55 protein-coding genes, 2 tRNA genes and 3 pseudogenes (2 of these 60 cut by a window edge) are annotated in these 57,671 nt (G+C 42.8%); 23 read left to right on the top strand and 37 right to left on the bottom strand.

All coding sequences use genetic code 11. The features are described 5' to 3' along the window. The 7 genes from IPM95_09440 to gmd all read right to left on the bottom strand — a co-directional run. Nucleotides 1-362: the 5' portion of a VIT1/CCC1 transporter family protein gene (locus IPM95_09440; GenBank protein ID MBK9329515.1), read on the bottom strand. Its footprint begins 361 nt before the window's first position; the window shows 362 of its 723 coding nt (coding positions 1-362); its start codon is at nucleotides 360-362; the stop codon falls past the left edge of the window. Nucleotides 363-385: 23 nt separating this feature from the next. Continuing rightward, complete coding sequence (locus tag IPM95_09445; GenBank protein ID MBK9329516.1) at nucleotides 386-775, bottom strand: group III truncated hemoglobin; 390 nt, start codon at nucleotides 773-775, stop codon at nucleotides 386-388. Between the two features lie 68 nt (nucleotides 776-843). After that, nucleotides 844-1,083: a DinB family protein gene (locus IPM95_09450; protein ID MBK9329517.1), complete on the bottom strand. Its 240-nt coding sequence runs from the start codon at nucleotides 1,081-1,083 to the stop codon at nucleotides 844-846. Nucleotides 1,084-1,179: 96 nt separating this feature from the next. After that, nucleotides 1,180-1,848: a hypothetical protein gene (locus tag IPM95_09455; protein ID MBK9329518.1), complete on the bottom strand. Its 669-nt coding sequence runs from the start codon at nucleotides 1,846-1,848 to the stop codon at nucleotides 1,180-1,182. 156 nt (nucleotides 1,849-2,004) lie between these two features. After that, nucleotides 2,005-3,750, bottom strand: a complete 1,746-nt coding sequence (gene aspS, locus IPM95_09460) for an aspartate--tRNA ligase (GenBank protein ID MBK9329519.1) — start codon at nucleotides 3,748-3,750, stop codon at nucleotides 2,005-2,007. 145 nt (nucleotides 3,751-3,895) lie between these two features. After that, the gene (locus IPM95_09465; protein ID MBK9329520.1) at nucleotides 3,896-4,846 is read right to left on the bottom strand and encodes a GDP-L-fucose synthase; all 951 of its coding nucleotides are present in this window, start codon (nucleotides 4,844-4,846) and stop codon (nucleotides 3,896-3,898) included. Between the two features lie 72 nt (nucleotides 4,847-4,918). Then, entirely contained in the window at nucleotides 4,919-6,031 is a 1,113-nt protein-coding gene (gene gmd, locus IPM95_09470; GenBank protein MBK9329521.1) for a GDP-mannose 4,6-dehydratase, read from the bottom strand. Nucleotides 6,032-6,090: 59 nt separating this feature from the next. On the opposite strand from gmd, the gene IPM95_09475 reads away from it, so the two are divergent. Continuing rightward, nucleotides 6,091-6,672: a phosphoribosylglycinamide formyltransferase gene (locus tag IPM95_09475; GenBank protein MBK9329522.1), complete on the top strand. Its 582-nt coding sequence runs from the start codon at nucleotides 6,091-6,093 to the stop codon at nucleotides 6,670-6,672. Here IPM95_09475 and IPM95_09480 read toward each other — a convergent pair whose 3' ends face one another. The 12 genes and pseudogenes from IPM95_09480 to IPM95_09535 all read right to left on the bottom strand — a co-directional run bounded on the left by IPM95_09480 (nucleotide 6,673) and on the right by IPM95_09535 (nucleotide 17,950). Further along, nucleotides 6,673-7,851, bottom strand: coding sequence for an MFS transporter (locus IPM95_09480; GenBank protein ID MBK9329523.1), 1,179 nt, complete (start codon nucleotides 7,849-7,851; stop codon nucleotides 6,673-6,675). It lies immediately after the preceding gene. Between the two features lie 87 nt (nucleotides 7,852-7,938). After that, a pseudogene (locus IPM95_09485) lies at nucleotides 7,939-9,055 on the bottom strand (ABC transporter permease). Further along, nucleotides 9,052-10,158, bottom strand: a complete 1,107-nt coding sequence (locus tag IPM95_09490) for an ABC transporter permease (GenBank protein MBK9329524.1) — start codon at nucleotides 10,156-10,158, stop codon at nucleotides 9,052-9,054. The pseudogene IPM95_09485 and the gene IPM95_09490 overlap by 4 nt, the downstream one beginning before the upstream one ends. Further along, on the bottom strand, nucleotides 10,158-10,898 hold the full coding sequence (locus tag IPM95_09495; protein MBK9329525.1) for an ABC transporter ATP-binding protein: 741 nt from the start codon (nucleotides 10,896-10,898) through the stop codon (nucleotides 10,158-10,160). Before IPM95_09495 ends, IPM95_09490 begins: the two co-directional genes overlap by 1 nt. A gap of 2 nt (nucleotides 10,899-10,900) precedes the next feature. Beyond that, the gene (locus IPM95_09500; GenBank protein MBK9329526.1) at nucleotides 10,901-11,806 is read right to left on the bottom strand and encodes an ABC transporter ATP-binding protein; all 906 of its coding nucleotides are present in this window, start codon (nucleotides 11,804-11,806) and stop codon (nucleotides 10,901-10,903) included. A gap of 5 nt (nucleotides 11,807-11,811) precedes the next feature. Beyond that, nucleotides 11,812-12,744, bottom strand: coding sequence for an HlyD family efflux transporter periplasmic adaptor subunit (locus IPM95_09505; GenBank protein ID MBK9329527.1), 933 nt, complete (start codon nucleotides 12,742-12,744; stop codon nucleotides 11,812-11,814). Between the two features lie 24 nt (nucleotides 12,745-12,768). After that, nucleotides 12,769-14,049 (bottom strand): TolC family protein, encoded by a 1,281-nt coding sequence (locus IPM95_09510; GenBank protein ID MBK9329528.1) that lies wholly within the window; start codon nucleotides 14,047-14,049, stop codon nucleotides 12,769-12,771. Nucleotides 14,050-14,151: 102 nt separating this feature from the next. Then, a complete protein-coding gene (locus IPM95_09515) occupies nucleotides 14,152-14,715 on the bottom strand; it encodes a helix-turn-helix transcriptional regulator (protein MBK9329529.1) in 564 nt (187 codons plus the stop codon). A gap of 536 nt (nucleotides 14,716-15,251) precedes the next feature. Beyond that, nucleotides 15,252-15,800: a hypothetical protein gene (locus IPM95_09520; protein MBK9329530.1), complete on the bottom strand. Its 549-nt coding sequence runs from the start codon at nucleotides 15,798-15,800 to the stop codon at nucleotides 15,252-15,254. Continuing rightward, nucleotides 15,791-15,940, bottom strand: a complete 150-nt coding sequence (locus tag IPM95_09525) for a DnaJ domain-containing protein (protein ID MBK9329531.1) — start codon at nucleotides 15,938-15,940, stop codon at nucleotides 15,791-15,793. The genes IPM95_09520 and IPM95_09525 overlap by 10 nt, the downstream gene beginning before the upstream one ends. Nucleotides 15,941-15,963: 23 nt before the next feature. Continuing rightward, the gene (locus IPM95_09530; GenBank protein MBK9329532.1) at nucleotides 15,964-16,947 is read right to left on the bottom strand and encodes a hypothetical protein; all 984 of its coding nucleotides are present in this window, start codon (nucleotides 16,945-16,947) and stop codon (nucleotides 15,964-15,966) included. A gap of 193 nt (nucleotides 16,948-17,140) precedes the next feature. Beyond that, nucleotides 17,141-17,950 (bottom strand): hypothetical protein, encoded by an 810-nt coding sequence (locus IPM95_09535; protein ID MBK9329533.1) that lies wholly within the window; start codon nucleotides 17,948-17,950, stop codon nucleotides 17,141-17,143. Nucleotides 17,951-18,187: 237 nt separating this feature from the next. On the opposite strand from IPM95_09535, the pseudogene purH reads away from it, so the two are divergent. The 10 genes and pseudogenes from purH (at nucleotide 18,188) to IPM95_09585 (ending at nucleotide 27,928) form a co-directional block, all read left to right on the top strand. Then, nucleotides 18,188-19,732, top strand: a pseudogene (gene purH, locus IPM95_09540) (bifunctional phosphoribosylaminoimidazolecarboxamide formyltransferase/IMP cyclohydrolase). 97 nt (nucleotides 19,733-19,829) lie between these two features. Next, on the top strand, nucleotides 19,830-20,852 hold the full coding sequence (locus IPM95_09545) for a rod shape-determining protein (GenBank protein ID MBK9329534.1): 1,023 nt from the start codon (nucleotides 19,830-19,832) through the stop codon (nucleotides 20,850-20,852). 4 nt (nucleotides 20,853-20,856) lie between these two features. Next, on the top strand, nucleotides 20,857-21,681 hold the full coding sequence (gene mreC / locus IPM95_09550) for a rod shape-determining protein MreC (GenBank protein MBK9329535.1): 825 nt from the start codon (nucleotides 20,857-20,859) through the stop codon (nucleotides 21,679-21,681). Next, on the top strand, nucleotides 21,674-22,189 hold the full coding sequence (locus tag IPM95_09555; GenBank protein MBK9329536.1) for a hypothetical protein: 516 nt from the start codon (nucleotides 21,674-21,676) through the stop codon (nucleotides 22,187-22,189). Before mreC ends, IPM95_09555 begins: the two co-directional genes overlap by 8 nt. Nucleotides 22,190-22,195: 6 nt before the next feature. Continuing rightward, complete coding sequence (gene mrdA, locus IPM95_09560; GenBank protein MBK9329537.1) at nucleotides 22,196-24,214, top strand: penicillin-binding protein 2; 2,019 nt, start codon at nucleotides 22,196-22,198, stop codon at nucleotides 24,212-24,214. After that, nucleotides 24,214-25,488, top strand: a complete 1,275-nt coding sequence (locus tag IPM95_09565; protein MBK9329538.1) for a rod shape-determining protein RodA — start codon at nucleotides 24,214-24,216, stop codon at nucleotides 25,486-25,488. The genes mrdA and IPM95_09565 overlap by 1 nt, the downstream gene beginning before the upstream one ends. A gap of 85 nt (nucleotides 25,489-25,573) precedes the next feature. Next, a complete protein-coding gene (locus IPM95_09570) occupies nucleotides 25,574-25,906 on the top strand; it encodes a winged helix-turn-helix transcriptional regulator (protein MBK9329539.1) in 333 nt (110 codons plus the stop codon). 18 nt (nucleotides 25,907-25,924) lie between these two features. Continuing rightward, nucleotides 25,925-26,443: a VOC family protein gene (locus IPM95_09575; protein MBK9329540.1), complete on the top strand. Its 519-nt coding sequence runs from the start codon at nucleotides 25,925-25,927 to the stop codon at nucleotides 26,441-26,443. 20 nt (nucleotides 26,444-26,463) lie between these two features. Continuing rightward, nucleotides 26,464-27,507: an ACR3 family arsenite efflux transporter gene (gene arsB, locus IPM95_09580; GenBank protein MBK9329541.1), complete on the top strand. Its 1,044-nt coding sequence runs from the start codon at nucleotides 26,464-26,466 to the stop codon at nucleotides 27,505-27,507. 46 nt (nucleotides 27,508-27,553) lie between these two features. Further along, nucleotides 27,554-27,928 carry an arsenate reductase ArsC gene (locus IPM95_09585; protein MBK9329542.1) on the top strand — a complete coding sequence of 125 codons (375 nt, stop codon included), beginning with the start codon at nucleotides 27,554-27,556 and terminating at the stop codon, nucleotides 27,926-27,928. Here IPM95_09585 and IPM95_09590 read toward each other — a convergent pair. Further along, nucleotides 27,925-28,596: a hypothetical protein gene (locus tag IPM95_09590; GenBank protein ID MBK9329543.1), complete on the bottom strand. Its 672-nt coding sequence runs from the start codon at nucleotides 28,594-28,596 to the stop codon at nucleotides 27,925-27,927. The genes IPM95_09585 and IPM95_09590 overlap by 4 nt on opposite strands. A 51-nt stretch (nucleotides 28,597-28,647) precedes the next feature. Between IPM95_09590 and pdxH the strand changes: the two genes are divergently transcribed. Next, nucleotides 28,648-29,289, top strand: a complete 642-nt coding sequence (pdxH, locus tag IPM95_09595; GenBank protein ID MBK9329544.1) for a pyridoxamine 5'-phosphate oxidase — start codon at nucleotides 28,648-28,650, stop codon at nucleotides 29,287-29,289. Here pdxH and IPM95_09600 read toward each other — a convergent pair. Then, nucleotides 29,235-29,621: an HU family DNA-binding protein gene (locus tag IPM95_09600; protein ID MBK9329545.1), complete on the bottom strand. Its 387-nt coding sequence runs from the start codon at nucleotides 29,619-29,621 to the stop codon at nucleotides 29,235-29,237. The genes pdxH and IPM95_09600 overlap by 55 nt on opposite strands. Before the next feature lie 142 nt (nucleotides 29,622-29,763). Next, entirely contained in the window at nucleotides 29,764-30,114 is a 351-nt protein-coding gene (locus IPM95_09605) for an iron-sulfur cluster assembly accessory protein (protein MBK9329546.1), read from the bottom strand. A gap of 146 nt (nucleotides 30,115-30,260) precedes the next feature. Between IPM95_09605 and IPM95_09610 the strand changes: the two genes are divergently transcribed. From IPM95_09610 to IPM95_09635, 6 genes are all read left to right on the top strand, one after another. Continuing rightward, the gene (locus IPM95_09610; GenBank protein ID MBK9329547.1) at nucleotides 30,261-30,803 is read left to right on the top strand and encodes a hypothetical protein; all 543 of its coding nucleotides are present in this window, start codon (nucleotides 30,261-30,263) and stop codon (nucleotides 30,801-30,803) included. Further along, nucleotides 30,781-31,533: a 5'-nucleotidase C-terminal domain-containing protein gene (locus tag IPM95_09615; GenBank protein MBK9329548.1), complete on the top strand. Its 753-nt coding sequence runs from the start codon at nucleotides 30,781-30,783 to the stop codon at nucleotides 31,531-31,533. The genes IPM95_09610 and IPM95_09615 overlap by 23 nt, the downstream gene beginning before the upstream one ends. After that, complete coding sequence (locus IPM95_09620) at nucleotides 31,523-32,458, top strand: metallophosphatase (GenBank protein ID MBK9329549.1); 936 nt, start codon at nucleotides 31,523-31,525, stop codon at nucleotides 32,456-32,458. Before IPM95_09615 ends, IPM95_09620 begins: the two co-directional genes overlap by 11 nt. A gap of 83 nt (nucleotides 32,459-32,541) precedes the next feature. Beyond that, the gene (gene dnaA / locus IPM95_09625) at nucleotides 32,542-33,978 is read left to right on the top strand and encodes a chromosomal replication initiator protein DnaA (GenBank protein ID MBK9329550.1); all 1,437 of its coding nucleotides are present in this window, start codon (nucleotides 32,542-32,544) and stop codon (nucleotides 33,976-33,978) included. A gap of 168 nt (nucleotides 33,979-34,146) precedes the next feature. Next, a tRNA-Ser gene (locus IPM95_09630) sits at nucleotides 34,147-34,234 on the top strand. 3 nt (nucleotides 34,235-34,237) lie between these two features. Continuing rightward, nucleotides 34,238-34,312 (top strand) — tRNA-Pro (locus IPM95_09635). A 140-nt stretch (nucleotides 34,313-34,452) separates the two neighbouring features. Here IPM95_09635 and IPM95_09640 read toward each other — a convergent pair. The 5 genes and pseudogenes from IPM95_09640 to IPM95_09660 all read right to left on the bottom strand — a co-directional run bounded on the left by IPM95_09640 (nucleotide 34,453) and on the right by IPM95_09660 (nucleotide 42,019). Then, nucleotides 34,453-37,618, bottom strand: a pseudogene (locus tag IPM95_09640) (type I restriction endonuclease subunit R). Nucleotide 37,619: 1 nt separating this feature from the next. Next, entirely contained in the window at nucleotides 37,620-38,885 is a 1,266-nt protein-coding gene (locus IPM95_09645; GenBank protein ID MBK9329551.1) for a restriction endonuclease subunit S, read from the bottom strand. Next, entirely contained in the window at nucleotides 38,882-39,397 is a 516-nt protein-coding gene (locus tag IPM95_09650; protein MBK9329552.1) for a hypothetical protein, read from the bottom strand. Before IPM95_09650 ends, IPM95_09645 begins: the two co-directional genes overlap by 4 nt. Continuing rightward, a complete protein-coding gene (locus tag IPM95_09655; protein ID MBK9329553.1) occupies nucleotides 39,394-40,449 on the bottom strand; it encodes an ImmA/IrrE family metallo-endopeptidase in 1,056 nt (351 codons plus the stop codon). Before IPM95_09655 ends, IPM95_09650 begins: the two co-directional genes overlap by 4 nt. Nucleotides 40,450-40,510: 61 nt before the next feature. Further along, entirely contained in the window at nucleotides 40,511-42,019 is a 1,509-nt protein-coding gene (locus IPM95_09660; GenBank protein MBK9329554.1) for an SAM-dependent DNA methyltransferase, read from the bottom strand. A 333-nt stretch (nucleotides 42,020-42,352) separates the two neighbouring features. Here IPM95_09660 and IPM95_09665 point away from each other — a divergent pair, with 333 nt between their 5' ends. The 5 genes from IPM95_09665 to IPM95_09685 all read left to right on the top strand — a co-directional run bounded on the left by IPM95_09665 (nucleotide 42,353) and on the right by IPM95_09685 (nucleotide 47,587). After that, complete coding sequence (locus IPM95_09665; protein MBK9329555.1) at nucleotides 42,353-42,922, top strand: fasciclin domain-containing protein; 570 nt, start codon at nucleotides 42,353-42,355, stop codon at nucleotides 42,920-42,922. 151 nt (nucleotides 42,923-43,073) lie between these two features. Beyond that, nucleotides 43,074-43,514: a cytochrome c gene (locus IPM95_09670; GenBank protein MBK9329556.1), complete on the top strand. Its 441-nt coding sequence runs from the start codon at nucleotides 43,074-43,076 to the stop codon at nucleotides 43,512-43,514. A 97-nt stretch (nucleotides 43,515-43,611) separates the two neighbouring features. Further along, entirely contained in the window at nucleotides 43,612-44,949 is a 1,338-nt protein-coding gene (locus tag IPM95_09675) for a cbb3-type cytochrome c oxidase subunit I (GenBank protein MBK9329557.1), read from the top strand. Between the two features lie 82 nt (nucleotides 44,950-45,031). Continuing rightward, entirely contained in the window at nucleotides 45,032-45,811 is a 780-nt protein-coding gene (locus IPM95_09680; GenBank protein MBK9329558.1) for a CbbQ/NirQ/NorQ/GpvN family protein, read from the top strand. A gap of 9 nt (nucleotides 45,812-45,820) precedes the next feature. Next, nucleotides 45,821-47,587, top strand: a complete 1,767-nt coding sequence (locus IPM95_09685; GenBank protein MBK9329559.1) for a VWA domain-containing protein — start codon at nucleotides 45,821-45,823, stop codon at nucleotides 47,585-47,587. 52 nt (nucleotides 47,588-47,639) lie between these two features. On the opposite strand, the gene IPM95_09690 is transcribed toward IPM95_09685, so the two are convergent. From IPM95_09690 to IPM95_09735, 10 genes are all read right to left on the bottom strand, one after another. Further along, complete coding sequence (locus IPM95_09690; protein MBK9329560.1) at nucleotides 47,640-49,412, bottom strand: long-chain fatty acid--CoA ligase; 1,773 nt, start codon at nucleotides 49,410-49,412, stop codon at nucleotides 47,640-47,642. A gap of 23 nt (nucleotides 49,413-49,435) precedes the next feature. After that, the gene (locus IPM95_09695; protein ID MBK9329561.1) at nucleotides 49,436-49,987 is read right to left on the bottom strand and encodes a hydrolase; all 552 of its coding nucleotides are present in this window, start codon (nucleotides 49,985-49,987) and stop codon (nucleotides 49,436-49,438) included. A 17-nt stretch (nucleotides 49,988-50,004) separates the two neighbouring features. Next, nucleotides 50,005-51,729, bottom strand: coding sequence for a thiamine pyrophosphate-binding protein (locus IPM95_09700; GenBank protein ID MBK9329562.1), 1,725 nt, complete (start codon nucleotides 51,727-51,729; stop codon nucleotides 50,005-50,007). A gap of 13 nt (nucleotides 51,730-51,742) precedes the next feature. Further along, nucleotides 51,743-53,749, bottom strand: coding sequence for a fused protease/ribonucleoside-triphosphate reductase (locus tag IPM95_09705; GenBank protein ID MBK9329563.1), 2,007 nt, complete (start codon nucleotides 53,747-53,749; stop codon nucleotides 51,743-51,745). Between the two features lie 29 nt (nucleotides 53,750-53,778). Beyond that, nucleotides 53,779-54,513, bottom strand: a complete 735-nt coding sequence (ric, locus tag IPM95_09710; protein ID MBK9329564.1) for an iron-sulfur cluster repair di-iron protein — start codon at nucleotides 54,511-54,513, stop codon at nucleotides 53,779-53,781. A 26-nt stretch (nucleotides 54,514-54,539) separates the two neighbouring features. Then, on the bottom strand, nucleotides 54,540-54,974 hold the full coding sequence (locus tag IPM95_09715; GenBank protein MBK9329565.1) for an Rrf2 family transcriptional regulator: 435 nt from the start codon (nucleotides 54,972-54,974) through the stop codon (nucleotides 54,540-54,542). A gap of 102 nt (nucleotides 54,975-55,076) precedes the next feature. Next, entirely contained in the window at nucleotides 55,077-55,451 is a 375-nt protein-coding gene (locus tag IPM95_09720; GenBank protein ID MBK9329566.1) for a group III truncated hemoglobin, read from the bottom strand. Nucleotides 55,452-55,511: 60 nt separating this feature from the next. After that, nucleotides 55,512-56,279 (bottom strand): ABC transporter permease subunit, encoded by a 768-nt coding sequence (locus tag IPM95_09725; protein MBK9329567.1) that lies wholly within the window; start codon nucleotides 56,277-56,279, stop codon nucleotides 55,512-55,514. Next, entirely contained in the window at nucleotides 56,276-56,989 is a 714-nt protein-coding gene (locus IPM95_09730; GenBank protein ID MBK9329568.1) for an ABC transporter ATP-binding protein, read from the bottom strand. Before IPM95_09730 ends, IPM95_09725 begins: the two co-directional genes overlap by 4 nt. Further along, nucleotides 56,986-57,671, bottom strand: the 3' portion of a protein-coding gene (locus IPM95_09735) for a nitrous oxide reductase family maturation protein NosD (protein MBK9329569.1). 547 nt of this gene lie beyond the right edge of the window; the window shows 686 of its 1,233 coding nt (coding positions 548-1,233); the start codon falls outside the window, past its right edge; it ends in the stop codon at nucleotides 56,986-56,988. Before IPM95_09735 ends, IPM95_09730 begins: the two co-directional genes overlap by 4 nt.

Genomic DNA, 57,671 nt, shown 5'->3' on the forward strand with positions numbered 1-57,671 from the left:
GTTGATTCACTTAAGCCCATGGAAGCGAATATCTCTTCCGTTTCTGCCACCTCCTTTTCTTTCAAATGTTCCACTTCGTAATACTCTCTTTTTTGTTCGGAGTCGAAGTGGTCAATCTCTGCACGTCCAGCCAGATATCCACCCAAACCCATGGCGATCGAACCGGCTGCAATCTCTGCGATGCCTGCCGTCACCACCAAAGAGGCGGAATCAACGGCGCCGCTCAGTCCCGCGGCAAGTGCAAATGGAACCGTTAAGCCGTCTGACATGCCGATTACAATATCCTTAATAAAATCGGAACTCTGTATATGCTCTTCATTGTGGTCGATAAGATTCCTGTCTTGTTCGGGATGTAAATGCATGGTGCTATGATTTGTACTGAAAATTACGATTTATTCTTGTTCAGGTAATCTATTTTATACTGCATAATGTCTGCTATGGACTGTGCCCTGAATTTTGCCATTTCCGCTTTCTCTCCTTCAAACAACTCGTCCACCGTTTCCTTCCAAAGAAACAGCCATCGGTTGAATTCCTGCTCTTTCAGAGGGAATCTTTCGTCTAAAGCAATATGTTTTTCCGTAACGTTGCCCCTGTAAACAGCTGCATCCAATAAGATGCTGTCCCAGAAATTGGCAATGACGGTCAGGTGTGGTTCTAAGTGTGAAAGTACGGTTTGCTGAAAGATGGTCCGCAGGAGTTCATCCTGTAATAATTTATCGTAAAAGAGTTTTACCAAAGTATCGATGTCTTGCCGTGCGGAGATGTCTGGTTTCATTCTGTAGATTTGTTCGCTAAATTACCTGAAATTTTTCAGAGCGTTAATAAAATATGCCATCCGGCAAATTAATCCCATATTTGTTCTATCGGTATATGGAGGATGCGTAAGCATAATTGAACCTGTCCTGCATGATATGCTTCATGATACACAATATCTGCTAAAAAAGTTCCTAAAGGTTTTAACCCGCTGCTTCTATTAATGAATATCGTATCCAGATCAGAATCAGGAAATGATTGCAGGTATGCAATAAAATCTGTTCTGCTTCTCCGGCGCGCTTCTTCCAGACTCTGTATGATGGATGCCATGGCTTGCACAATACTATCGAATGAGCCGTTTTAGATTCAATTATAAAAAAAGGCTGTCATTTATGACAGCCTTTCTATGCATAAAATAGTTTGTGTTTAACAAGGTAAGGCGTTGCAGATAGCCGTTAAGATGGAAACACCAATGGTCAGGATAATCTGGCACAATACACCACCAATAACGGGGATGGTAGATACGCTGATGGCAGCGCAAAGCGCATCACCTCCAAAGATTTTAGCTAAGATGACCGCCAGGTTGCACAAGTCTTTTAACGGGCATGCCGCTATTCGTCCGGTAACACCTGCGGGGTTGCCGATGAAATTCTGTAATTCAGGGTTGGCTTTTATGGCCTTGGTGAATGTTGCAGACAAATCGTTTTGGTTCATCTTGCTCATTTCAGGATATTTCTTGGCCAGTGTGTTCAGCGCTAACCCGAATTTTTGTAAGTCGAGGATAAATTCATCATAAGCAACGCCGGTGATGGCTTTTACTCTGTTATAATCCTGAGGAGTGGCTGTTTTATTATTGATACTGGCAGCGATACTTCTCAATTCTGCAATGTTGGCGTCATTGTTCAGCGACTGGATATCCAGTTTGGTTCCTAAATCAGCGGCAGATGTAAGTACATCTTTGAATGCCTGATCTTTGGATAGTTTAACATCTAATGCTTCTGTAGCTATGGCTGCAGTCTGTTTCTGGCAGGAAACAAAGGAAAGGGAGGATGCAACTATCAGCAGCATCATAAAACGTTGGAAATACTTTTTCATTTGGTTTGGATTTAGTTTCCTGAATTTACTAAAATAGTTAACAAATCTCACTATTTACGGGTATTTTTTTGGAGTAGCTATGAATTTTTTGACAAATGTTTAGCCAAAACTGACAAGAGGCGGAAAACAGGCTTGTACATTCTGCTGCAATCCGAATTATAGTGTCGTCTTGATATTCAGCTCCTTCATTTGCTTCTCATCAATCGTACTTGGAGAATCCAGCATCACATCACGTCCTGAATTGTTCTTAGGGAAAGCAATGAAATCACGAATGGTTTCCACGCTGTTTAAGACCGCGCACAATCTGTCAAAACCAAATGCCAGTCCGCCGTGTGGTGGTGCTCCGTATTCAAACGCATTCATCAGGAATCCGAACTGTTTTTGTGCCTCTTCTTCCGTAAACCCTAACCGTTTGAACATCTCTGCCTGTAATGCTTTCTCGTAAATTCTGATGGAACCGCCGCCCACTTCCACGCCGTTGATGGCTAAATCGTATGCATCCGCACGTACGCGGTCTGGATCGGTATATAAAAATTCAATGTCTTCTTTCTTCGGTGACGTGAACGGATGATGCATGGCAAAATGCCTGTTTTCCCCTTCATTGAATTCCAGTAAAGGAAAATCCAATACCCAAAGCGGCTTGAAGTCGTCTTTTTTACGCAAGCCTAAACGGTTGCCCATTTCGAGGCGCAATTCGTTCATCTGTTTGCGCACTTTATCTATATTGCCGCATAATACCAGCAACAAATCGCCTGATTTCATGCCTGCAGCCTCAGCCCATTTTTTCAGTTCGTCCTCATTGTAAAATTTATCTACCGATGATTTCAAGGTGCCGTCCGGATTGTAACGCAGGTAAATCAGACCGCTCGCACCAATTTGCGGACGCTTCACGAAGTCCGTCAGTTCATCCAGTTGTTTTCGTGTATATTCTGCAGCACCTTCTGCGTTGATACCAATCACCAGTTCAGCATTATCAAAAACACCAAAGCCTTTTCCTTTTACCAGCTCATTCATATCCACAAACGGCATACCGAATCGAAGGTCAGGCTTATCGCTGCCGTAGATTTTCATCGCATCGTCGTATTGCATGCGCGGAAAATCACCCAGTTCAATGCCCTTCACCGTTTTGAAAACATGTTTGATGAGTCCTTCGAACATGTTCAAAATATCCTCCTGCTCTACAAACGCCATCTCGCAGTCTATCTGCGTGAATTCCGGCTGTCTGTCGGCACGCAAATCTTCATCACGGAAACATCTTGTAATCTGGTAGTATTTGTCAAAACCGGAAACCATCAGCAATTGTTTGAAGGTTTGCGGCGATTGCGGCAGCGCGTAAAACTGTCCGGGATTCATTCTGGAAGGCACTACGAAGTCTCTCGCACCTTCCGGTGTAGATTTAATCAAAAAGGGTGTTTCAATATCTAAGAATCCATTCGCATTCAGATACGTTCTCACTTCGTGTCCCACTTTATGGCGGAAGATGATTTTTTCCTGCACTTCATTTCTGCGCAAATCCAGGTAGCGGTATTGCATACGAATATCATCGCCGCCGTCGGTTTCATTTTCTATGGTAAATGGCGGCACCTTCGATTCGGATAAGATATTAAAATCGCTGACGATGATTTCTATGTCGCCTGTCGGATTCTTCGGATTCTTGTTGGAACGCTCCACCACTTTTCCTGAAGCCTGCACTACAAACTCACGGCCCAGGCGTTTGGCGCGTTCCGCTAGCATCGGATTGGCATCCATATTGAAAACCAATTGGGTAATGCCATACCGGTCGCGCAAATCCAGGAAAAGCAATTCACCGAAGTTACGGGTGGTTTGCACCCATCCGGAAAGTTTTACCTGTCGGTTGACATGTTCCGGTCTTAATTCGCCGCACGTGTGAGTTCTGTACATAGTATAATGTTAAATGGTAAGCGTCATTCTCGCGCAAGCGGGAATCTCAAATATCAGAAAGGTGAGATTCCCTTTTGCAAGGGAATGACTTTTACAAAAATAAGAAGATAAATATTAATTAGAGGTTAATGATTAGGTTAACTATTCAGCTATACTTACCCACTATCGCATCATAATTGGTAGAAAACTCTTTATATACAGTTGAAATGCCATCGCGTAAGTTAATGGTGTGTTTCCAGCCCAGCGCGTGTATCTTGCTTACATCGGTAAGTTTGCGCGGCGTTCCGTCCGGTTTGCTTGTATCATGTACGATGGTACCTTCGTAACCTACAATTTCTTTGACCAGCAATGCCAGATCCTTAATCGTTATTTCCACACCGCTGCCGCAGTTGACAAATGTTTCGCCTTCGTAGTTTTCCATCAGAAAAAATAAGGCATCAGCGAGGTCATCAGCATGTAAAAATTCACGGTATGGCGAGCCGGTTCCCCACATCACCACTTCAGGAACATGGTTCATTTTCGCTTCGTGAAATTTGCGTATTAGCGCGGGAAGGACATGCGAATTGTTTAGATCATAATTGTCATTCGGTCCGTACAGATTGGTCGGCATCGCGGAAATGAAATTGCAGCCGTATTGTTTTTTGTACGACTCGCATAATTTAATACCCGCAATCTTGGCGATGGCGTAAGGTTCATTTGTCTTCTCGAGTTCGCCACTTAATAAATATTCTTCTTTAAGCGGCTGCGGTGCCATTTTCGGGTAGATACATGTACTTCCAAGAAACAACAGCTTTTTTACTTGGTGTTCGAAAGCTGCATGAATGGTATTGCACTCAATCATCAGGTTCTGATAGAGAAAATCTGCGCGGTAGGTATTGTTGGCATGTATACCGCCAACCCTGGCAGCAGCAACAAAAACGTAATCCGGTTTATTGGCTTCAAACCATGTGTTGACAGCATCCTGTGAAATCAGATTCAGTTCCTTTGAACTTGCTGAAAGAATGTTGCTGAATCCTTCTTTTCGCAGTTTACGCACAATCGCAGAACCTACCATGCCGTTGTGTCCTGCTACGTATATTTTTGAGTTCTTGTCCATGGTATTATCAGTGGTCAATAGTCAATGGTCAATAGGACAAATCGCGATGGACTGTCGACTATGGACTATGGACTACTCGTGATAGTTAAAAATCTTGTGTCCGCCTTCGAGTAAATACTTGTCCCGCTCAAACAACTTAATATCTGCCTGCATCATATCTTTTACCAATGACGCTAAGTCGTGTTTAGGTTCCCAGCCCAGTTTGGTTTTGGATTTGGTTGGATCGCCAATCAGCAAATCGACTTCTGTTGGACGAAAATACCGAGGGTCAATTGCCACTACTTCTGTTCCTGCTTCCACCTGGTATTTCGGATTTGAACAGGAAACGATGTATCCTTTTTCTTCCGCACCTGTACCTTTAAATTCAACTTCTATGCCTACTTCCTTAAATGACATGCGTACAAATTCGCGTACTTCCGTCGTTTTACCGGTTGCGATAACATAGTCATCCGGTTCAGGCTGCTGTAATATCAGATACATGGCTTCCACATAGTCTTTAGCATGTCCCCAGTCGCGCTTGGCATTAAGATTTCCTAAATACAATTTGTCCTGCAGTCCTAAGGCAATCTTGGAAACTGCTCTGGTGATCTTTCGGGTTACAAATGTTTCACCGCGCAGCGGTGATTCGTGGTTGAATAAAATACCATTGCAGGCATAGATGCCATACGCTTCGCGGTAGTTTACCGTAATCCAGTAACCATACATTTTAGCTACGGCATAAGGTGAGCGCGGATAAAACGGTGTCTTTTCAGATTGCGGAATTTCCTGTACTTTGCCGTATAACTCAGACGTGGATGCCTGATAAATCTTAGTTTTATTTTCCAGTTTGAGTATTCGTATGGCTTCCAGTAAACGAAGTGAACCTACGCCATCCACATTGGCGGTATATTCCGGGGTGTCAAAACTCACCTTTACGTGGCTCATGGCACCCAGGTTATAGATTTCATCCGGCTGCACCTGATGAATGATGCGAATCAGGTTGGTAGAATCGGACAAATCACCGAAATGCAGCACAAAATTGCGGTTGTCTATATGCGGATCCTGATACAGGTGGTCGATTCTGTCTGTATTGAACAGGGAACTTCTGCGTTTGATGCCATGCACTTCGTACCCTTTTTTCAATAAAAGTTCTGCCAAATACGCGCCATCTTGTCCTGTAATGCCAGTAATAAGAGCTTTCTTCATAAATTGTTTATTAAGCGAATGGCAAAAATAAGACTTTTTTTCGTTTTTTTACGGCATCAATGAAACGTAAAATTGCGGTATTGCTGTCGGGTTCGGGGACGAATGCGAAAAATATATGTTCTTATTTCAAAGGGCATCCGGCAATTGAGGTGGCATTGCTGATAAGTAATAAAGAACAGTCAGGAGCCAGGGCAATCGGGGAAGCGTTTCATATCCCATCATCCATCTTTAATAAAGAGAACTTTTACCACTCGGAGGAGGTGCTCCAAACGCTTAAAAAACACCAGATTGATGCCATTGTACTGGCCGGTTTCCTGTGGATGATACCTGAAAATCTTCTTTTGGAATATCCGGACCGCATCATCAATATCCATCCCGCCTTATTGCCGAAATACGGCGGAAAGGGAATGCATGGTATGCATGTGCATGATACGGTGTACAATAACCGGGAAAAGGAGAGCGGTATTACCGTTCATTTGTGCAATGAAAAATACGATGAGGGGAAAATCCTGTTTCAGCAGAAGGTTGGATTGACAGAAACAGATACACCGGAAACGATTGCCCGGAAAGTGCAGGAACTGGAACATCTGTATTACCCGAAAATTATAGAGACTTATCTCTCCGGCTCTGATTTTAATTAATTAATTTGATTCCGGTTTTTTCATAACAAACAGGAAATACAAAAGGATGAACGAGGTTACAGCACCCGTTACGATAAAAGTAGCTGCTGCTCCGTAGTTGTACCAGATTAATCCTGCCAGTGAGCTGGCCATCATCGTGCAGATACTCTGAAATCCGGTATAAGTGCCGATGGCGGTGGCTGTATCTTTTTTGTCGGTAATATTACTGATCCAGGCTTTGGAAACACCTTCTGTTGCAGCTGCATAAATTCCATACAGAAAAAATAAGATAGCTATCGACGTTATTCCCGAACCGGTACTCATACCGATATAAACGATAACAAAGAGTACAAGCCCGCTGATGAACATAGACTTCAGTCCAATCTTATCTGCCAGTATACCCAGCGGGAAGGCAAATAGTGCATATATCAGATTATAAAAAATATATACTCCGATAACCAGGGTGTCACTCAGCCCGGACTGTTTGGCTTTGAGCAGCAGAAATACATCCGAACTGTTGAAAAGGGTGAATGCCAATAATCCGATCACCAGTTTACGGTACTCTGCCGGACTGTCTTTCCAGTAATGCAGGAAGGAAAACAATGAAGCTGATGTTTTTTTCTTTACGGGTACAGGCCTTTGCTTTTCTTTCAGTAGGAACGTAGAGATGAAGGCAAACATGCCGGGAATGAAAGCAATGTAAAAAAGCGTTTTGTATTGTTCCGGGTAAAAGTACAAATAGAGCAATGCAATCGACGGTCCTAATACAGCACCTAATGTATCCATAGAACGGTGAAATCCAAATACTTTCCCCTTTGTTTCAGGCGTGGCTTCATCGGACAGCATGGCATCCCGCGCACCCGTTCGAATGCCCTTGCCGAAACGGTCCATGGTACGCGCAAAGAAGATCCAGACCGGATAGGCGAAAATGGCCATCATGGGTTTGGAAATGGTGCTTAACAGATAGCCTGATTGCACAAAAGGGACCCGTTTGCCGCTTTGGTCGGAAAGTTTGCCGAAGTACCCTTTGCTCAATCCTGCAATGGCTTCCGCCAAGCCTTCCAGTATGCCGATCAGCAGGATGGAAAATCCGATGGTCTTTAAATAAATCGGCATAATAGGATATAGCATTTCACTGGCCATGTCGGTAAACAGGCTGACAAGTGATAGTATCCGGATGCTGCGGGTGATGTATTTCAATGATGTGTCGTTAGAATGTAAATGATAATGTAAGATATGCAAAGTTTTTAGCTATCCTTACCATCCTGCATTTTCAGCCGAATGGCACTATGATGTCTTGCGGTAATTCAATATCGCCCAGCCATTGAGTACGACTCCAATCAGAAAGATACAGCCTAAATGATAGCTGATATCCGTCAGCCCGCTGCCTTTTAAAATAACCATCCTCGTGATGCGGATAAAATGGCTAGGGGGAAAAAATTGTACCAGTATTTTCGCCCAATTCGGCATGCTGTCCACCGAATTGAAGGTGCCGCTGAGGATATTGAAGATATTGATAAAAAAGAATGCCAGCGATAATGCCTGCTGGTGCGTGTTGGAATAGGTGGAAATCAGCAGGCCCATGCCGAGCATGGTAAACAGATAAACAATGACGGCAATATATAATACATATAATTTCCCCGCAGGCACCACACCGTAGATGATATAGGCGGTAATAAGGCCAAGGGTGAAGAGGATGATGCCCAATACCAGAAAAGGTATTAGTTTGCCCAGGATGAAGATATGTTTCTGGATGGGAGAGACGTTGATCTGTTCAATCGTTCCGCTCTCTTTTTCCTGTACTATATTGAAGGCCGATTGCATCGATGCAATGGTGGTAATCAGCGTGACAAGGATCGCCGGAACAATAAACAGGCGATAATTCATGTATGGATTGTACCAATTGGTGGCCGCAACGATTACCTGTGGCTTTTGACTCATTTGCTGCTGCACCCATTTCACCCGTACGTTATCGTTAAAGTCTTTCATTATACTGGCCAGATAAGTTCCTCCCAGATTTGCCTTTGTTCCTTCAATCGCGTTGATGGCAACATAAACCTGATTATGATTTTCACGCACCAGATTCTTTTCAAAATTCAGCGGAATCTGGAGAATAAGGTCCGCCTTATCTTCTTCCACCATTTTCAGTCCTTCATCATACGTGTCCAGCATAACCTGTCAGCCTGAAATTGCCGGAGGCGGTCAGTTTATGGATTAACTTTTGAGACAATGTACTATGGTCATTATCCACTACCGCAATGTTGATGTTCTTGACGGAGTAATTCGCTGCCAGTGGCAGCAGGATCAATTGTATGATTGGAGCAATGATAAGTACAGCCAGCAAGTTCCGGTTGCGCATCAGCTGCCTGAATTCCTTATCGAGTAAAAAAAATAACGTCCTCATTCCAGCCTGATTTTGAATTTTCGCAAACTGACGGCAAAAAGTAAAATGGTCATACCTGAAAGTATCAGCGTTTCTTTCCATACCGAACTGAATCCCAGTCCTTTCAGCATCACCCGTTTGATGATGATGAAGAACCACCTCGACGGAACGGCATTCGCTATCCATTGCAATGGCAATGGCATATTTTCTACCGGAAACATAAACCCGGTCAGTAGTAAAGTCGGCAGCATCATGCCCAGTAAGGAACTCATCATGGCAGCCTGCTGTGTTTCAGCATTGATAGAAATATACAATCCGATGGATAAGGATGTAAGGATAAACAGAATGCTTTCAAACAGCAATAACACCAGGTTTCCTTTTATTTCCAAATCGAGCAGGGTGGAGCTGAGAATCAGGATAATGAACAGGTTCATGATGGATATCATCAGGTAAGGTGTCAGCTTGGAAATGATGATGTAGGCCGGTTTAAACGGTGATACCAGCAACACTTCCATGGTGCCCAGTTCTTTTTCACGGACAATCGCCACGGATGTCATCATGGTACAGACCAGCATCAATACCAGTGCCATTACTCCGGGTACAAAATTCGGCGCGCCTTTTAACTCAGGATTGTAGAGCATGCGCACTTCCGGAACAATCTGCATCGGCAACATGGAAATATTTCCGGAACCTAAATTATAGTCCTGCACAATTTGAGAAAGATAAGCGGTAATGGCGGTGGCCTGGTTGGGGTCGGAGGCATCTGCAATCACTTGTAGTGTTGCCCTGTTCGTATGCGCCAGGTCTTCGGCGAAATTGGCAGGAAAAATCACTGCCATCTTTATAGTACCTTTTTTAAAGGCGGCTTCCAACTGTTGTGCGCTTTGCAGATTTTCCTCGATATCGAAATAGCGGCTGGCTTCTATCTTCTCAATGATTTTACGCGTTACTTCATCTTTGGAATAATCACAGATGACAATGCGCGAATCACGAATCTCATTGCTGAGTGCAAAGCCAAACAGGATGATCTGCGTCACCGGCAATCCGAACAGCATCAGCAGTGATTTCCGGTCGCGGAAGACATGCAAGAATTCTTTTCGTATGAAGACGATGAGTTGTTTCATTAATCCGCTTTTCGTTTGGCATTTCTCGCCAGTTGATAAAATACATCCTGCATGGTCGGTGCCTGGAATTGCTGTTTCAGTGCCGCCGGACTGTCCAGCGCTGCAATCACGCCATCTACCATGATGGAAACCCGGTTGCAGTATTCCGCCTCATCCATATAGTGCGTGGTGACAAATACCGTTACGCCTTTATCCGCGGCATAATAGATCAAATCCCAGAATTGCCGACGCGTTACAGGATCCACGCCTCCGGTGGGTTCATCTAAAAATACGATGCTTGGGTCATGTACGATGGATACAGAAAAGGCCAGTTTCTGCTTCCATCCCAGCGGCAATTCCCGCACCAGTGTTTTAGCCTCATTCTGTAATTGCAGTTGAGCTAACAGTTCATCCGTCTTTACAGCGATTTCTTTACTGCGCATGCCATAGATGCCCGCATAGAAACGAATGTTCTCTTTCACCGTCAGGTTGTCGTACAGGGAGAATTTCTGGCTCATGTAGCCGATATTCTTTTTGATTTTTTCCGTTTCCGTATAGATGTCATAACCTGTTACGGTTGCTGTTCCGGATGTTGGTTTCAGCAATCCGCAGAGCATCCGCATGGCAGTGGTCTTGCCTGCACCGTTTGCGCCGAGAAAACCAAATATCTCTCCTTTACCCACTTCGAAGGTCAGCTCATCCGCTGCGATAAAATCGTCGAATCGTTTGGTCAGTTTATCACACACGATGACAGAAGGCATGCTTAGTTTTTTAGGAGTTGAATGAAACAATCTTCTATAGTGGGCGGTATGGATTCCATGGTAAAATCCGAAATGTCATGCCTTGATAAATAGGCTTTAGCTCCAGCCTCTCCATCCGCTGTATCAAAGGCAACATGGATGGAGTCGCCGAATGCAAAACAGGATAAGGTGTGCTCATATTTTCGCAGCTCATTCATCACGCTGAATGTTTGTGGCGTTTTGACTGCAAACAATTTGTGTGGGAATGTCGCCTGAATGTTTGCGGTAGTATCAATGGTCAGGATACTGCCGTTTTGTATCAATGCGATGCGGTCGCACAGCACCACTTCATCCATATACGGTGTAGATACCAGGATGGTGATGCCCTGGTCCTTCAGTTTTTTCAGCATTTCCCAAAATTCTTTCCTCGAAACGGAATCGACACCGGTCGTCGGTTCATCCAAAAACAATACCACCGGTTTATGAATCAGCGCACAGGATAAGGCCAGTTTCTGTTTCATGCCGCCCGATAATTTTCCGGCTCTTCTGTCCTTGAATGGCTCTATCTGCTCGTAGATATCTTTGATGAGATGATAATTTTCCTGTATGGTGGTGCCGAAGATCGTGGCGAACAGATTCAGGTTTTCTTCCACAGATAAATCCTGGTACAAACTGAATCGTCCGGGCATATAACCGATGGCATTGCGTATTTTCTTATAATCGTGCACCACATCCCAGCCATTCACCGTTGCTGTTCCGCTGTCTGCCAAAAGCAAGGTGGTCAGGATACGGAACAGGCTCGATTTTCCCGCTCCGTCAGGGCCAATCAACCCGAATATTTCACCGGAATTGACTTCCAGGGAAATATCCTTCAGGGCACTGACGGTACCTTTGTTGTAGGTTTTGTTGATATGGCTGACAGAAATCATGCGTATCAGAATTTTACTTCACCGTACATGCCCAGTTTAATATAGCCGTCATTCTTTACACGAATCTTGATGGCATATACCAGATTGGCGCGTTCATCTTTGGTCTGTATCGTTTTCGGGGTGAACTCCGACCGGTCGGATATCCAGGTGATGGTGCCGGGATAGGATTTGTATCCTTTTTCCCCGTTGTCAATCTGAACCGTAATGTTTTGCCCGAGTTTTACGGCATTAAGCTGTGAACCGGTGATATAAGCGCGCAGGTTCAACGTGTCAAGGTTGGCGATTTTATACAAGGCCCTTCCTGCCCCCGCCATTTCGCCTTCCATTGCATACTTGGTCAGTACGGTTCCGTTGACGGGGTTGATGATGCTTCCTTTGCTGATTTGGTTTTCTATCAGCTTCACGGATTTCTCCATCGGGTTTTTTTCACTCAGGATCGCCCTGTTCTGCGTGGATACATTGGAAGTGTATACAGCAATCTGCTGTCTGGTGACGACAATCTGTTTTTGCAGTTCTTCCACTTTGGCATTCATGTCGTCGTATTGTTTTTTGGTAGCAGCATCTGCCTTCAGCAGTCGTGCAATGCGTTCCCGCTCGCCCTGCAGGTATTTCAGGTTGGTTTCCTGTACCGCCAGCTGGTCCTTGATGAGCTGCAGCTGCGGATGGGGATTGCTCGTTTTATTCGGCAATATGGAAATGGTGGACTGTACCTGCTCTTTCTGGTATTGAAAATTTGATATATCGATTTGACCGACATTCATGCCTTTCTGCAGCACATCGCCTTCGTGCACGTTGAGGGAAAGAATCTTGCCGGGCTGTTCAGCCGACACAATGACTTCATCGGATTCAAAAACACCGGAGGCATCGGGCTTGTGATTGCCCAGCTGACAGGACGCAAAGAGTACCAAAGTGCCTGTTATAAAAAATAGTTGTTTCATATCTTCCTGTTTATAGATGTTCAGTTAATTCCCGCTCGTAGTCTTTTGTGCATATTGTATCATCAGCAGTTGCAAATCATGCAGGATTTTATTCTGCCTTGCCTGGTCTTCTTCATTCACTTCCTTCAGGTAATCGTTTGTATTGATGACACCGTTTTCCAGCTGCACGAACGATGTCTTTTTGACTGATTCCCGCAGCGCGATAATTTCGTCATCCGTTCTTATCAGGTCTTCATATTTCTGCATGTCGGAATACTGTTGGCTCATTGAAAGCTTTGTGTTGAATAGAAACGTATGCTGCATCACGTCGATGGATTTGCGGTCGTTGGCGGTCAGCAGCTTTTCTTTCCTGAAGGTGTACATGCCACCCAACGACCAGTTCAGGCGAATACCGGTGATGTAGAACGGGGTAAGTTTTTCTGATAGCATATTGACGGGTGATGGCCTGCCCATGCCGCCCTGAAAGAATACGTTCAACCGGGGATAATTCTTCGCCGCAATCAGTTTTTGCTGCAGCAGCGATGATTTCTTCTGCAGTTCGTAAATAGTCATTTCAGGCCGCCGGATAGAATCCGTCAGGATAAACGGCGGCTGTGGTTTGACGAGTGTGGTGGTTTCGCTCATGTCCTTGCCGGTGAACAAACCCAGCATGGACAAATACGCTTTTTTAGCTGCTTGCATTTCAATATCACGTTGCTGCACCTTTAATAATTCCGCTTTCAGCTTATCGAGATTGCTTCGGAAAGCCGTTCCGTTTTCGATGGCCGCCTGCACCTGCTCAATACCGCGTTGTATGTCTTTTTTCAATAAATCACTTTGCTTTTGTTGTTCGTCAATCAGCAGGGCCCCGAAAAACAACTGGTTGATGCGTTCATGCAGTTTGTACAGTTCAACGGTAATATTTTGTTCCTGAATTGCAGCTTCGTTGGATTTCAATTGCCGCTGAATTTTATTTAATGGAAAATCCGTCAGCGACTGCGATACTTCACCTGCCAGCCGGTACTGGTCTCTGGAGATATTGGGCGGTTCATAGCCCGGTATGGTCACCGGCAGTTCTATCTTCGTTACCGCAGACTGGTATGTTGCCTGTCCGGAAACGACAAACTGCGGATAGATGCCTTTGGCGATATTGGATATGCTGTAATTCCTGCTTTGTTCAATCAGGCTGCGTTGCTGCGACAACGGATAATTGGCTTCCGCCCATTGATAGCACTGTTCGATGGTGACCGGTTCCTGCGCAGACAGCTGCAAGGCCTGAACCAGCAGACAGGTGATGCTCACTAGGTTCCAAAAGATTCGGTTCATGATGATTTATTTTCAGGTGAGGAGAGATGGGTGGTGAACATCGCTTTCAACCACACCGGAATCAGTTTTTTGCGTTCGAGCATGAGTTGTTCGAATTCCCTGTCACTGATGCCGGTCCGTGCCTTCAGCAACGAGCTGGCAGCGAATGGAAATACAATCAGTGACATAAGGTTGGCCATGAAGTGCAGCGGATGGACAGCCTGAATTTTTCCCGACTGTATGTTTTCCAGGATCTCTTTGAAGAAATAGGCACGCAGTTCCCTTCATGCCGTTCAGCAGCGGGTCGTCGCCTTTGTCCAGTTCCAGCCCGTTGGTGCGGCTGATGCTGAGGATGAAAAACGGCAGGTCGGGATTGGCGATGAGCATATCGATATAGCGGTCAATCAGCAGTTCCAGCTTTTGTTCCAGGTTCAGGTGTTCGCTGTGCTGCATGCTCTCCAGCATTCCGCTGAGAAACAACAGCACGTTTTCCCGCATCACGATTTCAAACAGTTTATCCTTGCTGCGGAAGTAGTAATTGAGCAGGGCGAGATTGATGCCCGCTTCCTGGGCGATGTCGCGGGTTCTGGTGGCGGCTAAGCCTTTTTGGGTAAACAGTTTTTTAGCGGCAGCCTTGATTTTGGCTTCCGTACTCAGGTCTTTTGATAATATTTTCTTGATGCCCATTGCCGTCTTTGGTAGAATGACCATTCAAAGTTAGTATTAATTTTTTGATTTAAACAAAAAAATTAATCAAATGATTAAATTTAAATACAAATCGTTGGCTGTTAGATTATTGGATGTTATTTGTCATTTCATAAAATGCTGTTTCAGCGTCGGTAATGCGTCGAAAGTTAGTCGTAATGGCTCGCTGCAATCAGTTAGGTGATTAAATAATCAGGTCTTTATGCTGAGACTCAAATGGACGAAGTATTGTTACATATTTTTCCCATTCCTGATGTCACACCGAACGTAGTGAGGTGTCTTTCGAATGGCGAAGGATAAATGAAATGGATAGCAGAAACGTATATGCGGTGTGCTCAAAGGTTGTCTCCCTGCGGTCGACAGGACGGGTTTGTTTTTTTCTTTCATGTTCCATTGAACATAGTAAGGTGTCTTTTAGCTTACAAGGAATAAACGAAATGAACAAAAAAACAGGAAAGCGGGACACTTCACTGATTTGTGGTCGCAGCGGGACGCTACAACCAGTTTGGGGGTAGTAATTACAAATTAAATTCTAAAAACTTTCCTGGCATTTCAATAATAATTTTTTTGTCGCTTGAAAATACATTCCGTATTGTTCTGTTAAATAGTAAAATGTCCACAATGTCTCCGTTAGTGTCATAGAACACAAGGCTTTGGTCAGTGAATAATAAGATATGATTATCCAAGTATTTTATTTTTGATCTAGTCGATCTATTAAACTCAGTTTTTACTATAGTTTTAATGTGTTTATTTTTTTTAAATAAATGAATAAATAATCCCTCGCAAATAACTAAAGTCTCATTTACCATTGCAATGCTATCGAAACTATAAAAATATTTATTATTAGATGCAAAATCTATTGTGATAATAATATTCCCAGATGTTGTCAGTACATAAACATTTCCAGACTTACATGCTAAATATATGAAATTATGCTTGTCAATGAAAGACGCACAAACTTCATTAGGCTCATATGGGGTAAAAATATCATTCATTGTAAATTGCATAATTACACGTCCAGGAAATGTAGAATTATTATTTTTTATAGCTGTCGAAATCAATCGCATCCAAGTAGTCTTTTGCTGCGTTTAATTTTTTTCATTTTTTCTTCTGATTCAATTATGTTTTCAGGATTTTTGTCGGGATGATAAATTTGAGCTAGTGTTTTGTAGGCAGTTTGACCTCTTCTTTTCTGGAATCTCTTCAATCCCTAAAGTCTTTAAATGGCTTTCAGTTTTCAGGATCAAGATTATTACTTCCTTCTTTAAATTTACCTTCTGTGGAATTACTTGGTAACACCCAAATTGATTTTTCTCTAAATGACAGGTCAAATAAATACACTTCTTCATTTTCTGTAAGTAAAATAGTGTCTGCATTTTTTGAAATATCAATAGAATTGTTCCAGTTTCTGTCTGATTGAAAAATACTTGTAGCGTTATATGAACTAAATTCAAACAGGTCGTCATTTAGCAAAATAGCATTTTTGCTTTTTGTCCTTACAATAAATAAATTTGAAAAAGGGTCTTTAACTATTCTATATAAATCAATGTCGACGGACTTCATGTCACTTTTAGGACGAAGAATTAAGTCATCTTTATAAAAGTCGAATAGACTGTTTATTGGGCAAATTCGATTGGTTTTTTTATACAAATCAATAACAGAATAACCCTCATATTTGTTTGCATTGAAACCTCTCGGAATTTCTATGATTTGATTTGTTGTTAATTTGCCGAAGGCGGATTTATAAAAATCTTCTGAAGTAGTCACTTCATACTTTTTAGGAACAATTGGTTTTTTTGGATTTAGTTTATTATGAGATTTTATTATTTTGTTGTAACTATTAATTTCTGAAGAGGTTATTGTAGAGGAACATTCAAACATTTCTTCATAAACTAATATTGCCTTTTTATAATTGAGCTTTTTTAAATAAGAATCAATTTCTGGCACAAAAACACTTTTTACAGCAGAATGGATAGAGTTATCAATACAAAAGACATTTTTGTAGGATTTGGCTTTTTCTTTTTTCTCATCTTTTTTAAGGATATTAAAATTGTAAGAGCTGTCGAAGCAAACTTCTGAAAAATGCCTTTTTAGTGCTATTTCAACTTCGTTAATTTCAGGATTTTTAGGAACAACAAATTTCTGTCCCAATGCTGGGTCTATTGTTATTTTAATTGTTTTGCGGTCTTTCTTATTTAGATCTTTTTCCGTCATTGTCGTCCGAAGATTATTACACCTAACGTTCCGAAGTTTGGCGAAATCGCGATTTCGCCAAGTCACAGGAATAAATTTAGCTAAAACATTCTAATATGTTAATGCTTGAACTAAGAAAATAGCAGCCATTTTGAAAGGCTGCTGTTGTGTGCTATTTTATTTAGATTCATTTTCCTATACGATATATGCCCAATTATTGCCAATTATTTACTAAATCTATTAATTCTTGATCTGATAAATTTTCATAATTGTCTTTTTCTAATGCCGTCACAATATTAAGTTGCATTTGTTCACTTAAATTATATTCATCATAGCTAGGAATCATCTTTTCAGTAATACTTTCTGAATAGTAAAAATATGTTCTAAAACATCCATAATTAAAAAAACTATAAACAATTTCAAAATTAGTATTTTTGTTTTGTTTATAACTAAGTGGTCCAAAATATAAACTTCTAGAACCTATATTGTCTCTTATTAATCTTTCCTGAAACCATAATAAATCCATGCTGATTTCAAATTTTATGAAAAAATAATTCAATTTATTTTCCCCATCGAGAAACCTTATTAATTCTGGATTTATTGTAATATTATTTGTTGCGAGCCTGCAACAGAAGTTTTTTATAAAATACCTAAATACATTATGTTTTTGTTTGATGATGCAATCTGAAAATATTTTACTGAAATCTAACGACTCCGCTTCGATAATTGAACTTAAATTTGAATTTATATAGTTGATAAACGTTTCGTAAGCCTGATCTGCAGGTTGACTCTTTTCATTATTGCACTTTTGACACAATACGTTATTAAATTTTAAGTAATCAGAATTAGCACCTTGTATATTATATAATTTGTCATCACGGACTAGAACTGTTTTATCATTTAAACTTTGGCTTCTTTTCCCAAAATTATTTATTACGTCAGTTTTTTTGTATTTGTGTTCCCTTGAGTTAGCTAAACTACCACACCACCAACAAATAGTATCTGTTTTTTTTATTCGTATCATATTAAATGAAATTCACCCAACTTGTTCTTATGTCTGATTTAATCAGACTTAAACACCCAAAATCAGTTGTATAGACCTTTATATATCATCTCTCTTTCAAATATACGTAATAAATTTCAATAACATATGCGGTAGCTGGTGAATGAGTTTAGGATGGATAGTCAAAAATCCTTAACAAATCATTTAACCTCCTGCGTATCGCTAATACCGTATAACAGCTTACCTTTGCAGCGTAAAATCATTTCCGTGAAAAAAATCAAAGCAGCTCTTGTCTCCGTCTACTACAAAGACGGCCTGGACGTGTTAATCCATACCCTGGGGAAACAGCAGGTCACCTTTTACTCCACCGGCGGCACGCAGGCCTTTATCGAGGGGTTGGGCTATACGGTCATCCCCGTGGAGGAACTGACCTCTTATCCCAGCATACTGGGTGGCCGCGTGAAAACCCTGCACCCCAAGGTGTTTGGTGGCATCCTGGCGCGCCGTGAAAACCCGGAGGACCTGGAGCAGCTGAAACAATACGAGATTCCGGAAATTGACCTCGTGGTCGTGGATTTGTACCCTTTGAAGAAACGGTCAGAAATTATACGTCTCTGTTTGAAGGGGAAATTACCTCGGAAATCATCGAAAAGATTGATATCGGCGGCATTTCCCTGATACGGGCGGCAGCCAAGAATTTCAACGACACCGTGATCGTATCGCAAAAGAGCCAGTATGCAGAACTGGCGCAGGTGCTGGAAGAAAATCAGGGGCAGACCTCGCTGGAATTCCGCCAGCATTTTGCCCAACAGGCATTTGCCGTCAGTTCCCACTATGATACCCTGATTCACCGCTATTTCTCCCGTTCCGCCCCTTTTGATACGTTTAAGGAAAGTTACCTGAACGGAGAGGCATTGCGCTACGGCGAGAACCCGCACCAAAAGAGCTATTTCTACAACAATATCCACGAAGTGTTTGACATCCTGAACGGCAAGCAGTTGTCCTACAACAACCCTCGTGGACATCGATGCGGCGGTACACCTGATGGCGGAGTTTATAGAAACCACCTTTGCGGTGCTGAAACATACGAACGCCTGCGGCGTGGCTTCCAGAGCGACTACGGTGGAGGCCTGGAAAGCCGCACTGGCTGCCGACCCAGTTTCGGCTTTCGGCGGGGTACTCATTACGAATGCGACACTGGACGAAGCGACGGCGGCAGAAATCGACAAGCTGTTTTTTGAAGTGCTGATTGCGCCGGATTTTGAGCCGGAAGCCCTGCAGATACTGATGAAAAAGAAGAACCGCATCCTGCTGAAACAAAAAGGGACCGATTTCCCGTCCAGGCAGTTCAAATCCCTGCTGAACGGGGTGATTGCACAGGATTTTGATAAGAAGATAGAGTCGGCGGAAGAGCTGAAGACCGTCACCAAACGGACGCCTACCGCCGAACAGATAGAGGATTTGGTGTTTGCCAACAAGGTGGCCAAACACCTCAAGTCGAATACGATAGTACTCGCAAAAGGCAGGCAGCTGCTGGCGATGGGCTGCGGGCAGACTTCGAGGGTGGATGCGTTGCAGCAGGCTATCCACAAGGCACACTCGTTCGGCTTTGACCTGAACGGTGCGGTGATGGCGAGCGATGCGTTTTTCCCTTTTCCGGATTGCGTGGAAATAGCGGATAAAGCAGGTGTTTCGGCGTTCATCCATCCCGGCGGCAGCATCAAGGATCAGGATTCCATCGATTACTGTGATGCGCATCATCTGGTGATGGTGCTGACCGGTATACGCCATTTTAAACATTAATCCGTAACAAAGATTAAATTTTTGAGGAACGTTCTAGTTGTCATTTATAAAACGTATTTTTATCGTTTGATTTAATAAGTATAAGAAAGAATAGAAAATGGGATTTTTTAGTTTTCTGAATAAAGAGATTGCATTAGACCTTGGTACGGCAAATACGCTGATCATATACAGAGACCAGGTGGTGGTAGACGAACCGTCTATCGTGGCCGTTGATAAGAAAACGAATCAGGTGATTGCAGTGGGAAAGAAGGCGATGATGATGCACGAAAAGACACATGCCAACATCGAAACGATACGTCCGCTGAAAGACGGTGTGATTGCCGACTTTACCGCAGCGGAAGCGATGATACGTGGATTTATTTCCATGATAAATGATGGCAACAAATGGTTTCGCCCGTCGTTGACGATGGTGATCTGCATTCCATCGGGTATCACGGAGGTGGAGAAACGTGCAGTAGTGGAATCTGCGGAGCGCGCGAATGCGAGAGAACGCTATTTGATTCACGAACCGATGGCGGCGGCATTAGGTATAGGCCTCGATGTGGAAATGCCGGAAGGCAACATGATCATTGATATCGGCGGCGGTACGACGGAGATTGCGGTGATTGCCCTGTCAGGAATTGTAACCGATCAGTCTATCCGTGTGGCCGGTGACGAGTTTACACTGGATATCGTGGAGTATGTGAAAAGACAGCATAATATTTTAATCGGTGAACGTACGGCGGAGCCGGTGAAAATACATGTGGGTTCTGCCTTGCAGGATCTGGAAAATCCGCCGGAAGATTATGCCGTTCACGGAAGAGACTTGCTGACGGGCATTCCAAAACAGGTGACCGTTTCCTATTCGGAGATTGCAGGTTGCCTGGATAAATCCATTTCCAAGATTGAAGAAGCGGTGATGAAAGCGCTGGAGTCTACTCCGCCGGAACTGGCTTCGGATATCTATCGCAAAGGATTGTATCTGACGGGCGGTGGCGCGTTGTTGCGTGGCCTGGATAAACGGATTGCCATGAAAACAAAACTGCCGGTACAGGTGGCGGATGATCCGCTTCGTGCCGTTGTACGGGGTACCGGAATCGCATTGAAAAACAGAGACCGTTTTACCTTCCTGATGAGTTAAACGAATGCGCAGCATATATTTTCTTCTTTCCAGGTTTCATGTACTCTTCCTGTTTGTACTGATGGAAATCTTTAGTCTTTATCTTATTTATCAGTCACACAAATATCAGGAAGTGACATTCCTGAACACCTCCAATAACCTTGCCGGTAAGGTGGTAGGATTTGCCAATAGCTTTTATACGTTTATAAATCTAGGCAACACGAACAGGGAGTTGACAGAAGAAAATACCCGCCTGAAAAAAAGGATACGATACCGGAATACTTATCCTGCAGATACCGCACTTCCGGAACAATCGGAGTCTTACAGCTTTGAATATATTCCTGCAAAAATTGTCAATAACAGTATCAGTAAAAGCATTAACTACATAACACTGAACAAAGGCAGTAAAGACGGTATTCAGAAAGGTTGGGGTGTGGTCAGCAGCAACGGTGTGGTGGGTATTGTGACGAATGTTTCTGAAAATTTTTCTCTGGTGATGTCTGTCTTAAGTGTAAAGATGCTGGTGAGTGTCCGTCATAAGAACACGAATGCGTTGGGTAACCTGAGTTGGAACGGCAAAAGTCCGGCATTGCTGCAGATTCAGAATATCAGCAAAACACTTCCCGTCAAGAAGAACGATACCATTGTAACGGCGGGATTTTCCTCCATATTTCCACCGGATATTATAGTCGGAAAAGTGAAGCGCTTCAGCCCGGATGAAAGTTCCAGTTTTTATGAAGTGGATATAGAACCTACGAATGCCATTAGCCGGCTGAGTTATGTGTATGTCGTTAAGAACAGTAAAAAGAAAGAAATTGATGCATTGGAATCAAACGCATTGAATGAATAACAAGTTTATACTCACCAATATCATTCGGTTTGCGGTGCTCATGGCGCTGCAGGTATTGCTGTTGAATGAACTGCCGTTGGGACGTGCCTATATCATGATTTATCCGCTGGCGATTTTGCTGTTGCCTGTATTTACCCCCAGGCTCGCCGTGCTGGTGCTTGCCTTCCTTACCGGACTCATTATTGATATGTTCAGCAACGGTGGAGGCCTGCATACGGCATCGCTCACACTCATCGGTTACGGCCGCAGTTACATACTCGATACGTTTCAGCCACGCTCCGGCTGGACAAACTGGATGTTCCCAATCTTTCACAGCAGGGCGTCACCTGGTTTTTTCTATTATACGCTGATTGGTTTCTCCATCCACCATCTTGCGTATTTCTTTCTCGAGGTTTTCTCGTTTGCCAATTTTTTCCCCACTATCTTTAAGACACTCATCAGCTTGTTCGGTACATTGTTATTGGTATGGATGATCAGTTTGTTTTTTATGAAGGATATCAAAGAATAATTTTACATGCAACGAGGGAATGAAAGCGGCATTTTAGAGAAAGCGATTTATATCGCCGCGTTTATCCTGATTGTCCGTTTATTCTTTTTACAGGTTCTCACACCGGGATACAAACTGAAAGCGCATGATAATGTCGTGAAGAAAGTAACGATTTATCCGTCACGCGGACTTATCATAGACAGGAATGGTAAAATCATTGTGTATAATGATGCCGTTTATGATATCCTCATACAATGGAATATTACAAAGGATTTAGATACGCTTAAGTTATGTGAATTGCTGAATACCAGCATGGACTTTGCCCGTAAGAAACTGGATGAAATCAAACGAACAACGCCCAATAAACCTACTACACTTATCAAATTGCTGGATCCGCAAACGTTTGCCCGTTTTCAGGAACATCTTTTTGAATTTCCGTCCATCTCCTTCCAAACCCGTACCGTACGGCGCTATCCGTATCACGGCGGTGCGGCGCTCTTGGGTTATCTGAGTGAGGTAACGGAAAATAATATTGCAAATTCGGAAGGCTATTACGAGCTGGGGGATTATATGGGTACCACCGGGCTGGAATATTTTTATGATGAATGGCTGAGAGGAGAGAAGGGGTATAGCTTTCAGGTGGTCGATGTGAAAAATACCTATAAGGGGAAATATAAAGACGGGAAGGACGACAAGATTCCGGTAGCCGGCTGGGATTTGGTATCCGGCATAGATGCGGAACTGCAGGCGTACGGGGAAAAACTGATGCAGGGGAAAGTGGGTGGCATAGTGGCTATCGAGCCTTCCACCGGCGAAATACTGGCGTATGTCAGCAGTCCGGGATACGACCCGAATATCCTGACCGGCAGATACCGGCGTCATAATTTTAATGTGTTGTTCAAGGATTATTATAAACCATTGTTAAACCGCCCGATTCAGGCGATGTATCCGCCGGGGTCCACCTTCAAGGCAGGTGCGGCTTTAGTGATGCTGCAGGAAAATATCCATGGAGAAAAATGGTCGTGGTTCTGTCCGGGAGGATACAGGGTGGGCAATCATGTGGTGAAATGTCACGGCGTTCATGGTATCCCTGATGTGGAAACCGCCCTGCAGTATTCCTGCAATTCTTATTTCTGTAAGATTTACAATGACTTTATCATGGACTCCGTTTTTGCTGCGCCGGAAATTGGATATCAGAAATGGTGGGATATGACGAGTCAGTTTGGATATGGCAAGAAAATCGGTATTGACCTCGCCGGCGAAAAGAAGGGTAATTTACCGACCGTAAAATATTATAACAAAGTATTCGGTGCGGGCAGATGGAAGGCATCCACGGTGATATCAAATTCCATCGGTCAGGGCGAAGTTTTGGCTACTCCGCTGCAGATAGCGAATGCCATGGTCATCATAGCAAACAAAGGATTTTATATTACGCCTAAGATTTGCCGGTTCCTGAAGAAGGATGATAAATACAGGAAACCAAAGAAAGTAAAGATTGTTACGACCATTGATTCTGTCTATTACAGATATGTTACGGACGGATTGGAAAAAGTGGTACTGGCGGGTACCGCGCGGGTTGCACAGATTCCGGGGATTTCATTTTGCGGCAAAACGGGTACGGCACAGAACCCGCATGGAAAAGACCACTCTATTTTTGCCGGATTCGGACCAAAAGAAAATCCTAAGATTGCCATTGCGGTATTTGTCGAAAATGCCGGATTCGGGGCGACCTATGCAGCACCTATTGCATCGCTGATGGTGGAGAAATATTTGAACGACACCATCGCAAAAAAAAGAATACCGCTCGAAGAACGGATGATCAGCATACACCTGATGAAGACAGTATCGGAAATCAAGAACCTGAAATCCGCCGGACAGCAGAAGCAGGATTCCATAGCCAGGATAAAGGCGAAGAAAGATTCTGTCATACGGGATAGATTCAGGCAGGATTCTGTCAAGGCAGCAAAACTGAAAGCACAAAAGGAACTTAAACAGATAAGTGATTCTACTGCCAATTCTCCGAAAATTAAAAATGTGTATCCCTAATGGCGAATAATAAAAGAGCATATGATCCGATTGACAGTACCGTGTTGCTGTGTTATCTGTTTCTGGTGATATTAGGTATCCTGTCCATTTTTGCAACGGAATATAACGGCAGTTTTACGGCGGCTTTCTTCAGTTTCAAACACAGTTATATCAAACAGTTGGTGTGGGCGTTGATTTCGGGGTTGATGTTTTTCTCTATTTTGGGATTTGACAGAAGAATCCTGCAGCTTATATCCTATCCGATGTACGGGATGGTTTTGTTTCTGCTTTTTCTGGTGCTGGTGGTCGGACAAACGACCAAAGGACAGCAAAACTGGATTAATCTCGGTGCCTTCAAATTACAGCCGTCCGAGTTTGCCAAATTCGGAACAGCGATGGCGCTGGCCAAATATTTTGATACACCCAATATGCGCTTCATCACCCGGCGCGAACATCTGATTACTTATACCATCATCGGGATTCCCTTATTGCTGGTGGCGGCACAGGGAGACGCAGGTTCTTGTCTTGTATTTGCAGCCTTCGTTTTCGTTCTGAACAGGGAAGGTTTGTCCGACCTGGTGGTGTATCTCGGTTTGTTTGTGATTGCGGTTTCTGTTTTGTCGTTAATCATCAATCAGTACATTATCATAGGGATAACAATCGTTGTTTTTAGTGCACTAATATACTGGAACTGGATGAATAGATTCATGGCAAGGATTTTAACGGTGCTGATGGTTGGTACTTGTCTTTATACTTTTTCTGTCAGTTATGTGTTTAATAATGTATTGCAAAAACACCAGCGGGACAGAATTAATGTTGTCCTGGGAAAAGAACTTTCCAAAGAAGCGAAACGCGGCATCGCCTATAATCTCAACCAGTCTAAAATAGCCATCGGCTCCGGAGGGCTGATAGGCAAAGGCTTTTTGCAGGGGACACAAACCCGCTATAATTATGTACCTGAAACGAGCACGGATTTCATCTTTTCCGCAATTGGGGAAGAATGGGGTTTCGCCGGTTCACTTGTCTTGATTTTGGTTTACACCACATTGTTATTGCGGCTGCTTCTGATGGCAGAACGACAGAGGAGCCCTTACGGCAGGGTGTATATTTACTCGGTAGTCGCCATAATCTTTACCCACGTTGTAATCAATATCGGCATGACCATCGGATTGCTGCCCGTAATCGGGATACCGCTGCCATTGCTAAGTTATGGTGGTTCTTCCCTCCTTTCTTTCACCTTTATGATAGCCACCGCACTCAAGCTGGATAGTGAGCGACGTATGACATTACGTTAAATTTTCAAAAAATACTTGACAAACCCATCTTTTGGGATTATATTTGACGTATGTTTACGACATACGAATTATTAAACCATGTTTTATGTATGCTAAAATTGAAAATTTCAGTACCGACCGGCAGGAGCTGGCCCGATATGCAAAACTGATGGCGCATCCTGCCAGGGTGGCCATACTGGAATACCTGGCGAAAGAAAATAAGTGCATATCCGGCGATATTTCCAATGAACTGCCCTTAAGCAGGACAACGGTTTCCCAGCACCTTCAGGAATTAAAAAATAATGACCTTATTAAAGGGGAGATTGACGGCGTAACCGTATGTTATTGCATCAACTGGAAAACCTACGGAAAAATGGTGAAACTGTTTTCTGCGTTTTTTCAGAAAGTCAACGGTAATAAATTGAATCAGTGTTGTTAACCCTATAAATTAAAAAAAATGAGTACATCACTATTTCCGCGCATGCACGTCTCCCTGTACGTGTCTGATATCGCAAAGACGGTAGATTTCTACAATCAGTTTTTTGAAACAGAACCGGTAAAGGTTAAACCTAATTATGCCAAGTATGTTCTGGAAAAGCCTTCCCTGATTATCTCCTTTGTGGAGAACAGGGATTTTGTTCAGCCTCATTTCGGGCATTTAGGTTTTCAGGTGGAGACTCTGGAAGAATTAAACACAAGACTGGAAGCCGCATATAGCCGGCAATTGGTGAAAAAGGAGGAAATCGGCATCCATTGCTGTTATGCCAAACAGGATAAGTTCTGGGTGAACGACCCGGACGGCGTACAATGGGAAGTGTATTATTTTCATGAGGATGCGGAGTTCAACGATCCGCATTATGCCACACTTGAAGCGGATGCCTGCTGCATGCCGGCAGACCATACATTGGTTCAGCAGAAAATCGAACCGGCTGCATTGTCAAATACCTGTTGTCCACCGGAAAGTGGCTGCTGCTGATTAACTGATATAGAACAGATATGAACACTCCCGCCCAAAAACTAAATTACAAAGACAGATACCTGACTCTATGGATATTTTTAGCCATGCTGACAGGTGTTTCAATAGGCAATTTCTTCCCTACTGTTCCGGAAAGAATAAATAGCTATTCTTCCGGCACCACGAATATACCATTGGCAATCGGACTCATATTAATGATGTTTCCGCCGCTGGCCAAAGTAAAATATGAAACCTTGGGCAGAATATTCAAACATCCCAAGATTCTTCTAATAGGCTTGTTTCAAAGCTGGCTGGTTGGGCCGTCCCTGATGTTTGTGTTGTCTGTTACGTTTCTTTCGAATTATCCGGAATATATGACAGGACTCATGCTGATTGCCCTCGCGCCCTGTATCGCGATGGTACTGGTCTGGAATGACTTAGCCAAAGGCGACAACGAACTGGCTGCCGGGCTGGTCGCCTTTAACAGCATCATTCAGATTTTATTTTACAGTGTTTATGCCTGGTTTTTTATTACCGTTTTGCCACCACTATTTGGGGTGAAGGGATATCAGGTACACATCAGCATGCTGCAGATTGCCAAAAGCGTACTCATCTATCTGGGTATCCCGTTTTTCTCAGGGATGATAACACGATTTGTGCTTGTTCAATGGAAAGGAGAAGAGTGGTACACGGCCAGATTTATTCCTGCAATCAGCCCCATCACGCTGGTCGCTTTACTGCTGACCATCGTATTGATGTTTAGTCTAAAGGGACAGCTGATCATTCAGATTCCAAAAGATGTGCTGTTGATTTCGATTCCGCTGTTGCTGTTTTTTCTGTTAATGTTCTTCTCCACCTTTATTATCGTAAAGTATGCCGGAGGCAGTTACAAGGAAACAACGACACTGGCATTCACGGCAGGAAGCAATAATTTCGAATTGGGTATTGCGGTTGCCATTGCCGTGTTTGGAATTCATTCCGGTACAGCCTTTGCCGCTGTCATTGGCCCGCTGATTGAAGTGCCTGTACTGGTTACTTTGGTCAATTTTGCATTAACTCAGGTACATAAATTCAAACGTGCGTAAGAAAAACATATTGGTACTCTGTACCGGCAACAGCTGCCGCAGCCAGATGGCACATGGTTATCTGGAATTTTTTGCCAAAGGCAGGGCAAATGTTTACAGTGCCGGTGTGGAAACACATGGAGTGAATCCCAGAGCGGTTTATTTTATGAAGGAAGACGGCATTGAAATTGCACATCATGCATCCAATAATGTACTGGAATATAAAGATGTCGAATTTGATTTTGTAATTACCGTTTGTGACCACGCAAAGGAAGTGTGCCCGTATTTCCCGACAAAAGCGGTAATGCTGCATCATAATTTTCAGGACCCTTCCAAAGTAAAAGGCACAGAAGAAGAAGTGGCTGCTGCATTCCGGAAGGTGCGCAAGGAGATAAAGGAATATTGCCGAAAGTTTATTTCGGAAAAAATCGGGGATAACTAGATATACTTGGTCGTTTCTTCGGGTGTTTCCTCCGGGCTGAGCGAATGTTTAACGGTATCCGCAATCAGCTTGACTGCAATAAACAGCGATACACAGGCGATCATGGCTGTCTTGTGGTCGGCATTCAGTTTGTCCAGTACCAGCTGATACAGGAAAGTACCCAGTACCACTACAATATGCACGACAATGATCCGGCCATCAAACATGCTGTAGTAGTCAGCAGGTTTGGCATATTTGTATCTTCCCGTTGCAATATATTTTACGATAAACTCCACCAGGTTATACACTACAAAACTCAGCATGGCTACCTTGAAAAAGGCGTCCTGAAAAGTCATAATTCGGAATATATCCATTCCCGCACCTTTTTCTTTGGCAGAGACCATAAAGCCTAAGAAGACGATGATAAAAAGGAGATAGAAAAAAAAGATACCGGTTCTGAACGCAAAAAACTTGAAGGCCAGTGTGATTTTTGATAAAAAATCGGCATTGGCATCTCCCTGTGCCAGCAAAATCTTTAAAAGCTGAAAAGTACTGATGATTAATAATTCTATCCAGTAAATATAAACGACAGAAAAAATAGTCCAGTCGTACATAATGACGCCGTATAATGGAAATAAATTGGACAGGATGGAAAGTGGGAGCAGGTAGGTCGTCGTTCTATTTTTCATAAAAAACAAAATTGGCTTTTGTAAGTTAAATATAATGATTAATTTTCAGTTATGCCGAACAGAGATTTACACCACATGCGCGAGAGCTATGAAGCCTCCTTTCTACTCGAAGAACATTGTCATAAAGACCCGTTTCACCAGTTTGATGAGTGGTTTCATCATGCCATCCATTTAAAAGTGGCAGAGCCTAATGCGATGACATTGGCAACCGTAGGAGAAGATGGACAGCCATCGGCACGTATTGTGTTGCTGAAAAGTTTCAGCAAACAGGGATTTATTTTCTATACCAATTATGAAAGCAGAAAAGGAAAGCAGATGAAACACAATGACAAAGTGGCGCTGCTGTTCTGGTGGGGCGAACGGCAGGTTCGTATTGAAGGTAAAGTAAAGAAAGTAAGCAGAGCCGCTGCAGATACCTATTTTCATGCAAGACCGAAAGGAAGCCAGATTGGTGCTCTCGCATCACCGCAAAGCAAGGTGATTGAAAACAGGAATCTGCTGGAAACAAACTACCGTGCGCTGGAGAAGAAATACAAAGGAAAAATGGTGCCGCTTCCGGATGCCTGGGGTGGTTATAGTGTAGCGCCCGATTTGATTGAATTCTGGCAGGGCAGAGTCAGCCGCCTGCACGACAGGATTCAGTATACCAAAGTATCCAAAGGAAAATGGAAGATGGAGCGCCTGGCACCGTAAAATAAAAAAGCCTCAACGTATGTTGAGGCTTTATTTTTTGGAGGTAGTCTGATCTTATTTTTGTTTACGGCATCAGTCAGCTCTTTACCTGCTTTGAATTTCACTAATGTTTTGGCAGGAATAGTGATTTTCGCACCTGTAGACGGGTTTCTTCCTTGTCTTTTAGCTCTTTTAGCGGTGCTGAAAGTACCAAAGCCAATTAACGTTACTTTGTCTGCTTTTTTCAATGCTTTACGAATGCTGTCTAACACGGCATTCAACGTGTCATTTGCTGTTGCATTGGTTACTCCTGCTGCGTCAGCGATTACTTTTACTAAATCTCCTTTGTTCATATTGTCTTATTTAAAAGTTAAAAAAACATTATGCCACAAAGTTAGATCGTTTATTCAATTATCCAAACAATTCGTGAAAAATGTTAGTAAAAATGGGCGTCTGTGTAAAATTATTTACCGGAACGCTTGTTTTTATTGGTGCTTACGCTGAGAAAGATGTTCCGCATCCGCATGTTTCGGTAGCGTTCGGGTTATCGAAAATGAACCCCCTGTTGTCCAGTCCGCTCTTGAAATCTATGGTGCAATCGTACAGATAAATAGCCTGTGATTTGTCTATGAATAAAGGAACGGAGTCTACCTCAAAAATGCTGTCATTTTCTTTGGCGGTATCGAAATCCAGAATATAGCTGAATCCTGCACATCCGCCGCCTTTCACGCCGATTCTGAGTCCATGATGTGCACCATAGTTTCCTTTGGTAAACAAATTCTTTATTTCGGCAACGGCATTGCCTGTAAAGGAAACCGGAATTTTATTTTCTGTAATGGCAGTCATGATGAGTTTAACAATGAAAGCGTAAAGTTAGTTCAACGAAACGTATCCTGCATAAAATTGCTGTTAAAAAATGAGGCGGTAGATAAGTGCTTTTTTCTGAAAAAATAGCCTAATTTTAGGCATTAATTAAAATACCTTCTTTTCCTATGAATGCAGCAGATTTTCTGGAAATCCTTAAATATGTCCTTCCCTCCGTAGTGATGCTGGGCGGTGTATATATGGTGATAAAGACATTTTTGGAAAATGAGAGCGACCGAAGGAAACTGGAAGTCAACAAGGCACTGGTATTTGAACAGCGCAAGGTGTCCCTGCCAATCCGCCTGCAGGCGTACGAAAGGATCATCGTCTTTTTGGAACGCATTCATCCGTTCAGCCTGCTGCAGAGGGTATATGTCCCGAATATGCTGGTTGCCGAATATCAACTGGAACTTATAAAAACCGTACGTGCGGAATATGAGTACAATTTGTCGCAGCAGATGTACATCAACAACGATGCGTGGCAGATGGTGGCTACGGCCAAGGAAGAAACGATAAAGGTCATCAATCTGTTTGCATCCAAAATGTCCGATGACGCGGATGCGAGTGAATTGCATAAAGCGATACTGAGTTATTACATGCAGTCCGATAAGGATGTGCCGGTGCAGATTGCGATTAATTTTGTCAAAGATGACGTCAAACATTTATTCTAAACATGGGTTGCTGATAGCATGTCTTGTTTTGTTCTCGGCGTGTAAATCCTATTTTCCGGTTCAGGAGCATTCTTCTTTAATTAAAATCAATGCATCGCTTGCTTCCGATTCGATTATCACCGGATATTATGCACCCTACAAAGATTCACTGGACAGGATCATGAAGGTGCCTTTGGCGGAACTGGAAAATGAACTGACCAAAAAACAGCCGGAAGGAACGCTCGGCAATCATCTGGCGGATATCCTGAAAATCCAGGCAGAACAATACAGCGGAACAAGAGTAGATGTAGCGATACTGAATTATGGCGGTATCCGCATTCCTGCATTGAGCAAAGGAACTCTTCGTATGGAACACGCTTATTTTATAATGCCGTTTGATAATTACATTGTCCTGCAAACATTGACAGGCCGGCAATTGTCCGATTTTTGTGATTCGATGGCGATCAAAAAAGGATGGCCGGTATCCGGGATGTCCTTTCAGATTGAAAACAGCAAAGCTGTTCATGTCAATGTTGCAGATACACCTTTGGACGTTCAAAAGAAATATACAGTTGCTTTAAATGATTATGTCGCCAACGGAGGAGACGGGATGACATTCTTAAAAACTATTCCGCAGCAGCAAACGGGCGTATTGTTTCGCGATGCTATCATAGAATACTGGAATGCGCAAAATAAAGCGGGCAAAAAGATTTCTGCTGCGCTGGAAAACAGAATCAGTTATGCAAAATAGACGGGATTTCTTAAGAACAGGTGTTTGGGGAGGCGCGGTATTGGGGTCTGCCGTATCTCCGTTGTCACTGTTCGCAAAAGAGCAGGAAGAGCAGCTGACTATTTTACATACCAATGACGTACACAGTCATATTGAACCATTTCCGGATGACGATGCCAAATATCCCGGAATGGGCGGTGCCGCTCACAGAGCCGTTATCATTCAAAAAATCCGGAACACGAAAGAGAATGTACTCGTACTGGATGCCGGTGATATTTTTCAGGGGACACCTTATTTTAATTTCTTTCACGGTGACCTGGAAATTGATCTGATGAATAAAATGGGATATGATGCAGCTACCATAGGCAATCATGATTTCGACGGCGGCATTGAAACACTGGCGAAACAAATCAGCAGGGCAGCTTTTCCGTTTGTCAATTGCAACTATGATTTTTCGGGAACTCCCGTGGACGGAAAGGTGCATAAACATATTGTCATCAAAAAAAGAAGATTGAAAATCGGTATCACCGGCTGTGGTGTGGAGCTGGATGGCCTTGTTCCGGATAAATTAGTTGCAGGCACCCGATACCTGGATCCGGTGAAAACGGTACAGGAACAGGTGGATATTCTGAAATACGAAAAGAAATGTCATCTCATCATCTGCTTATCACATTTGGGCTATAAATACGGTAATCCAAAAGTCAGTGATATCGTTCTGGCCAGGGAAACCAGCGGTATTGATGTTATTATCGGAGGGCATACACATACATTCCTGGAAGCGCCGGTTTCGGAAAAGAATAAAACAGGAAAATACGTCCTGATTAATCAGGTTGGATGGGCAGGACTGCAAATCGGGCAGCTGGAGTATTATTTTGAAAAAAAATCCGGAAAAAAGTTTTCAAACCATCAAACTGTAATTGTTGATAAAAAGTCAATAGAAAAATAATTTTTTTATTAACGAAAAAAGCCTCATCTTAGTTACGTCGATAATTGTCCATTCAAAACTTTTTTAAAAACCGAATAGAGCGTATGAAAAACAAGCATGAACTTGTGTGGGAAAACTGTCTGAAGATTATCAAAGATAACATCAATGTACAAAGCTATAAAACGTGGTTCGAACCAATTAAACCGGTCAAACTGGACGGAAGAATCCTGACGATTCAGGTACCCAGCCAGTTTTTTTATGAGTGGCTGGAAGAGCATTATGTTACCTTGCTTCGTAAAACCATTAAGAGAGAATTAGGGGATGATGCCAAACTGGAATACAGAATCCTCGTGGATTCTTCCAATGGTGTCAAATCCGAACCAAAAACCATTGATGTTCCGAATTACCGGGAAGGTGTTTATGGCACGAATGAAGTATCGATGCCGGCCGTCTTCTCCAGCCCTATGGTAAAGAATCCATTCGTGATTCCGGGCTTGAAAAAAATTCATGTCGATTCGCAGCTCAATCCGAATTATACGTTTGATTCCTTTATAGAAGGAGATTGCAATAAATTTGCACGCAGCGCAGGTATGGCGGTAGCGAAAGCACCGGGCGGCACGGCATTTAATCCGTTAGTGATATACGGTGGAGTGGGTCTGGGTAAAACACACCTGGGACAGGCCATTGGGAATTTCATTAAAGTCAACAACTCTACCAAAACAGTGTTGTATGTCAGTTCTGAAAAATTTACCAGCCAGTTTCTGAATGCACTGAAAGACAACAGTACCAACGATTTTATCCATTTTTATCAGCAGATTGATATATTAATTATTGATGATATCCAGTTTTTTGCAAACAAGACCAAAACACAGGATATCTTTTTTCACATTTTCAATCACCTGCATCAAAACGGCAAACAGCTGATTCTGACTTCCGACAGGCCGCCGAAAGACCTGGAGAATATGGAAGAGCGGCTGCTGTCGCGTTTCAAATGGGGTCTGACAACGGATTTACAGTCACCGGATTACGAAACACGTATCAGTATCCTCGAAAAGAAACTGCATGCGGATGGTATTGAGATGCATGAAGATGTTACCCGATTTATCGCCACCAACATCAAGACGAATGTACGGGAACTGGAAGGGGTACTGACCTCCATCTTGGCGCAGGCGACTCTGAACAAACTGGATATTACGCTGGATCTGGCAAAAAGGACCGTCATTAATTTTGTAAAACATGCTACGAAAGAAATTTCGCTGGACATGATACAAAAAACAGTATGCGACTTCTTCGAAGTGCCGGTGGAAAAACTGAAAGAGCCTACCCGCAAGCGTCAGTTTGTACAGGCACGTCAGTTGTCCATGTTCTTTGCCAAGGAATATACGAAGTCTTCTCTGAAGGCGATTGGTCAGCAGTTTGGAGGCAGAGACCACAGCACCGTTATACATTCCTGCCAGGCAGTCCGTAATTTAATCGATACAGACGAGGAATTCAGGGATTCTGTGGAAGAACTGAAAAAGCGCATTGAATTGAGTTTGTAATATTTCAGTTCTAATATGATTTAATCCGCGCAAGCGGATTTTTTTATGCCCGGAAGATATTATCAATTTATTAAAGCAATAAACGCGCACAAAAATTGTCTTATATTTGCAAAGTTCTTTAAAAATCCTATCTTTGCCGTCCCAAAGTTCTTATAAGGAATCAGAGGAGGTGAGATGGGTGAGTTGGCTTAAACCACCAGTTTGCTAAACTGACGTACGGGAAACTGTACCGAGGGTTCGAATCCCTCTCTCACCGCATCGGGGCGTAGTTCAGCCCGGTTAGAATGCCTGGTTTGGGACCAGGAGGTCGTTGGTTCGAATCCAGCCGCCCCGACTAACCACAAAATAAATGCCGCTTAGGGATAAGCGGCATTTTTTTTGAAGAGTTGACACCTTTTTGCTCTTTGTTTTAAAAGTTTTTAATCCTCTTGCATTAGATGTTTTTTTAGAGCATTTATAAAAAGCAAGTAAGGATTATGGCTCAGCAGCCATACTTAATCCATCATACTCCGTATCATCCAACTGGTCAGCCAGAAGCTTAGCCTGCTCCAGAACAGTTTCCGTGGCTTTAACTTCCATGTCAGGAGGATAGCCATGCTTGCGTAAGATCTTCTTCACAGCGATACGCATTTTTGCCTGTACATTTTCCCGTACTGTCCAGTCAATGCTGGTGTTCTTCTTGATGGTATCTACCAGTTCCCTGGCGATATGCCTTAAGACTTCATCACCCAGAACGGCAACTGCACTGTCGTTCACTTCCAGGGCAGAATAAAAAGCATACTCCCTGAAATCTAAACCCAGGTCTTCCCCCTTGCGATCTGCTTCTTTGATCTCTTTAGCCAAACTAATCAGCTCATCAATGATCTGGGCAGAAGTAAGCAGGTTGTTCTGATAATTCTTTACAGCCTGTTCCAGCATTTCAGAGAACTTCTTCGACTGTATCAGGTTCACCTTCCGTCTCATTTTTATTTCGCCGTTCAACAGCTTCTTAAGTAACTCTAATGCCAGGTTTTTGTGTTCCAAGCCTCTTACTTCAGCCAGAAACTCATCCGACAAAATTGAAATATCAGGTTTCTTGATCCCTGCTGCATCAAAGATATCTACCACTTCATCCGATACAATGGCATCCGACAGGATTTGCTTAATAGCCGTTTCGATCTCTTCATCCGACCTGCCTCCAGTGGTAACAGAAACCTTAACGATACGGGCTTTGATAGCCTGAAATAAACCTACATCATTTCTGATTTCTGTAGTATATGGGTGAGGCACAGAAATTGCAAAGGCTTTGGTGAGGGCTGTTACAGCATTGATGAATCTTTCTTTGCCATCTTCCAGACCCAGTATGTAGTTGGCTGCCTGTATCGGGAAATACAACTTCGCTTTTGGCTGTAACCCGAAGAAGGACTTGTAATCGAAACCCTTGGGTTGGCTCTTGTCTGCTGGTTGTTCTGAGAACATTTGAACGACCACTTCATATTTGCCCATCATTACCGATGCAGCTTCTTCCTGGTCGAATGCTGGTTTGCCTTTTCCGCCACTATCCGTATAGGTAGACAGTGCTTTTTTCAGTTCATTGGCAAAACCAATATAGTCCACAATCAAACCGCCTTCCTTGTCTTTATAAACTCGGTTTACCCGAGCTATAGCCTGCATCAGGTTGTGTCCCTGCATAGGCTTGTCTACATACAGTGTATGCAACACAGGAATATCAAAGCCTGTCAGCCACATATCCCGAACTATAGCCAGTTTCAGCTTGTCTTTAGGGTCTTTCAGCCTTTCGCCTATGGCTTTGCGCTTGGCTTTGTTTCGTACATGAGGCTGGAAAGCTAATGGATCAGCTGAAGAGCCAGTCATGACAATTTTAATGACGCCTTCGCTGTCGTCATCACTGTGCCAGTCAGGGCGTATTTTCTTGATCTCGCTGTACAGTTCCACGCAGATCCTTCTGCTCATACATACGATCATAGCTTTACCATCGAGCACAGCATCCCGAGCTTCAAAATGGTTGACTATATCCTCGGCTATCAGTTTTATACGATGTTCGTTGCCTACGATGGCTTCCAGCCTTGCCCATTTGGCTTTCAGTTTCTGACTGGCGGTGATCTCTTGTCCTTCGGTGAGTTCTTCAAACTCCGAATCTACACGAGGCTTCTCTTCATCTTTCAGGTATATTTTTGCCAGACGGTTCTCGTAGTATATTCTTACTGTAGCTCCGTCTTCCACTGCCTGCTGGATATCATACACATCAATATAATCTCCAAACACAGCCTGGGTATTCTTATCGGTGCTTTCAATCGGTGTTCCAGTAAAGCCAATAAATGCTGCACCAGGCAGGGCATCCCGCATGTGCTTGGCAAAACCATCCATAAAGTCGTACTGGCTGCGATGGGCTTCATCTGCGATGACCACTATATTCCTCCGATCAGAAAGCAGTTCGTATTGCCCCTTGATGTTTTTTGTTTTTCCTTCTCCGAGGTCAATCTTTTCTTCGATCTCTGGCAGAAATTTCTGTACCGTAGTGAAAACTATCCCGCCAGAAGTAACGCTGAGCAGTTTTTTCAGATGCTCTCGGTTCTCTGCCTGCACTGGAGTCTGTCGTAACAGATCCTGGCTCAGGGAAAAAGTATCAAACAACTGATCGTCGAGGTCATTTCTGTCGGTTAATACGACCAGTGTCGGATTATGGAGTTCCAGTACCAGTTTACCTGCATAGAACACCATAGTCAGGCTCTTACCGCTTCCCTGGGTATGCCAGATAACACCTGCTCTTTGATCCCCAGTTTCCGAAGTAGCCTTTTTGGTAGTTTCTACAGCTTTGTTTACAGCAAAGTACTGGTGATAACGCGGAACGATCTTGGTCAGCTCATCTTTATTCTCATGGAATACCGTAAAATGACGTATCAGGTCAAGCAGGACTTCTTTTTTGAGCATACCTTTTGCCATGACTTCCATCTGCGGAATGTCTTCATGGGCAGCAGAGATACCGTCTATGGACTTCCAGGGAACAAAGAACTGCTTAGGGGCTGTCAGAGAGCCATACAGGGCATCCCAGCCATCAGAGGCTATCAGCAGGGCATTATACTGAAACAGAGAAGGAATTGCCTGTTTATACGTTTGCAACTGGTTAAAGGCAGAATGTATGGTGGCATTTTCATCCGTGGCGTTCTTTAGCTCGATCACCACCAAAGGGCAGCCCGTTTACAAAGAGGATGATATCAGGCCGTTTGTTGGTGTTACCTTCTATGACGGTGAACTGGTTGATGACTAAAAACTCGTTTCGTTCAGGATGCTCATAATCGATCAGCCAGACTTTATCGCCAGCTATACGGTCACCTTTCCGATATTCCACATCCACCCCTTCAGCCAGGTACTTATGAAACTGGTGGTTATTCTGAAACAAGCTGGGACTATCGGAGCGTAATACTTTACGAAAGGCTTCTTCCTTTGCTTCTTTGGGAATAGAGGTGTTGATACGGTCTATGGCATGCTGTAAGCGTTGTTTGAGAACAACCTCGTTGTATTCCCTTTCCTGAAACAATCCTTCAGGCGAGATCTCCACCCCATTGAGATACGCATAGCCCAGGTCGATGAACTCCTGTATGACTACCTGCTCGATATGGTCTTCTGAGATAACTGCCATGTCAGGATGTTGTTTCGGTTAATGGTTCGGATACTTCTAGCTGACCAGATATAAGTTTTGGAAGAAGAGTATCTCGAAGTGATACTAATTGATTAATTTCTAAAGTAAGAGTGTAAATGAGTTCGTCGTTAGATTTAATAGCATCTTCAAACTGAGCAATAATACTATCAGATGGTATGATTATTTTTATATTCCCTAGTGTTTCTTTGTTTATTGATCCAAAGACGGTCCCTTCGTTATCATATGACTTTAAAGTGTCTTGTAAAGAAAGGATCTTATAATATGTATAGGTGAAAAATTTCTTCCTATGAGATAAAGCACCTAATCCACGACCTATGCAACATTCATCCTGAGACATATTAATATCACCTACTGGAGCTCTAACGCTAATTAATGTTTCATATTTGTTGGCAATTTTCTTAGGGTCTGTTGTAAACATTCTCACACTTGGGAATCGAAATCCAAAATCTGAACGCCCTTGAAAAAAAATCATTCCATTGTGTTCGTAATTATAAGTATCACCCTTTGGTGACTGCCCCATGTTTAGTAAAAATTCATCTTTTAATGATCCATCTCTCCATCCTTTCGGAATCTCACCCAACTCAGATTCCACCATTTCACCACCTGATGATTTGTAAGGTTGTCCGTTAGCATCAGGAAACTCGAAATCAATGAACCATTGCTTAAACAGGGCTTGTGCCAGGGCTTCTAATTCCTGGTTGATCTTGTTGTTGAGTTCGATCTTGTCATCGAGAGAGGAGAGGATTTCTGCTATGGCGGTTTGTTCAGTAATATTGTCAGGTGCTATGATGCTGAATTCCTCAATCATACCTTTGGTTATAGCGTTTCTTGTTGCACCTGAAGAAGCGAGCATTAACATATACTCTTTAAATGAAGGATTTAAGAGATAGTATTTTAAGAAAGCATCATTTAATACGTCTGGTTTTGGGCGAATGATAGCGACATGTTGATTGACTCTGGCTGGTAGTATATTCTCTGGAACTTGACAAACCCTTGCAACACTATCACCAGTTATGTTCAATAGAATGTCGTTCTTTTCGATAGCAACATTATTTAGTTTTTGTGCTTGTTCTTCATTTATGAAAGCTAAGCCGTTTAAGGAAAACTGAAAGTCAAGTACGTTCTGACTCCTGATAAGAGCATATTCACCACTCTCATGGTATGTATCACCACCGCCTCTTGGAGTAGCCCCTGAACCTATTTTGGAGCATGAGTCTTTTAGCTTATATTCTTTCCAGTTGGTCATTGTTGTAATAATTCCCATTGAGAAATTCTGTTTTCACACTCTGCATTTGGTAAACCTAAGCGAGGATTTATAGTTGTTCTTAAAGCAGTTAACTTTTCAATTGCTTCTTGTGGAGATATAATTCCATGAGCTACTAATTGGTCAAAGATCCATAAGTGGCCTCGCACAGTTATATTCTTGGATGTAGCGAACTTTCTGAGAGTATTATCAGACGTTATTAAGCTTCCTTCAACCATTTGGGCACATAATATAGCAGAACAATCTTGTTCAGACAACTGAGGTTTTTCCACTTGAAGTTGTCCTATATGGATTAATTCTTCAGATGAAAAGGTAGTTATATTCAATATTCCTCCATTGATATATTCTTGTAATTGTTCAAGTTGATCATCATTTAATTCGCCTAAGACCAAATCTGTAGTATGAAAGATTAGTTCTAATGAGAAAAACTCACCCAACAAATGGAGTTTCACTAAGTCTATTAGTACGTTTGCATCATTTACTACAATTATCATATCTCAATAAACTCGTCTCTGAAGGTGGCTAACTTTTGATTGGCTAAGTTTGCTGCCTTGCTCATGGTTATTATTTCTTCTGAAGTGGCACGATATAATAGCTGTTTAAAACGAGAAGAATGTTCTTTTCCAATATATTCACCCATGCCTTTTTCTTTCTTATTATCAGTATTACTATTTACCCACTTTCTAAATCTAATGTATCTTTGATTGTTAATCACACCTAAGGCAAATGCTCTTGCCATTATTGCCTGTATAGATATTCCATAAGTTTCTTTAATTGCTATAAGCTCTGACAAGCTAATGCTTTTCCGATTGTTACCAAGTTCCTTCAAGAAAGTATCTTTAGGCATTAACATTGCGCCTGCAAAGTGATTGCAAAATCTTTCAACATCTTTAGTTTCAGTATCATCATCAAGATTAAGTAACAGATGCCCTAACTCATGTAAAGCGGTGAAACGTTTTCTCTCAATAGGAAAATTCCTATTAATAACTATGACTGGAATACTGTTATTAGCCCATCCAGAGAGTCCATCAAAATCTTCATTCTCATTTAACTCAATTACTTTTATTTCTTTATCTTCTAAAAGTTCAATTACATTTGGTAATGCATTGAACCCTATCTTCCATACATCAAGAAGGTGGTTTACAGCAATTTCAATATCATCTAATCCCTTTATGGAAAAGTCTTTTATAGGATTTGAGAATTCTGATGATAATTCAAGGAATCGTTCTAACTCGATGTATTTAGCGATACTATCAGTTACTTCTTCCTTAATAATATTAATCTCTTTCTGAGGTAGCTTGTTTTTTTTGCGGAACTCAATACTTTCAACGTTAACGGTAAATGGTCTGAAAAAGTAGTCTGGCTTAACATTTAAAGCCTTAGACAATGCAAGTAGTACTTTACTATCAGGACTCATTACACCATTTTCATACTTGGTAATGGCATTATGACTAACAAGAAACTGCATCTTTTCAGATAGTTCTCGTAACGATAGTCCAGCTTTGATTCGTGCAGACTTGATTCTTTTTGCGATTATTTCTTTCATAGAATTTGTATAAGGGTTTACAAAATTACAAAATAATATGGAATTGTAAACCAATCTTATGTTAAATTTCAATACCAATCTTAAGTAGATTTTTTCTTATATCCTTCTGTAAATCAATTGATTTTGCAAAATAACTTTTTAAATTCTCGCTAATGATAGCTACTTTTTCTTCATAAGCTACACCATCGTCTTCCACATCTTCAGTTCCTACATATCTGCCAGGTGTCAATACAAAGTTGTTTGCTTCCACTTCAGCTAATGAAGCTGACTTGCAAAAGCCCTGTAAGTCTTCATACTTACCATCTTTGTTTCTCCAGTTGTGGTAGGCTTCTGCTATTTTTTTTATATCATCTTCAGAAAATGCTTTATTCTTACGACTGGTCATGTGTCCTAACTTACGTGCATCTATGAATAAGATTTCATTGCTTCGGTTTCTGTATTTATAGTTAGTCCTGTTACGGGCTAAGAACCATAAGCAGGCAGGTATTTGTGTATTATAAAATAACTGGGTAGGTAATGCCACCATGCAGTCTACCAGTCCTTCCTTTATCATCTGCTCTCTGATTAGATTCTCAGAGCCAGCATTGGTAGTCATGGAACCATTAGCTAAAACAATACCTGCTGTTCCATTGGGGCCCAATTTGTTGGTGAATAGCTGCAACCAGGCATAGTTGGCATTTCCAATAGGAGGAACTCCGTATTTCCAGAGGTGGCTGTCTTGCAGTTGCTCACCACCCCAGTCTGAGATGTTGAACGGAGGATTCGCCAGGATATAATCAGCTTTCAGGTCTTTATGCCTGTCGTTATGGAAGGTGTCTCCAAACTCTATTTTGGCATCAATACCTCGGATGGCTAAGTTCATTTTAGCCAGCTTGTAGGTGGTCGGGTTGCTTTCCTGTCCGTATACGGCAATGTCACCTATCTTGCCTCCATGAGCCTCTAAGAACTTCTCACTTTGTACAAACATACCACCACTGCCACAGCATCCATCATATATACGACCATTGTAAGGTTCCAGCATTTCCACCAGAAGCTTAACGATGCTTTCAGGTGTATAGAACTGTCCACCACGTTTACCTTCTGCATCTGCAAACATACCTAAGAAGTATTCATACACTCTGCCTAAAAGGTCTTTGCTGCTATGTCCTTTTTCTTTGAAACCAACGTTTCCGATAAGATCTAACAGTTCCCCCAGGCGTTTCTTATCCAAGGCAGGCCTGGCGTAATCTTTGGGCAAAACCCCTTTAAGGGAAGGGTTATCCCTTTCGATGGCATCCATAGCATCATCCAGATCTTTGCCAATGCTAGGCAGCTTGGCCCTTTGGTGTTGCAGGTAGTTCCATCTGGCGGAAGGTGGCACGTAGAACACGTTTTCAGCCAGGTATTCATCCTTATCCTCTGCATTGGATAGCTTATCTTCTTTGAGTTTATTGTAGAGTTCTACGAAGCTGTCGGAGATGTATTTCAGGAAGATCAAGCCCAGTACAACATGCTTATATTCAGCAGCATCCATGTTGTTTCGCATCTTATCAGCCGTAGCCCAGAGTGTTTTTTCGAGGTCTTGAGTCATCCGTTTTATAGTTGAGTTTTCCAAATATAAGGAATCGGGGGCATATTTCTACGCATAATAAATGTAACAGCCAGATTGGTTACTTCGAAGATCCTTATAGCTTAAGTAATATATTAATAAAGAATACCTGATCGGATGCCAAAGGCTTGAAGTTTCTTCCGTATGTGATGAGATACTATTTGTCTTATTTACACAAATAAAACTTCCATTCAACATTCCATAAATATGACATAAATCATACTTTATTTACCGGTTTTATGATTCTGCGCATAAGAAACTTATGTCCGTCATGCTAATATTGTACTATTAAGTTTTAACCGAAAATCTATTTTTATGAAAAGAAATGTAGTTATAGCAGTGGCCGTCTTTATATCGGCGCTATTGACAGGATGTAAATCCTCCGGAACGTCAGAGCAGGCAGACGCTTCCTCTGAGGGTGCTGCCACAGAGGCTGTCGGCCAATCCGGTGTACAGGATGATGTATCGAATCCTAATATTGTACAGGTAGCTGTTGGAAGCAAGGATCATTCCACTTTGGTTACTGCCGTGAAAGCGGCAGGGTTAGTAGATGCACTCAGCAATGCAGGTCCGTTTACGGTTTTTGCACCTACGAATGCAGCTTTTGACAAATTGCCTAAAGGTACTGTCGAAGGGTTGTTAGAGCCTGATAAAAAAGATGATTTGAAAGGTATATTAGAGTATCATACATACGTCGGATCTTTAAAGGCGGAATACTTGCAGGACGGTCAATCCTTCGAGCAGGTAAGCGGACAAAAAGTTACCATATCTAAAAAAGATGGTAAGACCTTTGTAAACGGAACTGCAGAGATTGTGGCATCTATCCCAACCGCTAACGGTATGATACATGTGATTAACGAGGTCTTGCTGCCCCCTGCTCAATAATTTTTTATCTATTTGGTTTAATAAAGATTGAAGCGGGAGTTTTTCTTCCCGCTTTTATTTTAAAAGATATATCAGCATACTCCATGAGTATATGTGACAGGTTTTCTGCTGCATTAAAGTATCAAGAATTTTAACTTAAATCTAATTAATTATGTTATCAAAAAGTCAAGCACGGTTGTTTTTCCTGGGAGGAACCATCGTAACATTTCTAGTCTTTATCGGATTATCCTGGCATTCGTTAAGTGTCGAGGTTCCGAAGAAAACGCACCCCGAGAATCTAACAGCTCAGGTGATAAAAGGTAAGCAGTTGTGGGAAAACAACAACTGTATGGGATGCCATACGATAATGGGTGAAGGTGCCTATTATGCACCGGAACTGACAAAGGTCGTAGAACGTAGAGGAGAAGGCTACATAAAGGCAGCACTCATGTCGAAAACACCGTGGTCACCACGAGGCAGAAAGATGGTGGCGTATGGTTTCTCCGAAGCGGACGCCAATGACCTGGTTGCATTCCTCACCTGGATTGGCAATACGGACCTGAACGGGTTTCCGCCGAAACCGGATTATAAATCAACAACCAATCCGAAATAAAAATAATAACATGGAATATCAGGGCAGTTCAACTTACCATGATGAATGCATAATGGATAAACCGTGTACACCATTTATAAACAATAAATAAGATCATATGAAATATAAATCACAAAAACTGGCGTATTGGTTCTTTGCACTATCAATGCTGCTGCTGTCGTTACAGATTATCTACGGGTTTATCATGGCGTTTGCCCATATGGGATACGATAACCTGCATCCCGTCATTGCTTTCAATACCGCCAGAGCGGTACATACCAACTTGCTGGTGGTATGGTTACTATCCGGCTTTATGGGCGCAGCCTATTATATCATTCCGGAAGAAGCGGAGCATGAACTGGTCAACGTGAAACTGGGTTTTGTACAACTGATATCCCTTGCGGTAGTAGGTGTGATTGCAGTTGTAGGGTATCATTTTAATTACTGGGAAGGCAGAAAATTTCTGGAAATTCCAAGACCGTTAGACTACCTGGTGGTAATCAATGTGCTTACCTTTTTAGGGTTGATACTGATGACCCTGTTTAAAGGAAAGAAAAGAACAACGACTTCATTGGTTCTCACGATGGGGTTGGTCTTTGCAGCATTGCTGTATCTGCCGGGCATGATTTGGTTTGATAACCAAACGATGGATTCTTTTTTCCGCTGGTGGGTGGTGCATCTTTGGGTGGAAGGTGTTTGGGAATTAATCATGGGAGGTATTCTTGCGTTCCTGTTGATTAAAATTACAGGCGTGGACAGAGAGGTAATTGAAAAATGGCTGTATGTGATTGTTGGGTTGACATTTATTTCCGGGGTATTAGGCACTGGTCACCATTACTATTATATCGGAACACCGAAATACTGGTTGATTATCGGCGGGATTTTTTCCGCGATGGAACCACTGGCTTTTCTGGCTATGGCCTTGTTTGCCATCGCCATGTACCGGAAAGGAGAGAAAAAACATCCGAATAAAATCGCACTGAGCTGGACACTGGGCACTGCTATCGTATCTTTTGTGGGTGCGGGATTACTGGGACTGGCACATACGCTGCCGGGGGTAAATATGTATACGCACGGAACGCTGGTAACGGCTATGCACGGACACCTTGCATTCTGGGGTGCATACGGAATGATTGTTCTGGCCATCATCAGCTATACCATGCCCAATATGACCGGCAGAAAATTATTTGACAGCAATACCGGTGTACTGGCATTCTGGCTTTCCAACATCGGCATGCTTGGCATGACCGTCGCATTTGGTGTGGCAGGCGTGGCGCAGGTTTATCTGGAACGGAAAATGGGATTGGATTTCGGAGATGTCCAGAAAGAGATACAGGTACATTTTGTCGTGCTGGCAGTTTGTGCCACCCTATTTACAACCGGCATCGGTTTATTCATCTATGAGTTCATCAAATACGGCAGACCGACGGATGAAGCGTTGGAGGTAACGAACTGATGTATCCGTAACGGAAATTTTCTTATCAGGTATTTTGTTTTTTTGGAATAAGATACCTGATATTTATTTAAAACATAAAATAATGAACATTACAGCACCCTATTATCACCCGATTGCAAAAGAGGTGGAGGTCTTTGAGCAATGCTATAAAAATAAAATACCCGTTTTGCTGAAAGGACCTACCGGTACGGGCAAGTCCAGGTTTATTGAGTTTATGGCTTTCCATTTGTCGAAGAATCTCATTACCATCAGTTGTCATGAAGAGACGTCTTCCACCGATTTAATCGGACGGTTCATCATAAAAGGAGCTGAGACCATCTGGCTGGACGGTCCCCTGACAACGGCCGTGAAAGAAGGCGCCGTCATCTATCTGGATGAAATCGCGGAAGCCCGCCCGGATGTTATCGTGGCGATACATTCGCTGACCGACCACAGACGGGAACTGTTTATTGATAAATTGGGCCAGACGGTTAAAGCGCACGAAGACTTTATGCTCGTAGCCTCCTTTAATCCGGGATACCAGCGAGGATTTAAGGAGCTGAAACCTTCGACACGACAACGTTTTGCCGCTCTTTCTTTTATTTATCCTGTTGCCAAAATTGAAACGGAAATAATCGTGAATGAAACATCTCTCGATGAAACGACAGCGAATCAACTGGTCAGCATTGGCAATAAAATCAGGAACCTGAAAGAACTGGGATTGACAGAGACGGTATCCACCCGACTGCTGATTGATGCCGCGAAACTGATTCACAGCGGCCTTCCGAAACGGCTGGCAGTGAGGGTGGCAGTTGTGGAACCACTTACGGATGACAATGATATACTGGAAGCATTGGCTGACCTGAGCAATCTGATGATTTAATATTCGTCCATGGAACTCGATGAATATCTATACGGGAAATTTGTAAAGTATTTTCAAAATAAAAAGAAAATATCCGCTGAAATTCAGAATAGAACCGCTGTGCTGGAAGAGCTGAAACCCAGGCTGACCATACTGGCCTGTGCCACCACCGGAGCGCATATAGAAATCTATGCTGCGGAAAGAGAGGGAGGCTATAAGAACAATAATTTTTTTCTGCCGGTTTCCTTTTCAAAGTTGGAGTCTCTGGAACAGAATATTTCTTACTATTTTTTCCGGGTATTGTATCTTACCATTCAAAGGAAATTAGGATTCAACTGGAGTCATTGCGATGTTTTTTCGCCCGAAGAATCTGTTCTCAAGGCAGCGGAACATGCCGATCAGGTATTGTCGGTCTTGTTTCAGGAATATCCGGTTACGAGGTCCATGTATGATAAATTTAAAGAAAGGCTAACTGCGGAAACGCCGGGAAACTCTGTGCCGGATTATTCGTGGTTATATGGAAAGTGGATGAAGAATGAACAGGAAGACACAGGGGATAAGCAATTGAAAAACTTTACCGATAAAATTAAGTCCGCAGCGGAAAATAATACCCAAACCATACTGAAGGCGAAGCCGGTGGAAGAAGTCGTCAGCATCGAAATTGATCAGAAACAACAGGAAGATTATGTGCTGACACACAATTTTGAAAAGGTGGAAACAGCCGAGGAATTCAGCGGTGTGTGGAGGGACTTTGACGGCGAGGATGAACTGGAAGAACATCAGGATGCACTGGATGAACTCAATATGAAATATACGGTCAGAACGGATGATACTTCACATAGCGTTTATCAGTCCGATTTTGTGGAGAACACCACGGTATCAGAGAGTGGCGAAGTAAGTACAAACGCTTTCTTTATTTCTTATGACGAATGGGACTTCAGCAAACGGGCATATAAAAAGGAGTTTTGCAAGTTGTATCCCAAAAGACTACGGGAGACCAATGTCACTTACTATAATAATACCATAACACAAAATACAAGCGTTTTAACGGGTTTGCGAAAAATGCTGACCAACATCAACAATAAAATGCAGCAGCAAAAAAGGCAAACGCAGGGCAATGAATTTGACACAGACAGTGTCACCGATTTGTTTGTGGATGTTCATACAGGGCACACACCTTCTGAGAATATCTATATTTCCAACAGAAAAAAAGAGAAAGATATATCTTTGTTATTGCTGCTGGATATCAGTCTGTCCAGTGACGGATATGTGAACGGAAACAGAATCATTGATGTAGAAAAACAGGTGGCTATCTTATTCGGTGAAATCATTCAGGAGTTTAACATCGATTTTGCCATTGATTGCTTCTATTCCAAGACCCGCAATTATTCCACATATCTTACGGTTAAAGGATTTGAGGATGATTGGAATAAGGCAAAATACAGAATTGGAGACATCACTCCAAGCGGATTTACCCGGATCGGCACAGCCTTGCGTCATTCCGGGGCATTGCTCAACAACCGGCCTTCCAGGAATAAATGGATTATCCTTATATCGGATGGAAAGCCCAATGATTACGACAAATACGAAGGCAAATATGGCATCCGGGATGTGCGGCAGGCATTGCATGAATTAAAACAGAACAACATAAATTCATATGCACTGGCTATCGAAGCCTCCGCCAAATATTACCTTCCGCAAATGTTCGGGCAGAATCATTATCAGATAGTGTCGTCTCCAACGGATCTGGTGACATCACTGGTCAGATTGTATGAAAAGATTAAGTATCAGACTTAAATCAGAAATGATACAGGCTGTCGGGCAAAAGGGACTATAATTTTATTGCTTTCTATTCACCCGCATACATGGCTTCGATCGCAGTGCTGTATTTTTCCGAAATGAACTTACGTTTCGGCTTCATCGTTGGTGTTAATTCACCTGTTTCTACCGTCCAGTCTACCGGCAGCAGGGTGAATTTTTTTATCTGCTCCCAATGTCCGAAGAATGCATTGAATTTTTTGATTTCTTTGTGAATCAGCTCATGTATTTTTGAGTCTCTTACGAATTCTTCATTGCTGGATGCGGTAATTCCGTTTTTTATCGCCCAGACCGCCAGTTGCGGAAAGGACGGAACAATCAACGCGGAGACGAATTTCTTATCGTCACCGCCCACTACCATAATCTGCTCTATAAAAGTGCTCTCTTTTAATTTGTTTTCTATCACCTGCGGAGCTACATATTTTCCGCCGGCGGTTTTAAACAATTCTTTCTTGCGGTCGGTTATTTTTAAAAACTGATTGCCGTTTTGTTCTACCCACGTCCCGATATCGCCGGTATGAAACCAGCCATCGGAATCAATGACTTCAGCCGTCAGATCAGGACGCTTGTAATAACCCTTCATGATGTTCGGGCCTTTCGCAATGATTTCACCATCCTCTGCCATACGTATTTCAACACCGGGAATGGGAATACCTACGGTACCGACACAACGTTTGGATTCTTCCACCTGATTGCAACACAAAACAGGAGATGTTTCTGTCAGCCCATATCCCTCCAGCACATTGATGCCGGCTGCGGTAAATAGGGTAATCAGACGTGGCTGCATGGCGGCGGCACCCGTAATAATGAAATGTACATTTCCGCCAAGGGCCTCCTGCCATTTGCTGAATACCAGCTTTCGGGCGATAGCGAGTTGCCGATTATACCACCAGCCTTTGTCTTTTCCTATTTCATACTGAGCGCCCAGATCCATTGCCCAGTCGAATAATTTTCGTTTTAAACCCGTTAAGGCAGCGCCTTTCGCCATGATCTTTTCATACACCTTTTCCAGCAAACGTGGCACGGTGGTAAAACAATAGGGTTTTACTTCCTGCAGGTTATCTGCGATGGTTTCCAGACTTTCGGCATAGTGGATATGAATGCCGAAAGAAAGATAGGCATAGCATACCATCCGTTCAAAACTATGGCACAACGGTAAAAAGCTAAGTGCCTTTTCGCCGTAGCCGAATGGTGTCACTTCCTTAACGCTCCTTACATTTGAAACGATGTTTTTGTGCGTGAGCATTACACCCTTCGGGTTTCCTGTAGTTCCGGAAGTATAGATGATGGTTGCCAGTTCCTCTTCATGGATGTCTTCTTTTTTGAAATCTATCACTTCCTTATGCGGCTCTTCCGGTAAGACATCCCAGAAAAAATCGGTATCCTTGTTTTTATCAAAGGAATAAATGCCTTTCAATGAAGGACATTTTATCAGTAAAGGTTTTACTTTCTGAAAAATGGATTGGTCGCCGATAAAGGCATATTTAATTTCTGCGTCATTAAATATATATTCATAATCATTTTCGGAGATGGTCGGATACATCGGTACTACGGTTACCCCGATTTGCTGTGCGCCGAAATCAGTAAAGTTCCACTCAGGCCTGTTTACGGAAATAATGGCAATCTTATCCTCTTTATTCAGTCCGAGGTTCAGCAGTAACTGGCTAACCCTGTCTGCCAGGAGTTGTACTTCTGAAAATGAATAATGTTTCCAGTTGCCGTCTGTCTTGGCCGAAAGGAATAAATTAGCAGGATTACTTTCTACCTGATTTGTCAGCAAATCAAAAAGACGTTTAGCTTCCATTTGGTTGATTTTTGATTATTAAATTACTTGATCAGCTTGCTGATAGCCTTGAATTCATCGGTTCCCGCTTCATCCAGCAGCTGGAACATTACCATCTCGGTGGAGACGATAAATGCACCTGCCTGCCTGAGCCGTTCCAGTGCAATTCCTTTATTATCGGCTGTCCTGGAAGAGACGGCATCCGCTATCACATGCACCTCAAAGCCCAGTTTGAGGGCGTCTAAAGCGGTTTTAAATACGCAGATATGCGACTCCACTCCGCAAAGCAATAAGGAGTTGGCATTCAGATGCTGTACTTGCATGGTTACAGGAGCAGACAGCATGCAGCTGAAACACATTTTTTCGATGATGTGTGCATTGGCGGGTAATTCCACTTCTTTGCTGGTATTACCCAATCCTTTTGGATATTGTTCTGTGATGATGACAGGAACCTTCAGCACTTCCATACCTTTTATCAGCCGATTGACATTCGCAATCACCTGTTCGCTGTTGTCAATCACCGGCATCAGTCTTTCCTGCACGTCAACGACCAGTAACGCCGTATTTTCTCTTTTTAATAATCCAAGTGAAGTCATATCATGCTATCATTTTATTACATGGAGATAGAACCTTTTCTGAAATCAGATTTTCCGATAATGGCATTAATGATATAGGGCACACCATTTCTGCTTTTTTCTTTAGCATCACCGGCTGCCCATAAGAATGTTTTCATGTTGTCTACCCGTACACCTTCCGCACCGAAGGCCTTACCAATCATCTCATAATCGGAATGTTCCAGCCGGACGGCGCAGTCACTTTTTAGAAAATCCACCTGGTCGCGGGCTATCTGCGCCCAGCAGGCGTCGTTTCCAATCAATGAAATAACGGGCAGTTTATGGCGTACAAACGTATCATATTCCATCAGGCTGTACCCTGCGCTGCCGTCGCCGTATATGATCCAGACGTCTTTTTTGGGGAAGACTAATTTGGCACCTAATGCAAATCCTGCGCCAACACCCAATGTGCCAAATACACCGGGATCTAACCAGGATAACGGCGACCGGGGTTTCAGGGTATAAGCGGATGTTGCGACAAAATCGCCGCCATCCGCCACTAAGATGGTATTATCATCCAATAACGGATCGAGTTCACGGAATAACTGAATCGGGTTCATCCCGTTCATAGGTGCAGCAGCCTGCTCATCAATGCTTTTTTCCCGTTCATTATCTCTGTCGCGCAATTTTTGTATCCATTCGGGATAATTACCCTTAAATTTTTTAGCCAGTTCTATCAGAAAATCCTGCGGATCTCCCAAAACACCAATCGTCGGGCGTTTGTTCTTGTTCAGATCTTCCCGACTTCGGTTAATGGAAATAAAAGGACGGTGCCCGATGTGATTGCCGTAATCCAGGCGGAAATCATTTGGGACACCTGCCAGTATAATCAGATCTGCTTCTTTGATGGCTTCTTTGCGTTTGTGCCGGAGCTGCAGATTATTTTCCTTACCCAATAAACCCCTTCCCATACCGCTGAGGTAAACCGGGATGCCTAATGTGGTAACGGCGTTCGCCAGCTCATTTGCTTTTCTGGGATTCATCATGGCCCCGCTGCCCACCAGCATCACCGGCATTTTGGCTTTCTTTATTTTCGATGTAACTCTGTCAAGATCGTAATAACTGTGTTTCGGATAGGAAACAGGCTCCGGTCTGTTGAATTGTACAGCATCTTTTCCCTCAAATAATTTTCTTGCATGCCGGTTGATATACCATTGAATTACGCGTTCCTGCAGATTTTTAGGTGGTACATCTTGGCTCTTTGCGCCATACCATTCCCTCACCAGTTCTTCATTGTAAAGGGTGTCAATCGGGCATTCCACAAAGACAGGACCCGGAATACCGGATTGCGCCACGTCGAATGCTTTTTCCAAAGTGGGAATAATATCTTTCACTTTGGAGATGCTCACCGCCCACTTTACATTGGGTTTCATCAGGCTCATCTGGTCAATGTCCTGAAGAGAGCCTCTGCCTTTTAATATGGTGGCTGCTCCGCCGCCTAACAGTATGAGCGGTGATTGGGCAAGGAGCGCATTTTTAACGGCTGTAATGGTATTCGTTAATCCCGGGCCGGCCGTTACGGCAGCTACACCAGGAATGCCCGTTAAACGGGATACGGCATCTGCCGCGAATACGGCATTGGCTTCGTGGCGGGTATCTATCACCCGAATGCCCAGCCTTTCGGCGCTGACGAAAATAGGGGATATGTGTCCGCCGCAAAGGGTGAACAAAAATTTTACACCGTGATTTTGTAAAACCTTCGCAATAATTTCTCCGCCGTTCATGATATGGTATTTATTAAATTAAACATTTATCGGTGGTACAGAATTTCTCCGCTTCCACATCTTCCGAAAGATTCTTAAAGGTAATGGTTTTTATCTTTTTTATAGATGTTTCATATACCTCTTTTGTAATGGCTTCATACGGCATCTGTGCATACGCACCCAACTCCAGTTTGGGCAGAAAGCTGATGGCCTTCAAATCATATTTGAAATAATCGAGTACGGTTTTTATCTGGCTGCTTTCTTCCGGACGGAACGTGACGGTGCAGGATACCTGATTGTCAGACCAGTATTTCTGGAGGAAAACAGCCAAAGCCACCTGTTCCCAAATCGTTACATCTTTCAGGCTTTTTCCTTCATTGTGTACCGGAAATTCCACCACGGCGGAAGACGGATCCACCACATCATCCTCGATTTTAAAGCCTGCCTCCACCAGCGAAGGAATCAGGCTAGAGGATTTAGCTATGCGTACTCTGCGGATGTAATAGTCAAACTCCGGAAAATGGCAACCCGGGTTAACGCCGGCCAACAGGCTCACCGTGCCGCTTGGTTTCACACTGGTGGTCTTGATGCTTTTAGGAACACATAACCACGAAGAATAAATATCGTCCCAGCGCTGGATTTCCTTATAGCCTGTATCCAGCCATCCGCGGAGTGTTTCCAAAGAATGTTTTTCGATAAAATTGGTGATACCGGAAACGGATGTTCCGATTCGCCTGTTGCGTTTCTGCACCCGGTTGGTTTCATGCCAGGTTGTGTTCACCAATGTTGCCGTTTTTCCTAACAGATAGGCAAATTTCAACGTACGGATATAGTCTTCTTTCGATTCTGCACGGGAAGGGAATGTTTCCACCAGGCAGCACAATTCATACGACTCCAGTGTTTGTTCACCGCAGGGATTGGTGCCTTTGGCTTTCTTATCCTTAAAATCTGCAGGGTCACACATTCTGGAGAAATTCCGGATGTTATCCATGAACACATAACCCGGTTCCCCGTTGATGGCGGTTTGTCTGGCCACTTCTTCAAAATCTGAATGGATATCTACCAGTACGCTGTTGTTGGATGCCCAGCCCCAGGCTGCCCTGTGTGCCATCGTGCCTTCATAAGTGCTTTTTTCATTGTTCCAGCGATAGTCTTTTAATTTGCGGTATTCTGCATTGTTGATTTTACCCAGTGCAATCTGTGCCGTTCTTCGCACATTGCCGGCAACCACACATTGACCAATCATATTCATGATATCGGTAATGGCTGTAATTGTAATTGGTTTTCCGTCGAGGCTATTCAGTACTTCCCGGATTTGTTCATGCATCTTGATGAGCGGTGCAGGGCCGGAGGATGTGCCGCCGAAACCCCTTATCGGTAGCCCTGCAGAACGTATCTGTTCATAATTAAATGCTATTGTATTGGTTTTGTTGAACCCGAAATTCTTGGCAAAATAACTGAAGAGTAATTTTTCCAGACTCATGACCCACCCTTCACGGGAATCTGGAATAACGAATATGTCAGTATGCAGGCTATCCGGTTTGTTGACTTCTGTTTTTTTAGCACCTTCCACATCAAAACCTACTCCTACACCCACCATGCTCATATCCATCATAAACGCAAACGGTTTAATGGCCTCATCCAGCGATTTACCCATATTTTCTGTCGAGACGAAGGCACAGTTAAATAATGCCTGACCCACTCTCTTGTTGTGTATGATTTCGGTACCCAACGCCCATAACATTCTTCCGGGTGGTATGAACTTCATCTTGAATATGCGGTCGTACATTTCCTGCGCAGATTGCTGCGCTTTGCGGTTGTTCCATCCGAGTTCATTGTTTTGGATGTGTTCTTTCTGGAGGGTATAAGCGCCTTCCACGACACGCCTGACCGTTTCAAACCATTGTTCATTGGTTCCGTCCGCCTTGAGGCGAGAGTAGGTCCGGTAGTAAGTGAGCAAGCCTAAGCCGTTGTAGCCGAAATCGGGGGTAATATCCGCATATTGCTGGATGAAGTCTTCGTCTAATTTAAATTTTAGCATGGTTTTATTTTTTTGGGGTTTGGGAAATTTTATTGAACAGGTACGTTGAGAAAAGATTCCAATTCCACCGCTTTAGGAAATAAGATATTATTTTCCAGGTGAATGTGCAAGTGTAAATCGTTCTCAAATTCCTGTAACAGGTTATAGGTCACCCTGTAAGTGTTGCAGGCGTCGTCCGGCGGAGTATACTGATTGCTTAATCGGGCGATTGTCCTGAAACGTTCGCCTTCCACATCGTGTTCATGCATCATCATGCGAACGGGGTTCTCTACCGTTCCGAAATGCGGAGTAGCCAGGTTGTCATGTGTTTGTTTGGATTTCACCATTTTTCGGATATAAGGGAATAATACCAATTCTTCTTTCTTCATGTGAGCAGTAAGTGCGCCTGAACACTGATTGAAGTGTTCGTTGATTTCCAGCAGTTCCGGATGCCGGTCACCATGAACCCTGCATAATTTATGGAGGTACTGCTGCAGCATCGGGATGTGTTCTTCTACATAACGGTGGTGTTTCTTTTCGATATAATCCGCCAGCAAATCCAAGTCCCATGAGTTAAAATCAACGGAACCGGAATCATCCTGTTTTACTGCATTTTTTAATTCATGCATGAGGGCATTCATATCTATTTTTTTGTCGTCGCACACTTCTTTGATGCTCCGGTTGCCCTTGCAGCAAAAGTCTATCTTGTGTTTTTTGAATACGGAGGCGGTTCGGTAGTTCAGAGCCACCAGTTCTCCGATTTTATTTTCGTCAGTAATGTTCATGATAAATATTTTAATGTTTTTAAAAATCAAAATTTAAGGCAGGTCAGTCCCTCTTTCAACCCATTGGACATTTCCAGAATATTCGTATTCTCCAGCATTTCCCGTATATCTTTTTTGATATGTTTAAACTTATGATGAACGGGGCAGGGGTATTCTTCAGAGCAATCGTTTAATCCGAGAACACAAAGTTTATAGATATCATCACCGTCAATGGCCAATACGATATCGGACAGTTTCACCACTTTCATCTTCAAGACATCTGTTTCAAATCCACCCGAGGCACCTTTAGTGGAATAGATGATGTTGGTTTTGACCAGTTGCTGTAAAATTTTTGCGGTAAAAGCTTCCGGAGAATCAATCTCCCGGGCTATATCTTTCAGGCTTACACGTTGGTGCTCCTGAGACTGTTCAGCGATGTAGATGGTTGCCCGGATGGCGTATTCGCAAGCTTTGGAAAACATGGATTAAATTGTACTTAAATATACAAAATTTTTTATCTCGGATATTTTTATCCGAGATAAATTCCACACACACATGTTAGTATCTTGATAAAAAACCAAAAATTATTTTGAAAAGATGTTGTTTTGTAAAATGGTTGAAATCCTGACAGCCCGATTCTTAATAAGTTCTGCTTTTTCCCCTTCAAATAATTCATCCACGGATAGGTTAAAGAGCTTATTCCAGCGTTTAAAATGGCTTTTCTTAAGTGTGGATATCTTACTGAGATGATGGTGCAGGGTCATGGGGTTGCCTTCGTAGGCACCTGTAAAAAATACAATGTTTTCCCAGAAATCATACATGACGGGCAGGTGTTGCTTCCAGTTAACATGTACCGTGTCTGTAAAAAAATGACTGATTGATTTGTCAGCTTTTACTTTGTCATAAAATTTATTGACCAGCAATTCAATATCCTTCCTGTTTTTAATATCTTTCTTCATGGATATTAATTAAAATCTTCAATCAGTATTCGATGCGGTGGCATCCAAAAAAGCGTATATCTATAAATCTTTTTTTCTGAATTTGAGTACGGATAACCAAACGGGCACAATACACCAAAGCAACAATGTGGCAAATGCAATTGTCAAACCGGCAGAGGTGCCAAAAAAATCCTTAAAGACGGCTCCTGTGTAACCCATCAGGGCAGAGACATCGAGACGCAATAAGATTAAAATCCTTCCAAGGTCGATCGGATTAAAGGCTGTAATAGCCACGACTGCCTTTTCCAGGGGATAGTCTGCAAACTGGAACAGGATAAATAAAACCAATCCGTCGAACAATAATGCAAAATACAACCACAGCAGAATGGCAATTCCAATGCCTTTTGCCTTATCCCTGGTGTTCACAGCAGTAAGAAATGAAATGGCTACAAAAATAATGGTAATCAAACATCCGATACCCAGCATCATCAGGCCGGTGGGGGATGCCTCATACAGTAGGATGGGAATGCCGGTTCCGATAAAAAATGCCAATGTCATCGACCCGGCGAGACCGAAAAACAGGCTCATCCAGATGTTTTTCCGCTTGAGCGGCTGGCTGACCAGCAATTCAATGAACTCAGCACTGTTGTATATATATATGGTAGAAAAAATAACGGAAACTAACGGGACGATAAATAAAATCAGATTCAATAAACTTAACAATCCTTTTGCCGTGTTGTCTTCCAGGTTAAAAACACTCAAAGAGGTAATTAAAAGAAACAGCGTATAGAACAATACGATTTTATTCCTCAGGATATCAATAATCACAAATTTTATAATCTTCTTCAAGGTGCCGCATTTAACATGATATTGGCTATTGCCTTCGATAACTTTAATTCACCGGTATCACTTCTCAGCTCTTCTACCGTTTTTCGGAATTTTAATTTCCCTTCCTGCATGAAAATGATATGTGTTACCAAATCGTCCAGTTCGCTGAGGATATGAGAGGTGATTAAAATTAACTTCCCCTTTTCTTTTTCCCTGCTGATCTTTTCTTTTAAAAGTTCTGATGCCAGAGGGTCTAATCCTGCTGTAGGTTCGTCGAGTATAAGTACATCCGGATTGAACAGGAAAGCCAGCGATGCGCTTACTTTCTGCCTAGTACCGCCGGACAGCGTTCGCATACGTTTATCTTTAAGTTTGTCTAATCCGAATTCTAAATATAATTCTTCATCCTGTTGGGAGGTTTCGTCTTTTCGTATACTCTTCATCATGTCAAATACCTGACCGATGGTCATGTTTTCCGGATATCGTCCGATTTGCGGCATATAACCGATATGCCTGCGGTATTTCCAGTCGTGCGCTATGTTACTTTCATTGAACGAAATCGTGCCGCTGTCCGGAACCACCATTCCCAGAATGCTTTTTATCAGGGTGGTTTTGCCGCTTCCGTTAGGTCCGATCAATGCGATGCATTCTCCTTTATGACAGGTCACGGAGACATTATCCAAAGCGGTCAGTTTGCTGAATTTCTTTATCACATTGGATACGGTAATCATAGTGGCAGAGCTTTCATTAAAGGTGAATCGTCTTTCAGGTTTTCCGGCGTGATGCTCGGTATTATTTTTTCCGTCTTGTCCAGGATGGTGACCATGAAACTGCGGAACAGCATCATAGCCGGCGGCATCTTTTCCAGTATCATGGAAAATAAGCTGACTGGCCTGAAGGGTATATCGCCGAGCTTGTCTTTATTCAGATCATATCCTTCATATTTATCCCAATAATTGTTATTGAAGGTATTCAGCACCAATGAACCGTTTGTACCTACATCAAACGTGTTGCTGATGAAATTATTTTCAGTAACGGTGATATCCATACAGCTGGCCTGTATTTTCATGGCCCAGCCGTTATTCCGGAACAGATTGTTCTCCATCTGAACGCGGCTGACACCTTCCATGAATATACCGCTGGTATTACGGATAAAACGGTTGCCTACCAGGTAGCTGTCTGAAATTTCCTTAAGCAATAATCCGTAAGCGGCATCGCCCCAGTTTTCTTCAAACAGGTTGTTAAACATTTTCACCCCGTGTGTGAACATGACGGCAACGCCCGCACCATTGTTTTTGAAGACATTGGTAATGTAAGCGTCATTGTTGGAAAACATAAAATGCAATCCGTAACGGATATTGTTGGTGGAAATATTTCTCCAGATGATGGAGTTGGTGACAAATTCAAAATAGA

It is taken from the genome of Sphingobacteriales bacterium (assembly GCA_016719635.1).
Classification (GTDB): domain Bacteria; phylum Bacteroidota; class Bacteroidia; order Chitinophagales; family JADIYW01; genus JADJSS01.

What these genes read in the sequence shown, in the direction of transcription:
- IPM95_09680 (MBK9329558.1), top strand. Translation starts at nt 45,032, where the DNA reads ATGAACATTACAGCACCCTATTATCACCCGATTGCAAAAGAGGTGGAG.
- IPM95_09720 (MBK9329566.1), bottom strand. Translation starts at nt 55,451, where the DNA reads ATGAAGAAAGATATTAAAAACAGGAAGGATATTGAATTGCTGGTCAAT.
- IPM95_09455 (MBK9329518.1), bottom strand. Translation starts at nt 1,848, where the DNA reads ATGAAAAAGTATTTCCAACGTTTTATGATGCTGCTGATAGTTGCATCC.
- IPM95_09690 (MBK9329560.1), bottom strand. Translation starts at nt 49,412, where the DNA reads ATGGAAGCTAAACGTCTTTTTGATTTGCTGACAAATCAGGTAGAAAGT.
- aspS (MBK9329519.1), bottom strand. Translation starts at nt 3,750, where the DNA reads ATGTACAGAACTCACACGTGCGGCGAATTAAGACCGGAACATGTCAAC.
- IPM95_09445 (MBK9329516.1), bottom strand. Translation starts at nt 775, where the DNA reads ATGAAACCAGACATCTCCGCACGGCAAGACATCGATACTTTGGTAAAA.
- IPM95_09660 (MBK9329554.1), bottom strand. Translation starts at nt 42,019, where the DNA reads ATGACTCAAGACCTCGAAAAAACACTCTGGGCTACGGCTGATAAGATG.
- IPM95_09615 (MBK9329548.1), top strand. Translation starts at nt 30,781, where the DNA reads ATGACGTCAAACATTTATTCTAAACATGGGTTGCTGATAGCATGTCTT.
- IPM95_09490 (MBK9329524.1), bottom strand. Translation starts at nt 10,158, where the DNA reads ATGAAACAACTCATCGTCTTCATACGAAAAGAATTCTTGCATGTCTTC.
- IPM95_09515 (MBK9329529.1), bottom strand. Translation starts at nt 14,715, where the DNA reads ATGGGCATCAAGAAAATATTATCAAAAGACCTGAGTACGGAAGCCAAA.
- IPM95_09605 (MBK9329546.1), bottom strand. Translation starts at nt 30,114, where the DNA reads ATGACTGCCATTACAGAAAATAAAATTCCGGTTTCCTTTACAGGCAAT.
- mrdA (MBK9329537.1), top strand. Translation starts at nt 22,196, where the DNA reads ATGCAACGAGGGAATGAAAGCGGCATTTTAGAGAAAGCGATTTATATC.
- IPM95_09665 (MBK9329555.1), top strand. Translation starts at nt 42,353, where the DNA reads ATGAAAAGAAATGTAGTTATAGCAGTGGCCGTCTTTATATCGGCGCTA.
- IPM95_09670 (MBK9329556.1), top strand. Translation starts at nt 43,074, where the DNA reads ATGTTATCAAAAAGTCAAGCACGGTTGTTTTTCCTGGGAGGAACCATC.
- IPM95_09600 (MBK9329545.1), bottom strand. Translation starts at nt 29,621, where the DNA reads ATGAACAAAGGAGATTTAGTAAAAGTAATCGCTGACGCAGCAGGAGTA.
- pdxH (MBK9329544.1), top strand. Translation starts at nt 28,648, where the DNA reads ATGCCGAACAGAGATTTACACCACATGCGCGAGAGCTATGAAGCCTCC.
- IPM95_09555 (MBK9329536.1), top strand. Translation starts at nt 21,674, where the DNA reads ATGAATAACAAGTTTATACTCACCAATATCATTCGGTTTGCGGTGCTC.
- IPM95_09700 (MBK9329562.1), bottom strand. Translation starts at nt 51,729, where the DNA reads ATGAACGGCGGAGAAATTATTGCGAAGGTTTTACAAAATCACGGTGTA.
- IPM95_09585 (MBK9329542.1), top strand. Translation starts at nt 27,554, where the DNA reads ATGGCACATGGTTATCTGGAATTTTTTGCCAAAGGCAGGGCAAATGTT.
- IPM95_09575 (MBK9329540.1), top strand. Translation starts at nt 25,925, where the DNA reads ATGAGTACATCACTATTTCCGCGCATGCACGTCTCCCTGTACGTGTCT.
- IPM95_09655 (MBK9329553.1), bottom strand. Translation starts at nt 40,449, where the DNA reads ATGAAAGAAATAATCGCAAAAAGAATCAAGTCTGCACGAATCAAAGCT.
- IPM95_09705 (MBK9329563.1), bottom strand. Translation starts at nt 53,749, where the DNA reads ATGCTAAAATTTAAATTAGACGAAGACTTCATCCAGCAATATGCGGAT.
- dnaA (MBK9329550.1), top strand. Translation starts at nt 32,542, where the DNA reads ATGAAAAACAAGCATGAACTTGTGTGGGAAAACTGTCTGAAGATTATC.
- IPM95_09570 (MBK9329539.1), top strand. Translation starts at nt 25,574, where the DNA reads ATGTATGCTAAAATTGAAAATTTCAGTACCGACCGGCAGGAGCTGGCC.
- IPM95_09590 (MBK9329543.1), bottom strand. Translation starts at nt 28,596, where the DNA reads ATGAAAAATAGAACGACGACCTACCTGCTCCCACTTTCCATCCTGTCC.
- IPM95_09535 (MBK9329533.1), bottom strand. Translation starts at nt 17,950, where the DNA reads ATGATACGAATAAAAAAAACAGATACTATTTGTTGGTGGTGTGGTAGT.
- IPM95_09505 (MBK9329527.1), bottom strand. Translation starts at nt 12,744, where the DNA reads ATGAAACAACTATTTTTTATAACAGGCACTTTGGTACTCTTTGCGTCC.
- IPM95_09465 (MBK9329520.1), bottom strand. Translation starts at nt 4,846, where the DNA reads ATGGACAAGAACTCAAAAATATACGTAGCAGGACACAACGGCATGGTA.
- IPM95_09500 (MBK9329526.1), bottom strand. Translation starts at nt 11,806, where the DNA reads ATGATTTCTGTCAGCCATATCAACAAAACCTACAACAAAGGTACCGTC.
- IPM95_09620 (MBK9329549.1), top strand. Translation starts at nt 31,523, where the DNA reads ATGCAAAATAGACGGGATTTCTTAAGAACAGGTGTTTGGGGAGGCGCG.
- IPM95_09650 (MBK9329552.1), bottom strand. Translation starts at nt 39,397, where the DNA reads ATGATAATTGTAGTAAATGATGCAAACGTACTAATAGACTTAGTGAAA.
- IPM95_09545 (MBK9329534.1), top strand. Translation starts at nt 19,830, where the DNA reads ATGGGATTTTTTAGTTTTCTGAATAAAGAGATTGCATTAGACCTTGGT.
- arsB (MBK9329541.1), top strand. Translation starts at nt 26,464, where the DNA reads ATGAACACTCCCGCCCAAAAACTAAATTACAAAGACAGATACCTGACT.
- IPM95_09645 (MBK9329551.1), bottom strand. Translation starts at nt 38,885, where the DNA reads ATGACCAACTGGAAAGAATATAAGCTAAAAGACTCATGCTCCAAAATA.
- IPM95_09610 (MBK9329547.1), top strand. Translation starts at nt 30,261, where the DNA reads ATGAATGCAGCAGATTTTCTGGAAATCCTTAAATATGTCCTTCCCTCC.
- IPM95_09730 (MBK9329568.1), bottom strand. Translation starts at nt 56,989, where the DNA reads ATGATTACCGTATCCAATGTGATAAAGAAATTCAGCAAACTGACCGCT.
- IPM95_09495 (MBK9329525.1), bottom strand. Translation starts at nt 10,898, where the DNA reads ATGCCTTCTGTCATCGTGTGTGATAAACTGACCAAACGATTCGACGAT.
- gmd (MBK9329521.1), bottom strand. Translation starts at nt 6,031, where the DNA reads ATGAAGAAAGCTCTTATTACTGGCATTACAGGACAAGATGGCGCGTAT.
- IPM95_09475 (MBK9329522.1), top strand. Translation starts at nt 6,091, where the DNA reads ATGAAACGTAAAATTGCGGTATTGCTGTCGGGTTCGGGGACGAATGCG.
- IPM95_09450 (MBK9329517.1), bottom strand. Translation starts at nt 1,083, where the DNA reads ATGGCATCCATCATACAGAGTCTGGAAGAAGCGCGCCGGAGAAGCAGA.
- IPM95_09520 (MBK9329530.1), bottom strand. Translation starts at nt 15,800, where the DNA reads ATGCGATTGATTTCGACAGCTATAAAAAATAATAATTCTACATTTCCT.
- ric (MBK9329564.1), bottom strand. Translation starts at nt 54,513, where the DNA reads ATGAACATTACTGACGAAAATAAAATCGGAGAACTGGTGGCTCTGAAC.
- IPM95_09695 (MBK9329561.1), bottom strand. Translation starts at nt 49,987, where the DNA reads ATGACTTCACTTGGATTATTAAAAAGAGAAAATACGGCGTTACTGGTC.
- IPM95_09530 (MBK9329532.1), bottom strand. Translation starts at nt 16,947, where the DNA reads ATGACGGAAAAAGATCTAAATAAGAAAGACCGCAAAACAATTAAAATA.
- IPM95_09685 (MBK9329559.1), top strand. Translation starts at nt 45,821, where the DNA reads ATGGAACTCGATGAATATCTATACGGGAAATTTGTAAAGTATTTTCAA.
- IPM95_09675 (MBK9329557.1), top strand. Translation starts at nt 43,612, where the DNA reads ATGAAATATAAATCACAAAAACTGGCGTATTGGTTCTTTGCACTATCA.
- mreC (MBK9329535.1), top strand. Translation starts at nt 20,857, where the DNA reads ATGCGCAGCATATATTTTCTTCTTTCCAGGTTTCATGTACTCTTCCTG.
- IPM95_09565 (MBK9329538.1), top strand. Translation starts at nt 24,214, where the DNA reads ATGGCGAATAATAAAAGAGCATATGATCCGATTGACAGTACCGTGTTG.
- IPM95_09715 (MBK9329565.1), bottom strand. Translation starts at nt 54,974, where the DNA reads ATGTTTTCCAAAGCTTGCGAATACGCCATCCGGGCAACCATCTACATC.
- IPM95_09510 (MBK9329528.1), bottom strand. Translation starts at nt 14,049, where the DNA reads ATGAACCGAATCTTTTGGAACCTAGTGAGCATCACCTGTCTGCTGGTT.